General features: G+C 56.9%; 54 protein-coding genes and 3 pseudogenes. 36 read left to right on the top strand and 21 right to left on the bottom strand.

All coding sequences use genetic code 11. The features are described from left to right. The first annotated feature begins 262 nt into the window (after positions 1-262). On the top strand, positions 263-793 hold the full coding sequence (ppa, locus tag DPA2511_RS04235) for an inorganic diphosphatase (protein ID WP_012764453.1): 531 nt from the start codon (positions 263-265) through the stop codon (positions 791-793). A 73-nt stretch (positions 794-866) separates the two neighbouring features. On the opposite strand, the gene DPA2511_RS04230 is transcribed toward ppa, so the two are convergent. From DPA2511_RS04230 to tamA, 3 genes are read right to left on the bottom strand one after another with little or no spacing between them, the layout of a single operon-like run. After that, complete coding sequence (locus DPA2511_RS04230; RefSeq protein ID WP_012764452.1) at positions 867-1,211, bottom strand: gamma-glutamylcyclotransferase family protein; 345 nt, start codon at positions 1,209-1,211, stop codon at positions 867-869. Positions 1,212-1,213: 2 nt separating this feature from the next. Further along, positions 1,214-4,963: an autotransporter assembly complex protein TamB gene (gene tamB, locus DPA2511_RS04225; protein ID WP_012764451.1), complete on the bottom strand. Its 3,750-nt coding sequence runs from the start codon at positions 4,961-4,963 to the stop codon at positions 1,214-1,216. After that, a complete protein-coding gene (gene tamA, locus DPA2511_RS04220; RefSeq protein WP_051122266.1) occupies positions 4,960-6,699 on the bottom strand; it encodes an autotransporter assembly complex protein TamA in 1,740 nt (579 codons plus the stop codon). The genes tamB and tamA overlap by 4 nt, the downstream gene beginning before the upstream one ends. A gap of 294 nt (positions 6,700-6,993) precedes the next feature. Between tamA and msrA the strand changes: the two genes are divergently transcribed. Next, positions 6,994-7,632: a peptide-methionine (S)-S-oxide reductase MsrA gene (gene msrA / locus DPA2511_RS04215; RefSeq protein ID WP_012764449.1), complete on the top strand. Its 639-nt coding sequence runs from the start codon at positions 6,994-6,996 to the stop codon at positions 7,630-7,632. A 145-nt stretch (positions 7,633-7,777) separates the two neighbouring features. After that, positions 7,778-9,112, top strand: a complete 1,335-nt coding sequence (locus DPA2511_RS04210; protein WP_012764448.1) for a hemolysin family protein — start codon at positions 7,778-7,780, stop codon at positions 9,110-9,112. 55 nt (positions 9,113-9,167) lie between these two features. On the opposite strand, the gene DPA2511_RS04205 is transcribed toward DPA2511_RS04210, so the two are convergent. Further along, positions 9,168-9,374: a DUF1107 domain-containing protein gene (locus DPA2511_RS04205; protein ID WP_012764447.1), complete on the bottom strand. Its 207-nt coding sequence runs from the start codon at positions 9,372-9,374 to the stop codon at positions 9,168-9,170. A 343-nt stretch (positions 9,375-9,717) separates the two neighbouring features. Here DPA2511_RS04205 and DPA2511_RS04200 point away from each other — a divergent pair, with 343 nt between their 5' ends. Continuing rightward, complete coding sequence (locus DPA2511_RS04200; protein ID WP_012764446.1) at positions 9,718-10,323, top strand: YtfJ family protein; 606 nt, start codon at positions 9,718-9,720, stop codon at positions 10,321-10,323. Here DPA2511_RS04200 and cysQ read toward each other — a convergent pair. Next, on the bottom strand, positions 10,285-11,025 hold the full coding sequence (cysQ, locus tag DPA2511_RS04195; RefSeq protein WP_012764445.1) for a 3'(2'),5'-bisphosphate nucleotidase CysQ: 741 nt from the start codon (positions 11,023-11,025) through the stop codon (positions 10,285-10,287). The genes DPA2511_RS04200 and cysQ overlap by 39 nt on opposite strands. Positions 11,026-11,223: 198 nt before the next feature. Here cysQ and DPA2511_RS04190 point away from each other — a divergent pair, with 198 nt between their 5' ends. The 3 genes and pseudogenes from DPA2511_RS04190 to DPA2511_RS22600 all read left to right on the top strand — a co-directional run. Further along, positions 11,224-13,176: a bifunctional 2',3'-cyclic-nucleotide 2'-phosphodiesterase/3'-nucleotidase gene (locus DPA2511_RS04190; protein ID WP_012764444.1), complete on the top strand. Its 1,953-nt coding sequence runs from the start codon at positions 11,224-11,226 to the stop codon at positions 13,174-13,176. A 184-nt stretch (positions 13,177-13,360) separates the two neighbouring features. After that, entirely contained in the window at positions 13,361-14,029 is a 669-nt protein-coding gene (gene ytfE, locus DPA2511_RS04185) for an iron-sulfur cluster repair protein YtfE (RefSeq protein ID WP_012764443.1), read from the top strand. An 82-nt stretch (positions 14,030-14,111) separates the two neighbouring features. Further along, positions 14,112-14,301, top strand: a pseudogene (locus DPA2511_RS22600) (hypothetical protein); the annotation flags it as partial. 62 nt (positions 14,302-14,363) lie between these two features. Here the strand turns inward: DPA2511_RS22600 and DPA2511_RS04175 are convergent. The 4 genes from DPA2511_RS04175 to DPA2511_RS04160 form a co-directional block, all read right to left on the bottom strand. After that, on the bottom strand, positions 14,364-14,912 hold the full coding sequence (locus DPA2511_RS04175) for a hypothetical protein (RefSeq protein ID WP_012764442.1): 549 nt from the start codon (positions 14,910-14,912) through the stop codon (positions 14,364-14,366). Positions 14,913-14,984: 72 nt separating this feature from the next. Beyond that, positions 14,985-15,872, bottom strand: a complete 888-nt coding sequence (locus DPA2511_RS23640; protein ID WP_012764441.1) for a hypothetical protein — start codon at positions 15,870-15,872, stop codon at positions 14,985-14,987. A 397-nt stretch (positions 15,873-16,269) separates the two neighbouring features. After that, positions 16,270-16,620: a DUF2502 domain-containing protein gene (locus DPA2511_RS04165; RefSeq protein WP_012764440.1), complete on the bottom strand. Its 351-nt coding sequence runs from the start codon at positions 16,618-16,620 to the stop codon at positions 16,270-16,272. A gap of 837 nt (positions 16,621-17,457) precedes the next feature. Next, a complete protein-coding gene (locus DPA2511_RS04160) occupies positions 17,458-17,949 on the bottom strand; it encodes a hypothetical protein (RefSeq protein ID WP_012764439.1) in 492 nt (163 codons plus the stop codon). A 983-nt stretch (positions 17,950-18,932) separates the two neighbouring features. Here DPA2511_RS04160 and DPA2511_RS04150 point away from each other — a divergent pair. The 9 genes from DPA2511_RS04150 (at position 18,933) to DPA2511_RS04110 (ending at position 28,282) form a co-directional block, all read left to right on the top strand. Further along, positions 18,933-20,102, top strand: a complete 1,170-nt coding sequence (locus DPA2511_RS04150; RefSeq protein ID WP_196805864.1) for an urea ABC transporter substrate-binding protein — start codon at positions 18,933-18,935, stop codon at positions 20,100-20,102. Between the two features lie 90 nt (positions 20,103-20,192). Beyond that, complete coding sequence (locus DPA2511_RS04145) at positions 20,193-21,062, top strand: ABC transporter permease subunit (RefSeq protein ID WP_012764437.1); 870 nt, start codon at positions 20,193-20,195, stop codon at positions 21,060-21,062. Positions 21,063-21,072: 10 nt separating this feature from the next. After that, a complete protein-coding gene (locus DPA2511_RS04140; protein WP_012764436.1) occupies positions 21,073-22,131 on the top strand; it encodes a branched-chain amino acid ABC transporter permease in 1,059 nt (352 codons plus the stop codon). Next, the gene (locus tag DPA2511_RS04135; protein ID WP_012764435.1) at positions 22,128-22,853 is read left to right on the top strand and encodes an ABC transporter ATP-binding protein; all 726 of its coding nucleotides are present in this window, start codon (positions 22,128-22,130) and stop codon (positions 22,851-22,853) included. The genes DPA2511_RS04140 and DPA2511_RS04135 overlap by 4 nt, the downstream gene beginning before the upstream one ends. Positions 22,854-22,857: 4 nt before the next feature. Further along, positions 22,858-23,577, top strand: coding sequence for an ABC transporter ATP-binding protein (locus DPA2511_RS04130; RefSeq protein ID WP_012764434.1), 720 nt, complete (start codon positions 22,858-22,860; stop codon positions 23,575-23,577). Positions 23,578-23,640: 63 nt separating this feature from the next. Beyond that, on the top strand, positions 23,641-24,630 hold the full coding sequence (locus DPA2511_RS04125) for an acetamidase/formamidase family protein (protein ID WP_012764433.1): 990 nt from the start codon (positions 23,641-23,643) through the stop codon (positions 24,628-24,630). Between the two features lie 50 nt (positions 24,631-24,680). After that, entirely contained in the window at positions 24,681-25,847 is a 1,167-nt protein-coding gene (locus DPA2511_RS04120; protein WP_012764432.1) for a transporter substrate-binding domain-containing protein, read from the top strand. Beyond that, positions 25,837-26,475 (top strand): ANTAR domain-containing response regulator, encoded by a 639-nt coding sequence (locus DPA2511_RS04115; RefSeq protein WP_012764431.1) that lies wholly within the window; start codon positions 25,837-25,839, stop codon positions 26,473-26,475. Before DPA2511_RS04120 ends, DPA2511_RS04115 begins: the two co-directional genes overlap by 11 nt. Before the next feature lie 34 nt (positions 26,476-26,509). Next, on the top strand, positions 26,510-28,282 hold the full coding sequence (locus tag DPA2511_RS04110; protein ID WP_012764430.1) for a nitrilase-related carbon-nitrogen hydrolase: 1,773 nt from the start codon (positions 26,510-26,512) through the stop codon (positions 28,280-28,282). A 48-nt stretch (positions 28,283-28,330) separates the two neighbouring features. Here the strand turns inward: DPA2511_RS04110 and fklB are convergent, their stop codons facing one another. Further along, complete coding sequence (gene fklB, locus DPA2511_RS04105; RefSeq protein WP_012764429.1) at positions 28,331-28,951, bottom strand: FKBP-type peptidyl-prolyl cis-trans isomerase; 621 nt, start codon at positions 28,949-28,951, stop codon at positions 28,331-28,333. Positions 28,952-29,175: 224 nt separating this feature from the next. On the opposite strand from fklB, the gene DPA2511_RS04100 reads away from it, so the two are divergent. After that, positions 29,176-29,895 (top strand): LysM-like peptidoglycan-binding domain-containing protein, encoded by a 720-nt coding sequence (locus DPA2511_RS04100; RefSeq protein WP_012764428.1) that lies wholly within the window; start codon positions 29,176-29,178, stop codon positions 29,893-29,895. On the opposite strand, the gene DPA2511_RS04095 is transcribed toward DPA2511_RS04100, so the two are convergent. The 6 genes and pseudogenes from DPA2511_RS04095 to yjfP form a co-directional block, all read right to left on the bottom strand. Beyond that, the gene (locus tag DPA2511_RS04095) at positions 29,879-30,250 is read right to left on the bottom strand and encodes a DUF488 domain-containing protein (protein ID WP_012764427.1); all 372 of its coding nucleotides are present in this window, start codon (positions 30,248-30,250) and stop codon (positions 29,879-29,881) included. The two genes, DPA2511_RS04100 and DPA2511_RS04095, sit on opposite strands and share 17 nt — an antisense overlap. Positions 30,251-30,544: 294 nt before the next feature. Then, positions 30,545-30,997: a 50S ribosomal protein L9 gene (rplI, locus tag DPA2511_RS04090; protein ID WP_012764426.1), complete on the bottom strand. Its 453-nt coding sequence runs from the start codon at positions 30,995-30,997 to the stop codon at positions 30,545-30,547. A 40-nt stretch (positions 30,998-31,037) separates the two neighbouring features. Then, positions 31,038-31,265, bottom strand: a complete 228-nt coding sequence (gene rpsR / locus DPA2511_RS04085; RefSeq protein WP_000135199.1) for a 30S ribosomal protein S18 — start codon at positions 31,263-31,265, stop codon at positions 31,038-31,040. Between the two features lie 4 nt (positions 31,266-31,269). Beyond that, positions 31,270-31,590 carry a primosomal replication protein N gene (gene priB / locus DPA2511_RS21040; protein ID WP_012764425.1) on the bottom strand — a complete coding sequence of 107 codons (321 nt, stop codon included), beginning with the start codon at positions 31,588-31,590 and terminating at the stop codon, positions 31,270-31,272. 5 nt (positions 31,591-31,595) lie between these two features. Continuing rightward, positions 31,596-31,988, bottom strand: a complete 393-nt coding sequence (gene rpsF, locus DPA2511_RS04075) for a 30S ribosomal protein S6 (protein WP_012764424.1) — start codon at positions 31,986-31,988, stop codon at positions 31,596-31,598. Positions 31,989-32,181: 193 nt separating this feature from the next. Further along, positions 32,182-32,933: pseudogene (gene yjfP / locus DPA2511_RS21035) on the bottom strand (esterase). A gap of 216 nt (positions 32,934-33,149) precedes the next feature. Between yjfP and DPA2511_RS04065 the strand changes: the two are divergent. The 3 genes from DPA2511_RS04065 (at position 33,150) to DPA2511_RS04055 (ending at position 35,893) form a co-directional block, all read left to right on the top strand. Further along, positions 33,150-35,105 carry a methyl-accepting chemotaxis protein gene (locus DPA2511_RS04065; protein WP_012764422.1) on the top strand — a complete coding sequence of 652 codons (1,956 nt, stop codon included), beginning with the start codon at positions 33,150-33,152 and terminating at the stop codon, positions 35,103-35,105. 127 nt (positions 35,106-35,232) lie between these two features. Then, positions 35,233-35,562 (top strand): biofilm peroxide resistance protein BsmA, encoded by a 330-nt coding sequence (bsmA, locus tag DPA2511_RS04060; RefSeq protein ID WP_012764421.1) that lies wholly within the window; start codon positions 35,233-35,235, stop codon positions 35,560-35,562. A gap of 55 nt (positions 35,563-35,617) precedes the next feature. Beyond that, entirely contained in the window at positions 35,618-35,893 is a 276-nt protein-coding gene (locus DPA2511_RS04055) for a hypothetical protein (RefSeq protein WP_012764420.1), read from the top strand. 237 nt (positions 35,894-36,130) lie between these two features. Here the strand turns inward: DPA2511_RS04055 and rlmB are convergent, their stop codons facing one another. From rlmB to nsrR, 3 genes and pseudogenes are all read right to left on the bottom strand, one after another. Next, complete coding sequence (gene rlmB, locus DPA2511_RS04050; protein WP_012764419.1) at positions 36,131-36,865, bottom strand: 23S rRNA (guanosine(2251)-2'-O)-methyltransferase RlmB; 735 nt, start codon at positions 36,863-36,865, stop codon at positions 36,131-36,133. A 124-nt stretch (positions 36,866-36,989) separates the two neighbouring features. Next, positions 36,990-39,449: pseudogene (gene rnr / locus DPA2511_RS21030) on the bottom strand (ribonuclease R). Positions 39,450-39,492: 43 nt separating this feature from the next. Continuing rightward, complete coding sequence (gene nsrR, locus DPA2511_RS04040) at positions 39,493-39,918, bottom strand: nitric oxide-sensing transcriptional repressor NsrR (RefSeq protein WP_012764417.1); 426 nt, start codon at positions 39,916-39,918, stop codon at positions 39,493-39,495. Positions 39,919-40,373: 455 nt separating this feature from the next. On the opposite strand from nsrR, the gene DPA2511_RS04035 reads away from it, so the two are divergent. The 10 genes from DPA2511_RS04035 to codA all read left to right on the top strand — a co-directional run bounded on the left by DPA2511_RS04035 (position 40,374) and on the right by codA (position 52,492). Next, positions 40,374-41,963, top strand: coding sequence for a methyl-accepting chemotaxis protein (locus DPA2511_RS04035; RefSeq protein WP_012764416.1), 1,590 nt, complete (start codon positions 40,374-40,376; stop codon positions 41,961-41,963). Between the two features lie 378 nt (positions 41,964-42,341). Next, complete coding sequence (locus tag DPA2511_RS04030) at positions 42,342-43,580, top strand: MFS transporter (protein ID WP_012764415.1); 1,239 nt, start codon at positions 42,342-42,344, stop codon at positions 43,578-43,580. A gap of 479 nt (positions 43,581-44,059) precedes the next feature. Continuing rightward, a complete protein-coding gene (locus tag DPA2511_RS21025; protein WP_012764414.1) occupies positions 44,060-44,272 on the top strand; it encodes a hypothetical protein in 213 nt (70 codons plus the stop codon). 103 nt (positions 44,273-44,375) lie between these two features. After that, on the top strand, positions 44,376-45,197 hold the full coding sequence (locus tag DPA2511_RS22585; protein ID WP_023638157.1) for a radical SAM protein: 822 nt from the start codon (positions 44,376-44,378) through the stop codon (positions 45,195-45,197). Positions 45,198-45,303: 106 nt separating this feature from the next. Then, positions 45,304-45,786, top strand: coding sequence for an SPASM domain-containing protein (locus tag DPA2511_RS04015; protein WP_155961684.1), 483 nt, complete (start codon positions 45,304-45,306; stop codon positions 45,784-45,786). Positions 45,787-45,805: 19 nt separating this feature from the next. After that, positions 45,806-47,338 (top strand): radical SAM/SPASM domain-containing protein, encoded by a 1,533-nt coding sequence (locus DPA2511_RS04010; RefSeq protein ID WP_012764412.1) that lies wholly within the window; start codon positions 45,806-45,808, stop codon positions 47,336-47,338. Positions 47,339-47,533: 195 nt separating this feature from the next. After that, positions 47,534-48,442, top strand: a complete 909-nt coding sequence (locus tag DPA2511_RS04005; protein ID WP_012764411.1) for a DMT family transporter — start codon at positions 47,534-47,536, stop codon at positions 48,440-48,442. 275 nt (positions 48,443-48,717) lie between these two features. After that, entirely contained in the window at positions 48,718-49,983 is a 1,266-nt protein-coding gene (gene codB / locus DPA2511_RS04000) for a cytosine permease (protein ID WP_012764409.1), read from the top strand. Next, on the top strand, positions 49,980-51,257 hold the full coding sequence (locus tag DPA2511_RS03995; protein ID WP_012764408.1) for a PucR family transcriptional regulator: 1,278 nt from the start codon (positions 49,980-49,982) through the stop codon (positions 51,255-51,257). Before codB ends, DPA2511_RS03995 begins: the two co-directional genes overlap by 4 nt. Next, positions 51,254-52,492, top strand: a complete 1,239-nt coding sequence (gene codA / locus DPA2511_RS03990) for a cytosine deaminase (RefSeq protein ID WP_012764407.1) — start codon at positions 51,254-51,256, stop codon at positions 52,490-52,492. Before DPA2511_RS03995 ends, codA begins: the two co-directional genes overlap by 4 nt. On the opposite strand, the gene DPA2511_RS23330 is transcribed toward codA, so the two are convergent. Together DPA2511_RS23330 and DPA2511_RS03985 are read right to left on the bottom strand one after the other, a co-directional pair. Further along, positions 52,452-52,727 carry a hypothetical protein gene (locus DPA2511_RS23330; RefSeq protein WP_153247070.1) on the bottom strand — a complete coding sequence of 92 codons (276 nt, stop codon included), beginning with the start codon at positions 52,725-52,727 and terminating at the stop codon, positions 52,452-52,454. The genes codA and DPA2511_RS23330 overlap by 41 nt on opposite strands. A 66-nt stretch (positions 52,728-52,793) precedes the next feature. Further along, positions 52,794-53,834 carry a type IV pilus twitching motility protein PilT gene (locus DPA2511_RS03985; protein WP_012764406.1) on the bottom strand — a complete coding sequence of 347 codons (1,041 nt, stop codon included), beginning with the start codon at positions 53,832-53,834 and terminating at the stop codon, positions 52,794-52,796. Between the two features lie 23 nt (positions 53,835-53,857). Between DPA2511_RS03985 and DPA2511_RS03980 the strand changes: the two genes are divergently transcribed. The 6 genes from DPA2511_RS03980 to DPA2511_RS23810 all read left to right on the top strand — a co-directional run. Next, positions 53,858-54,583, top strand: coding sequence for a YggS family pyridoxal phosphate-dependent enzyme (locus tag DPA2511_RS03980; RefSeq protein ID WP_012764405.1), 726 nt, complete (start codon positions 53,858-53,860; stop codon positions 54,581-54,583). 27 nt (positions 54,584-54,610) lie between these two features. Further along, the gene (gene proC / locus DPA2511_RS03975) at positions 54,611-55,429 is read left to right on the top strand and encodes a pyrroline-5-carboxylate reductase (protein WP_012764404.1); all 819 of its coding nucleotides are present in this window, start codon (positions 54,611-54,613) and stop codon (positions 55,427-55,429) included. A 42-nt stretch (positions 55,430-55,471) separates the two neighbouring features. Next, positions 55,472-56,026: a YggT family protein gene (locus DPA2511_RS03970; protein ID WP_012764403.1), complete on the top strand. Its 555-nt coding sequence runs from the start codon at positions 55,472-55,474 to the stop codon at positions 56,024-56,026. After that, complete coding sequence (yggU, locus tag DPA2511_RS03965; protein ID WP_012764402.1) at positions 56,023-56,322, top strand: DUF167 family protein YggU; 300 nt, start codon at positions 56,023-56,025, stop codon at positions 56,320-56,322. Before DPA2511_RS03970 ends, yggU begins: the two co-directional genes overlap by 4 nt. Before the next feature lie 103 nt (positions 56,323-56,425). Next, on the top strand, positions 56,426-57,019 hold the full coding sequence (gene rdgB, locus DPA2511_RS03960; protein WP_012764401.1) for an RdgB/HAM1 family non-canonical purine NTP pyrophosphatase: 594 nt from the start codon (positions 56,426-56,428) through the stop codon (positions 57,017-57,019). Beyond that, a partial coding sequence (locus tag DPA2511_RS23810) for a coproporphyrinogen-III oxidase family protein (RefSeq protein WP_023638155.1) occupies positions 57,012-57,470 on the top strand: 459 nt, incomplete at its 3' end. The genes rdgB and DPA2511_RS23810, both read left to right, overlap by 8 nt.

The raw sequence follows: 57,470 nt of genomic DNA, 5'->3' as shown, positions 1-57,470 counted from the left end.
AAAAAATAAAACTGCGAGCTGCCTCGCAGAATCGTTATTTATCTGAATAATCGCTAAAAGTCTTTACATTAATGAATTATTTAATTTGTACACATCAGTTAACGGACGACGGCCGCAGCAAGAGCAGAGAAAAAAATGGGAAGGAGGAGAGGCGTTCACACCCGGCGAACCGGCCTATTCGGCGCCTAAAAACCGCGACATTCATCAACAGTTGGCTATAATGAGCGCCACTCTATTCCGGTTTGAAAAGAAGGAAACCCACATGAGTCTGAACTCAGTACCGGCAGGCAAATCGCTGCCGGAAGATATCTACGTTGTCATCGAGATTCCCGCCAACGCCGATCCGATCAAATACGAAGTGGATAAGGAAACCGGCGCGCTGTTCGTAGACCGTTTCATGTCTACCGCCATGTTCTATCCGTGCAACTACGGTTACATCAACCATACCCTGTCTCTGGACGGCGACCCGGTTGACGTCCTGGTTCCGACGCCGTATCCGCTGCAGCCGGGCTCCGTCATCCGTTGCCGTCCGGTCGGCGTACTGAAAATGACCGACGAATCCGGCGAAGACGCTAAAGTGGTTGCCGTACCGCACACCAAGCTGAGCAAAGAGTACGATCACATCAACGATGTGAACGATCTGCCGGAACTGCTGCGCGCCCAGATTGCCCATTTCTTTGAACATTACAAAGATCTGGAAAAAGGCAAATGGGTGAAAGTTGACGGTTGGGAAAACGCCGAAGCCGCCAAAGCGGAAATCGTTACGTCTTTCGAACGCGCCAAAAACAAATAAGCTCGCCGCCCGCATGGGCGACAGCTTATCGATGAGATGAAAAAACACCGCCTGTTGGCGGTGTTTCTCGTTATCAATCGTTGTGACGCTTTAACCAGTCACCGCTGGTTATCCGGCTCAGGCCGGTAACGGGTTGCTGGTAAAGATAAATCCAGGCGCTGCCGTAAGGGGTGGCGATCAACTCGCGTTTATACTCGCCGCCATCCCGTTTGAGCGCATCCAATTCCGCCAGAATCGCGGAACTGACGCGATAAACCTCGCAAAAGATAGCCCCTTCGCCGACCACCGCCGCGGGATAATGGCCGAGATCATACAGCTCATAACCTTCAAGCAGATGATCGCCCAACCATTGCGCATTCGTCATCCAGTGACTGTTTCCCTGTTTGCGCCGTAAACTGCCGTAAACAATAATTCGCATTGCTAAAACTCGAACTGATAGAGCACATCCAGTGCCTGACTCACGCCAGACACGGCTTCCAGGTATAGTTTTGGCATCAAACGATAACGAAGCGTTAACGTCGCCAAAGAGTCAAACAGCCCAACGCCATATTTGACCTGCAGGCCCGGAAGGACGTAACCACTGACGACTACTTGAGATTTATCGCCAACGCCCTGTGTATCCAAGGCTAAATTACTTACGCCAAAGGCCTCGCCGATTTTACCCACAACTTGACCACTTTGTGCAACCCCCAGACCAATCAACGCCGATGTCATCATGGCACTGTCGGTGCCGCTGCTGCCAAGCCCTTGTCCGCGCAGCAAATAGGACAACGCTTCTTGCTGCGACAGCGTGGGTTCGGAAAACACATCCAGCCTGGGCGACGACGCCGTACCCGTGATGCGCACGCCGGCCACCACATCATCCTCAGTATTATCCGGATTACGGATCGCCTCAATATTCAACACCGGCAAGGTGGGAGGGCCGGAAAACAGCAGTTGCCCTTTGCGCACCTGCAAATCCTGCCCGTAGGCTTTAAAGCGCCCTTCCGGCAACACGATTTGCCCATGCAACCCCAGCCCTTGCTGATCCTGAGCCACGTTTAAATCCCCGCTCAGCCGGGCCTTCAACCCGTAGGCGTCAAGCCAGACATCATCGCCAATCCGCACGACCAGACGGCTGTTAATCGGGATCGCGCTACTGCTTTTATTCAGCGGCTGACGTTGCGCGTCCAACATCACTTCATCGGCGGAAACATCCACCGCACTGGCGGGCATCTCTTGCACCACAATCCGCGCCCAGGGAATCGACACCGTTCCGGTCAGCGACAGTAGCTGCGGTGAGGCTTCGAACACGATGTCCGGCGACACGTCCAGCCGTGCCATCGGCGGAACCGTCACCCGGATGCGATCGCCGTTCGCCGCAATGCGTGCACGCCATGCTTCCGGCTGCGCCCAGTCGGCATTCCCCGCCAGATTCACCTGACCCTGCGTCGTTTTCAGATATCCCTGCAAGGTGGAGGACATCCCGTTAAAGCCCAGCGCCAGCCGACCATCGGTAACAGCCACCGGTAAACCGATACCGTCGATCTCCAGCCCGTCAAGCGACGCCTGCCCGAATAATGACGGTCGTTGCAGATTCCCCGCCAGCCGCAGATTAGCGTCCAGCCGTCCGGCCGCTTTTTCGCCCTGCCGCAACAGCGGCCGCAGCATATCCAGCGACAGATTGCTCACGACAAGGGTACCGCTCAAATCACGCCGATGTTGCGGATCGCTAATCTGCACATCGCCATTGAAACGCCCATTGCCCCGAATCGCCATCTGCCAACCCAGCACCGCCTGCCCCCGTCGCAGCGCGGCGTTGAGCGTCAACGCATCAAAGACAACCGGCAGAGTATTGCCCTGCATACGCTGACGCAGCGTGACGTTTTGGCCGGAAATCATCACTTTCGCCTCCGGTAAACCGCCCTTGCTCTGCCAACTGACGTCGGCATTGCCGGCAAGCGTACCGGACAGCGCGCTTTCCGGCGGCAGAAACGGCGCCAGCATAGCCAGATTAAGCCGATTGAGCGCCACACTGGCTTTACCGGCCGGCCCGGCTTCGATGGGTTGCGGCACACACAGCTCGGCATTCGGATTACGCCAGCAATGTGTCCCTACGGTGAGTTTCTGCGCCGAAGCCTGATAGTCCAGCGCCACACTCTGCGCCAGACGCCACTCGCCGACCGGCGTCTCAAAACGGGTATCGGAGAGGTCGCCCTGCCAGCGCTGCTGCGCCCGGTCAAAACGCCCGTGCAGCGCCAACTGGCCGGCGACCGGCTCGCCGCTCACGTTCAGCCGCAATTGATGACTCGCCTCATCGCCCTGCAGTTGTAAGGAAAACGCCGACAAACGCATGTCGCCCTGCGTGAATTGCCGGCCTTGCAGCGCCAGCGTTCCCTGCACCTGCCGCCCGGCCCGCACATCGCTTTTAAGCGTGAGCTGACTGAGCGACAGCGCCTGCCAGCGCACGGCCGATGCCGTCAGGTCAGCCAGCAGATGCGGCGCATCGCGGTTGCCATCCAGCCGCAGCCGCCCCGTCGCCTGCCCGGCCAGACCGGGCCATGCCTGGTTCAGCACCGGCGCGTTCAGCTCCCCGGTCAGGTTCCACTGTTCGGCCAGTTCCCCCTGTATCGCCAATTGATTGCGCCCCAACGCCAGCGTCAGAGACGGCACCTTCCAGCGGCCATCGGCGCCGCCGCTCAGGCTCCCTTTTGCCGACAGCCGGTTCTGGCGCCAGCTGCCGTCCAGCGCCAAACGGGGCACCTCGATTTGCCAGCGCCCGCTTTCCAGACTGCCGGCCATGCTCAGCCCCCCATCCAGCCGCAGCGGCCAATCCGGCCACTGCCGGGCGGTATCGATCCCCTGCAACGCGAGCTCCCCCTGCCAGCGCACGGCCTGCGGCCACTCCACACGCCCGCTGAGATCCGCGGTGCCCTGTAACGCGCTAAGGCGCAGGCGGGATAGCGAAAACTGTCGTTCCGATCCCGTGCCCTCCAGCGTCAGCTGCCCCGGCGGCAGCGCCGCCCCCCCCAGTGCGCCGCGCAACGCAAGCTGGTAGTCCGTCGCCTTGCCGCCAAGGTAGAGACGCAGTCCGTCCACCTGATACTGCGCCTCGCCCGATAACGGCCAGCGCAGCTGCTGGCTTTGTACGCTGACCGTCAGCGGCAACCCCGCCTGCGCCAGCTCCATCTTGACGTCAAGCTGCGCCCGCTGCGGGCCGGACAGGTTAAGCGCCAGAGCCAGTTGTCGCCGTAGCGCGCCCGCCGCCGTCAAACGCAGACGCTCGCCTTTCAGCGGCTCGATATTCAAGATCGCGTTGGCATTGAGCGTCAGCGGCCAGTCTCCCGCCAGCGTCGCCTCGCCGTGGGCATACAGCGCGCCCTGCGGCAACTGCACGGCCAACTGTTGTAAGGTCACGCCCTGCTGCCGGGCGTCGGCTTTCACGTGCAGCCGCGTCACATTGACCGTCTGCTCGCCGATGATCGACCAGGATTCCCCCTGAAGATCGGCAACCGTGACGTCCAGCGGCAACGACACCGACGGCATGTCAGGCAACAGGGGAGACGCGAACAACGTGCGAAGGCGTTCGCCCAACGGCGTCGTATCCGCCCCCGGCGGTGCAGCGACAGGTGACGCCGGTGTTTTCGGCAATACGAGATTCATGCCGTCAATCCGGGTCGGCAACAGCGTCAGTGACCGCCCCTGCCATTGGATGCCGGTTTGCAACGATGGTAATTCAATGCGGACGCCATCCACCTGAATGCGACTGTTGTCCAGCCGGATGCGCGGCAGCGCCAGCGTCACCGGTGCGGTGATGTCCGTTTCCGGCGATGTGTCGCCGGCTGTCGGCGCCGACGGCGGCAGCCCGGCGGAATCTACCGTCACCGTCAACGCCTGCAGCGCGAGATCCTCCAGACAGATCTGACTGCGCCACAGACAAGTCGGCTGCAACGCCACATGCAATGCACCGGCGCTAACGTCGATACCCGGCGACCGATAACGCACATCCGTTAACGTCAAATTCCGCCAGCCGCCTTCCACCCGCCCAATCTCCAGCCCCGGCACCCAGCGTACTGCCGCGGACAGCAACAGATGCGCCCCCGGCGCAGTCGCGACCAACAGCAACAGCGCCACCAGCAGCGTGGCGACCAATACGCCCAGGCCGATCCCGGCTTTTTTCACCCTGCTCATAGTTCCGGCCCCAGCCCGATGTAAAACTGCAACCCATGCTTGTCGTCGTCACCGATCGGCCGGGCGATATCCAGCTTGACGGGCCCGACCGGCGATGCCCAGCGCAGGCCGACGCCCGCCCCGGTTTTGATGTTGCTGCGGCGGATATCGTTGACGGCCTCGCCGCTGTCCACAAATACCGCGCCCCACCATTTACCGCTGACGTTGTATTGGTATTCCAACGAGCCGGCCGCCAGCTTTGACGCGCCGGTCAGCTTACCGTCGCTGTCCCTGGGGGAGATGGATTTGTACTTGTAGCCGCGAATGCTGCGATCGCCCCCGGCAAAAAAGCGCAGCGACGGCGGTACGCGGGCAAAACTGCCGGTTTCAATCCAGCCCAGATTGGCGCGGGCGACGAAACGGTGCTTTTCCTCCAGTGTGCGGATCCATACGTTCTGCGCCTGAAAGATCGCAAAATCGAGATCCGATCCCCACGTGGTGTTTGAAACATCCACGGAATAGCGCTGCGTATCTCCCCAGTCCGGCATCAGACCGCCGCGCTGGCGGGTGCGGTTGAAGCTCACGCCGGGGTAGATCAGCATGGTGGTGTTGGTGACGCTGGCCTGCGTAAAGTGATCCAACGTCCAATGCAGATTGAGCGCACGCTGCCAGCCGCTGTTCAGCTCCCAGTAGCGGGCCAGATTCAAGGAGGTGGTATCGGATTGGGTATCGTTGAGGTCTTCCCGCTTCAAACCGCCTTGTACCAGGTAATACTGTTCCAGCGGGCTTTTCAGTAGCGGGATTTTGTAGCTCATATCCAGTTGCTGTTCCGGTGCGGACAGACTGAGGCTGTTGGTGAAACTGTGGCCGTAGCTGTTGACCCAGGGTTTATTCCAGACGGTTTTCAGACGCGGGCCGACATCGGTGGCGTACCCGACCCCGGTTTCTACGCTATTGCGGGTTCGGGGCGTCAGAACCGCGTCCAGCGGCAGGACTTTACTCTGCCGGCTCCGCTCGAAATCCGGCGAAACCACCGCCGAATTAAACCAACCGGTGGCCGACAAACGCCGGTTTAACTCGCCCAGTTGCTCTGTGGTATAGGCATCGCCTTCATGAAACGGCAACAGCGCCTGCAGATACTGCTCCTGAATCTGAGCATGGCGGAAAGTCACCTTTCCGAAGCGGTAGCGTGGGCCGCTATCATAATCGATATCCCACCAGGCTTGACGAGTGGACTGCATCACACCCAACTGGCTTTTATTGAAGCGGGCGTCGAAATACCCCTTGCGCATCGCCAGGTTGTTCAGCTCGCTTTTGAAATTGTCATAAGCGCCGTGGTTCAGCACCGCCCCCACTTTCGGACGATGTTCAGCCACCAGCCGCAGATAGTCTTCGTCATGCTGCGCTTCGCCGCGCATGGCAATGCTGGAACCGGCGATAGTGACCGGTTCGCCGGGATCGACAGTGACTTTAAGCACCGGGCGTCCCCGGCCTTCGGCAGGGATGAAGTCGAAATGGATATCGGGCTGGTAGTAGCCCATCGCACGCAGCCCCTGCCGGATTGCCTCGTCGACGCGGGCGCGAAAGCGGCTGTCGGCGTTGACTTCATCCGGGGAAATGGTGGAAAGCCGGGCCCTGACGTTTTTCTGCACATCGCCGCTCAAACCAAGCAGTTGCAAACGCACATTGGAGGAGGCCGCCATCGTCGGCGGCGTTATCAGCACGCCGCACAGTATCAGCGTCTGACTAAGCGCCATGCCGCAGAGCCGGCGTTTGTTGCGGTTATTAATCACTGTCGTCGCGTCCCGGCAGTATCAGGCGACGAAAACGCCTGTCGTCATTCATCTGTTTATATTGAGTTAACTATAGAGACTAATTGAAAAAGATGAAAATGGCATATATCTGATAAACATCATGATAAGGTTCATTACTCGCCATGCTGCGTATCGCTGGCGCAGAACGGGGAAACACGTTATCAAGACATGGGGACACTGCCCGAACGCCGGAACGCGGCCCCATTCACCGGTCATTCAATCAGGAGCTTAAACGCGATGACGCATTTCGATAAAACCCGGATTGTCAGCCAGGCGGAAGCCTTGCCCGGCCGTATCACGCCGATGCCGGTGGCGCGTCTGCATGTGGTTAGTCAGCACTCAATGACGCATGTTCCGGCCCAGATGGAGGTCGCCCTGTTTGCGATGGGATGTTTCTGGGGCGCCGAACGCCTGTTCTGGCAGCAGCCGGGCGTATACAGCACCGCGGCAGGCTACAGCGGTGGCTATACGCCCAACCCCACCTATCGCGAAGTCTGTACCGGGCAAACCGGTCACGCCGAGGTGGTACGAGTGGTGTTCGATCCGGCGGAGATCAGCTATTCGCAGTTGTTGCAGCTGTTTTGGGAATCCCACGATCCGGCGCAAGGCATGCGGCAGGGTGGGGATATCGGCACCCAGTACCGCTCTGCGGTTTACACCACCACGCCCGCCCAGACAAGCGCAGCCGAAGAAAGCCGGCGACGCTTTCAGCAAGCCATGCGCGACGCGGGCGATCTGCGCGCCGTGACCACCGAGGTCAAGCCGGCCGGCCCTTTTTATTACGCCGAAGACGAGCATCAACAGTACCTGCACAAGAATCCGCACGGCTACTGTGGGCTGGGCGGTACCGGTGTGTGCCTGCCGCCCGCAGGGTGAGACTGGCGGCAATTTGAGCACGCTTGCTATAATCGTCGCCGACAGCGCCATAGTACGGCTCTCTCGGCGACGCTTACATCGCCGATACATCAAACCATTACCTTTCCGAGGCTCGTGATCGCCCGTTGGGCGACACAAAAAAACCATGTTAAACAGTCTGTTAGTAATCCTGTTCCTCATCGCCATCAGTGCGTTTTTTTCTTTATCCGAGATATCGCTGGCCGCTTCCCGCAAGATCAAACTGAAGCTGATGGCCGATGAGGGCGACCTGAATGCAGCGCTGGTACTGAAACTCCAGGAGACGCCGGGTATTTTCTTTACCGTGATCCAGATTGGCGTCAATGCGGTCGCGATCCTGGCCGGTATCATCGGCGATGCCGCCTTCTCCCCCTATTTCGATATGCTGTTCGCCAGCCTGGTGCCCGCCGATATCCTGACCCGAGTGAGCTTTGTCTGTTCATTCACACTGGTGACTGGCCTGTTCATTCTGTTTGGCGATCTGACGCCGAAACGCATTGGTATGATTGCTCCAGAAGCCGTCGCCATACGGATCATCAACCCCATGCGCTTCTGTCTGTGGCTTTTTCGCCCACTGGTATGGCTGTTCAATGGCCTGGCCAACGGCATTTTCCGCCTGTTGAAACTGCCGATGGTACGCAAGGAAGACATCACCTCCGACGATATTTACGCGGTAGTGGAAGCCGGTGCGCTGGCGGGTGTGTTACGCAAGCAGGAACACGAGCTGATTGAAAACGTGTTCGAGCTGGAATCGCGTACCGTCGCATCCTCCATGACCTCGCGGGAAAGCGTGGTGTTTTTCGATCTGCACGAAGAAGAAGCGCACATCAAAGAGAAAATCGCCCAGCAGCCGCATTCCAAGTTTCTGGTTTGCGACGGCAACATCGACCAGATCATCGGCTATGTGGATTCCAAAGATCTCCTGAACCGGGTACTCGGCAACCAAAGCCTGGAGTTGACCAGCGGGATGCAAATCCGCCCGACGTTGATCGTGCCGGATACGCTGACGCTGTCCGAAGCGCTGGAAAGCTTCAAAGCCGCCGGGGAGGATTTCGCAGTCATTCTCAACGAATACGCGCTGGTGGTGGGGATCATTACCCTGAACGATGTGATGACCACGCTGATGGGCGATCTGGTAGGACAAGGGCTGGAAGAGCAAATTGTCGCCCGCGACGAAAACTCTTGGCTGGTCGAAGGCGGTACGCCGATCAACGACGTCATGCGGGCGCTGGATATCGACGAATTTCCTCACTCCGACAACTATGAAACCATCGGCGGTTTCATGATGTATATGCTGCGTAAAATCCCGAAACGTACCGACTTCGTCCGCTATGCCGGTTATAAGTTTGAAGTGGTGGACATCGACAGCTACAAAATCGACCAGTTGCTGGTGACACGAGTGGAAGAGAAAGCCAACGCAACGGCCGCGACGCCTCCGGCTGCCGCGCCATCCGGGGAATAAACTAAAACGGCCCGCGACGGGCCGTTATCTCTTACCTGCGCGGCCGTCATCGGGCTCACCCCAGTTCCGCCTGCAATTTCAACACCTGCCGATTCACCTCCGACATCACGACCAGGTGCTGTTTATCCTGCGTTTTCGGCAGCAGGATCTTACCGTAATCAAATTCAAAAGCGCCGATGCCCTTAATGTAAATTCGCCCTTTGAATAAGGTCTTCACGTACTTAGCAATCTTCAAGGGATTGTAACGTTCGAAGATCTTCATCATTGCTACTCTCCTCCCGTCCTGCTCATCCGTTCTGTCCGTCCCCGTAGGGAACACACTCAGAACAACCATGACCGATGACACTCAAGTTACCTCTATTAGTGCCATTAGAATGCGGTGAGTTCCCGCCGGTACAGCATTTTTGACGGATTTTACATATTTTTACCGAACAGATGAATGCCATACCTTTTAAATCAGTATAAACATTCAGGTTTATAGCGAGTGTGCGGAACACCACAAACTCACCCCGGCAAACAGGACAGACCATTTTTCGCTATCTACGCTTATAGGTATCACGTGACGCAAAGGCCTCACGCTCGGATCGTATAAGGGAGAAAACGTCATGACGCGCCGCGCCTGCCTGCTGACAATATGGGTACTGCTAATATTCCCCCGCTGGCTGCCCGCTCATATCTTGCCCCTCTATCGCATGTTGCCGGATGTCGTCGTCTCCGACGGCGGCGAACTGCAATACCAGGACGGGAAACCCCACTATCTGAGCTGGAGCAGCGCACAACTTGTCGGGAAAGTCCGGCTGATTCAACACATTGCCGGCCGCATGTCCGCCCGCAATATGAATGAAACGTTGATGACCGCACTCAAGGCGGCCAATCTACCGCGCGAATATTACCAAACGACGACAATCGTCAATGCCGACGAGGCCGTCATCGGTACCGGCTTTTTCGTCCGCAAACGAATAGAGGCAGGCAAGACGCAATACCCCTGGACGCAATTTGTGCTGGATAATCAGGGTGAAGTACGCAAAGCCTGGCAGCTGACGCCGAAAAGCGCGGCCGTCATCGTACTGGATAAGGAAGGGCGGATACGCTACGTGAAGGACGGGTCGCTCAACCGCCAGGAGGTACAGCAGGTCGTCAACCTGCTGCAGGTGCTATTGAGCCAGGCCAGCTCAGAACAGGGAGACACGAAACCCCGGATTGAGAAATGACTCCCGCGGGCGGTAGGAGAGCGGTTTACCCTGCCAGTCGGTCACTTGCGCGCCAGAGGCCAGCGCCACAGCATGGCCGGCGGCGGTATCCCAGACGCTGGTGGGCCCAAAACGGGGATAAAGCTGAGCGCGGCCTTCCGCCACCAGACAAAACTTCAGCGATGAGCCGACCGACACCGTGCGGTGTTCACCGAGCTGGCTCAGGTAATCCTCCAGCTCGGCATCCGCATGGGAGCGGCTCACCACCACCACCGGCGGCCGAGCGTCATACACCTGAATCTGATGACGCTGCCCGCCCTCTTCTTTCCAGGCTTTCCCCCCGGCCGCGGCGTACATCACGCCAGTCACCGGCACATACACCACGCCCAGCACCGGTTTACCTTCCTCAATCAACGCAATGTTGACGGTAAACTCGCCGTTACGATTGATGAATTCCTTGGTACCGTCCAGCGGGTCGACCAGCCAATAACGTTGCCACGTCTGGCGTACCGACCAGGCGGGGGGATCCTCTTCCGACAGCAGAGGAATATCCGGGTAACGACTCTCCAGCCCCCGCTTGATCACCTGGTGCGCCGCCAGATCCGCCGCCGTTATCGGTGAATCATCTTGTTTGCGGGCCACGTCGATAGGCTGATGACCGTTATAAACCTGCATGATCGCCTCGCCGGCGTCCCGCGCCAGTTGGCAGATATGTTCTAGCATGACCTCACCTTAATTAACCGTTGGCAAATCATCTGGTTGCCCCATGCATAACCCGTTATGACGACAGGACAGTCCACACTGTTGAGCACAATATTGCTGGATTTCTATTACAGCTCACATTTTGGGATGGCAGGTAACACAATATTCATGATTATCTGAGATATACACCCTACTTAATTCCGCTACAGGAGTAAAACCATGAAACACACGCTGGCGCTGAGCCTGCTTTCGGTCGCCATTCTTTCCGCCACCGCCCAGGCGGCCACCGTCGATTTGCGCGTGCTGGAAACGACCGACCTGCACAGCAACATGATGGACTTCGACTATTACAAAGACAGCGCGACGGACAAATTCGGCCTGGTGCGCACCGCCAGCCTGATTCATGCCGCCCGACAGCAGGTCGTCAACAGCGTATTGGTCGACAACGGCGATATCATTCAAGGTAGCCCACTCGGCGATTATATGGCGGCGAAAGGGTTACAAAAAGGCGAAGTGCACCCGGTCTACCTGGCGATGAACACCCTCGATTACACCGTCGGCAACCTCGGCAACCACGAATTCAACTACGGTCTGGACTACCTGCAAAATGCGCTGGCCGGGGCACATTTTCCCTACGTCAACGCCAACGTGCTGAACGCCAAAACCCAAAAACCGCTGTTCATGCCCTATCTGATCAAGCCAACCGAGGTCAGGGATCGCGACGGAAAGACGCATAAGCTGCGCATCGGCTACATCGGCTTCGTACCGCCGCAGATAATGGTGTGGGACAAAGCCAACCTCAGCGGCAAAGTCACGGTGGCGGATATCACCGCAACGGCGAAAAAATGGATTCCGGAAATGCGCCAAAAAGGCGCGGATGTCGTTATCGCCATCCCGCACTCCGGCCTCTCCGCCGAGCCTTACCGCGCCATGGCGGAAAACTCGGTCTACTACCTGAGCCAAATCCCCGGCATTGACGCCATCTTGTTCGGCCATGCCCATGCCGTATTCCCCAGTAAAGACTTCGCCGCCATCAAGGGCGCCGACATCGCGCGCGGGACGCTCAATGGTATTCCGGCAGTCATGCCGGGCATGTGGGGCGACCATCTGGGCGTGGTGGATCTGGTGCTGAACAACGACCACGGCGCCTGGAAAGTCACACAGGGCACGGCACAAGCCCGCCCGATTTACGACAAGACCCAGAAAACATCGGTGGCGGCGGAAGATCCGCAACTGGTGCAAGTGCTGTCTGAAGCGCATCAAAAAACCCGCGAGTTTGTCAGCAAGCCGATCGGCCAAGCCTCGGACAACATGTACAGCTACCTGTCGCTGATTCAGGACGATCCCACCGTGCAGATCGTCAATAACGCCCAGCGATCCTATGTCGAACACTTTATTCAGGGCGACCCGGATCTGGCGAAACTGCCGGTACTTTCCGCGGCGGCGCCGTTCAAAGCGGGCGGACGCAAGAACGATCCGGCTGGTTACGTAGAAGTGGAAAAAGGCCAGCTCACCTTCCGCAACGCGGCCGATTTGTACCTGTACCCCAACACGTTAGTGGTGGTGAAAGTCAACGGCGAGCAGGTTCGCGAATGGTTGGAATGTTCCGCCGGCCAGTTCAACCAGATCGATATCCACAACGCCAAGCCGCAATCCCTGATCAACTGGGACGGTTTCCGGACTTACAATTTCGACGTGATCGACGGCGTGAAGTACCAGATCAACGTCACCCAGCCCGCCCGTTACGACGGCGAATGCAAACTCATCAATCCGAATGCTCATCGCATTGAAGCGCTGACATTCAACGGCAAACCCATCGATCCGAAAGCGACTTTCCTGATCGCCACCAATAACTATCGCGCTTATGGCGAGAAATTCGCCGGCACCGGCGAGAAGCACATCGCCTTCGCGTCGCCGGATGAGAATCGCTCGGTGCTGGCGGCCTACATCAGCGCCGAGACGAAAAAATCCGGCGAAGTGAAACCGGAGGCGGACAACAACTGGCGCCTGGCGCGCATCGTCAGCGATACGCCGCTGGATATTCGGCTGGAAACCGCGCCCTCCGCCAAAGCGGCAGCGTTTATCAAGGAGAAGGCCCAGTACCCGCTGACGCAGGTCGGCACCGACGATATCGGCTTCGCGGTTTACCGCGTCGATCTGCAACAACAGTAACCGACGCAAACAAGGTTGAGCCGCGCATGGAAGACGGCTCAACCGAGTGAGGGCGTGGCACGCGCCCTTATTACGACCCGTCTCATTCGCACACGGATAAATCTACCCCTTTTGGGTGATGGCCGCCTCAATAAGATGCATTTAAAATGCATCTTATTATTTGCACCATTCAGGGGTCACTACTATGCACTACCGCGAAAAATCCTTAGGCGAACTGGCCATCGCTATTCCCCGCGCTACCGCGCTGTTCCGCGAGTTCAATCTTGATTTCTGCTGTGGCGGCAAACAGACGCTGCAACACGCCGCCGGTAAGCGTCAGCTGGATATCGCCATGCTGGAAGCACGGCTGGCGGAACTGGACGCTGAGCCGCCATCGGAAAAAAACTGGCGGGCGGCACCGTTGAACGACATGATCCCGTACATTGTCCAGCGTTTCCACGATCGCCACCGCGAGCAACTGCCGGAACTGATCATCATGGCCGAAAAAGTTGAACGTGTGCATCAGGACAAATCCGCCTGTCCGCATGGTCTGGCTGCCCAGCTCACACTGATCCTCGATGATTTGTCTCAGCATATGATGAAAGAAGAGCGGATTCTGTTTCCGATGATTCAAGCGGGAATGGGGCGACAAGCAGCCGGGCCGATATCCGTTATGGAGCATGAACACGATGACGCCGGCCAGCAGCTTGAGGTCGTCAAAACACTCACCGATAACCTGACGCCGCCTGCCGATGCCTGCAATACCTGGCGCGCCCTGTATGCGGGCATCGGTGAATTTATTACCGACCTGATGGAACACATCCATCTGGAAAACAACCTGCTGTTCCCAAGGGCACTGCGGGGAGAAGCCTGAAAAGCGCCATGGGGGGAAAGGATATTCCCACAGAAAGCAGTGAGAACGTGAAAAGCCAGTGCTACCGAGCGCACTGACCTGATCGCTGAACAGCGTGTTCCGGCATACCATCAAAAAATGGAAGGTGTTCGCGACGGACGCATCAGTGAAAAAGGTAGTATGGCTGCGCGCCTGGCGGCATCACAGAAATGGCCGATGCCGTTGAAGGATTGGCGGCGACGATGGGCCGCTTTATTATCGAGCGCGGTGATCGCCTGGGCGTTCACCTTTAATATGTAGTTACACAGAATTATGTACAGTCTCTTTTGGGAGCACAGACTCATTTCTTAGTGAATTAATCTGTTCCTTGTCCATTGGCTCTATATAATTTAGCAAGAGAATCAAGTTTATTGGCCTCTTTATATAAAATCTCTATCAAAATTTTACCATCATGAATAGCATCATTGCATTGTTCAATGTTAATAAACCGAGATGAATCTAGAAATTTAATATAATCGTGAGATTTTTTTCTTGCATGAATCAAAGAAGCCAGATGAAAACAAAAATTATCATGAAATACTAAATTCACCTTCCCTCCCACTGCAGACGATAAGGTTAAATAGAACTCTTCTAGTCTACCATATACTCTAGAATTGAAATGGCTATATTTTTTTGACAACTGCGGAAATATCCCCGCTAAGTCCTCCATACATTTTTCTTCAATATCCACGCTCAAATTCAGTTCAACATCGTGCAACTGCCACCATACCTTTTCCCAAATCTCAGCCAGTAACTGTGCATCCCTAGCTACAGCCTCTAAATATTCACCCACCTTTTCCCTTTTGATTTTATTTTGATAAACCAATGAATCAACAATTGCATTTAAAGATAACGATATATCCATATTCACTCCTTGCATCTCATTTTGAAATTGTGAAATTATATAACCACACACAAACACATCTCTGTGCATAAATCAACCTGACAACATTTTGCTCATATCTATTTTTTGTTTCAAAAAAGAAGGAAGCCACGAATAAGATTTATGCATAAAATCCAGTAGTTCTCTACGTTTTATACAAAAAACATTAGAATGGGACGCTCCAGAATAATTCTCTTTTGACTGAAATAAAAAAACTGTTTCATCAAACTCAGCATAATCATCCTGATTTAATTCAACTGAACCTGTCTTGACTTGTGTTAGCGCCCGGCTACCTGTCTGTGGATCTATTGCATAAAACTCGAAACTCATTGTATCTTTTTTTCTAGAGTTCGGAACGATAAACCAACCTTTTGCCTGCATATAGAGGAATACAAGATCTTCAGTTTCTTCATCATCAAGAAGCTCAAAAATATCTGACGCCATCATGTGATCAACGTCATAATCATTTCGGTCAGTTAATTTATTCCATAGATATTTCGAATATTCTACGGCAGGCCCACTCGCAATTTCCTGCATCGTTCTTGCAGGACGAAAACATGCGATAACTTTTCCTGGAACAGCATCTAAACTAACTGGAACAATATCAACCCTAAATATATTGGCAATATCGATATCTTTCTCCATGGCCTCAGCCCCCATCCAATACTCCCAACCAGACTTAACTTTTGCCAGGTAGTACATTCCCTTAGCATTTCTTGTCCAGACTAAATCTCCCTCAGACACCCACCGCTTAATATATTTAGGTATCTGTAAATTATCATGAATTTTTTCGGCTTCTTGCAAATAGGCATCCCAAGATGCTGGTGTTAATTCAACTTGCCACCCAACACCAAGAACACCATTGTTAATACAGTAATTAAAAGTATCTTCCAGGGTGGCGGAACCACCATGGGGTCTAATATGAATTCGAAAAACATACATAAGGATAGCTCCATAGAAACACAACACGACAATTAAAGGAATGAGACCGCAAGGCGGTTAAAGTCCAATAAACAGAGCGTATGCTTTTCAATTAATTGCTATATGGCAGGCCAAAATAACATTGAGAGCACCGCCATGCAAATGACGAAAACCATCGTTTCAACAAATTTTCCACGAACTCCCTATCAAAATCATATATTGACTCAGCACAATAAATCTTACTTGTTGATAAAGCGGTGGTGACTCAGGAAAGTCGAAATAAGTACATCCACACGACCTTTTTATGCCAAATGATTTTCGAGGCTCTAGAAACGAAAAACCGCTGAAAACAATCAGCGGTTTAGTCATTGAATCTGGCGGAGGGATAGGGAATTGAACCCTATCCCGTTGTGCCGGTCTACCAGCGCGGGCCGCCGCCGTGATGATGTCCCCAACCGGGGCCAGGGCCGGGGCCGCCGGGCACGATATAAACCGGACGCGGCGGCGGAGGCGGCTCAACCACCACGACACGCGGCGGCGGCGGTTCATAGTAATAAACCTGACGCGGGTGGTGCCGGTGGGCATACCATGTGTCGGGATCGCACCAGCGATCACCGTCCCAGTAGTAGCCACGATCGTCACGATCACCGATATGCAGATAGATACCGGGCAACGCCAGGCTCAGGCTGTCTGCCTGCGCCGCAGGTACCGCGACTGCGGCGCCCAGTACGCCCGCCATCACAATCCCCAATAACAGTGGCTTCATCATGTTAACAACCTCAGCTTCACCGCTATGCGGCGGATGGCTTCTTTATACGTCCCGTCACGGCCCGCAGCTATCAGAAAATGGCTAATTTCTCCGGTGTTACGTTCGGGATGTTCGCTATATGGGTTCGCCAGGGGGCGATTGAGAGGGATGCACAGACTCTTCGCGATGTTCCGCGTCTACGCCGCCAGAGTCTTAAGCGCTATCGTACCGCTTCACATCCATGCTGTATTTTAAATAACCGATGACGAATTAATTGAACTGCACGCCACAATGATTCACCGCCACAGGTGCAAATCTAAACGCCTCACCAAGGCGAAGGACAGCACGCACAGTGGGCGTGCATCCAACAACGGGAACGCGACATGGTTAGCATACGCCCGAAGAATCGAATTACATTGAGCGCCTTGCTTATTTGCGTTTGTCGCGCGGTATGCGTTTTACCTCGCGATGCAGTTGTTCCCACCGAATTCGCTCGTCATTATAAGTAACAGCGTTAAGTCACAATAGAAATTCGATTCAAAATAGCGGGGAAGTCATTCACACTGGAATATATTGGAATTATTAAAATTGCGTAAACGCATTAATAGCCATGATGATGAATAAACCAGCGGTGGTTATATCCATGCCTAGCGCCTATCCCAATAGACGTCATTGACACAACCCATCTGGACAAGGGCAGTACACAAACAACATGCAACGCATGTTGAACGGACAACTTATCGTCCGGCCCAACGAGCAGGTTCAGCGAGTAAACCGGAACACACCCGCAGTACATGCGGTTTTCGAGCACTGCCCTGATCCAGAATGATGAGTAAAATAGCCTATTGGGATCGGCTATTAGTTCTTAGGATGTATATATATAGTAACCTCTTCCTGTGCGGCATTAACGCAAGATACTGAATACTGCCCCGCGTCATAATAAGAGCCCTTGTTATCGGCTTTTAAACTCAACCCAACATAATCGCTATGATTATCACATTTGAAACTGGTTTTTATCGTCGGACCAAAATCGCCCAGACTTCCCTTTAACTCCATATGTAATGAATCCAGATTAGTACCAGAAAAATTTATGCCTGCGATGGATTTCTGTGAATTGCAAGAACCGCTGTTTTTTTCCTCAGTATAGAGAGTCCTAGAACTGTTGTTTTTAATTACAACCGGTGCTTCAGTAATATCATTCCAATACCAACAGCTTTCACCGGCCCTCTTCAAAGTAACATCGCTACCCAGTGAATTATAAATTGTCAAATGCCAACCCTTTCCTGCCAGAGCCGTACCGCTGACTATTATCAACGCAGTAAAAAAGAACGTTTTATATAACTTAGCCATAGTTAACCTTCCTGTTTCAGGATGAAATGAAATACGTCGCCAACAAATAAGTGCAATATAATGTGTAATTCACAGTGGTCATTTTTTCAATATAAAAAACAAAAATAATACCAAGATCCGCCAACCCTCCAACCCACTGATAAATCAACGTTAATATTTCAATAAAAATCATTCACAACCAGAGTTATACCCCATCACAAACAGATATAATATACCAATCAAAAAATCCGGTTCATGGAATACCTTCTTGTGATCTATTTTTATAAAAAACCTTTGCAACCATGTGTTCACTAATAATAATGAGATGATGGCATATTTAACAACAACCACTATTATTGAATAATGATTGCCACACAAAACCAATAAGAATATTTATTTACATAGAACCTGTTGCATTTAATATTAGCAATGCGTCTTTATAAAAACTAGCATTCAGAGAAATAAAAACTGCGCATTGTGATTTATTTTATTATCAAAAAAATCAGTAAATACATTTACGCATATCAATAATGACCATGAGTTAATATAAAAATATAATCACTGCAGTATATTAAGAAACAAACTTAATTCAATTCGGCATTTAATAGAAAAAAATGAACCTATTATCGTATTCTTTATAGATCGTTTTCGTCACACCCATGTCAGGCAGGGAAATCCACCACCATCGTGCTCATCTTTTGTGCAGACATGCCCCGTCAATGTGCAGTGGAAGTGAGTTAAATAGAGAATACTTATAATAAAAATTAGCCGTTGACAGCCAATTATTCCGCTTTCTATATTGATAGCCACTCCCCGCAAGACCGCCAACGCTGTCGGCTTGTGGCGAAGGCAATAGAGCCCCATGCAAAGTCATTTGACGTTGCGGGGCTTTTTTTTTGCTTTTTTTCACACCAACATCAGGGGTAATTATGTCCAGAATACAATGTCATTACGCCACGTTGACACTTGCGCTGGCATCCATATTGGCGATAAGCACGTCAAATATGGCCGTCGCTGCGGATAAACCGATAAAAATAGGTTTACTGGAGGATGCGTCCGGTAACTTTGCCCTGCCCGTTATTCCCAAGATCCATGCCACCGAATTAGCGATTGACGAGATCAATGCCAAAGGCGGTATTCTCGGACGCCCAGTAGAATTAATTAAATACGACACCCAATCGGATAATACCCGTTTCCAGCAAATGGCCCGTCGATTAATTAAAAACGATAAAGTGGATGTTATTTTCGGCGCGTTCTCCAGCGCCTCCCGCGAAGCCATCCGCCCAATCATGGACAAGGAAAAACAGCTTTACTGGTACAACAACCAGTACGAAGGCGGCGTCTGCGATAGCAACGTCTTCGTGACCGGCGCGGTGCCGGAACAGCAGTTCTCCACCTTGTTGCCCTGGATGATGGAAAAATACGGCAAGCGGGTTTACACCATCGCCGCCGATTACAACTTCGGGCAGATTTCCGCCGAGTGGGTACGCAAAATCGTCAAGGAAAATGGCGGCGCCATGGTGGGTGAAGAGTTCATCCCGCTGAGCGTCTCCCAGTTCGGCCAGACCATTCAGAACATCCAGAAAGCCAAGCCGGATTTCGTGGTGACGTTGCTGGTAGGCACCAATCAGTCCTCCTACTACGAACAACAGGCGGCGGCCAAGCTGAATCTGCCGATGGCCAGCTCCGTCAACGTCGGTCAGGCCTATGAGCACAAACGCTTCAAACCGCCCGCGTTGAAAGACATGTACGTGACCGCCAACTACATCGAAGAGGTGGATAGCCCCGCCAGCAATGATTTCAAAAAACGCTTCCGCGCCAAGTTCCCTGACGAGCCGTATATCAACCAGGAAGCGGCCAACGCCTACGACGCGGTTTATCTGTACAAACTGGCGGTAGAAAAAGCCAAAAGCGTCGATCAGGTCGCGGTACGCAAAGCGCTGGAAAGCGGCGACATCTGCACCGACGGCCCGTCCGGCAAAGTGTGCATCGACCCGAAAAGCCATCACCTGAGCCACACCATCTATCTGGCGCACGTCCGGGACGACCACTCGGTGGAGATCCCCAAAGTCTGGCCGGACATCAAACCCTACTGGCTGGGCGAAGCCGGCTGCAACCTGCCGGTCAAACCGGATACCAGCCAGTACACGCCGTCCAACCCGCCCAAGGCCTGAGCCGGGCATCACGTCAGGGAAGCGGCCTAACGCTTCCCGGCATACCTCTTTTTCACCGGTGCCGGTCGGGGCACCAAGGATTGCCTGTTGATGTTATTGCTCTCCGTTCTTTATTCGGCGCTTTACCCGTTCGGCGATAACTTCGCCTTTCTGGTGCTGTCGGCACTGGGTCTGGCGGTGATCTTCGGCATGATGGGGGTGATCAATCTGGCGCATGGCGAATTCATCATGTGCGGCGCCTACGTCACGATCACGCTGAACAAATCCGGGCTACCGTTGCCGCTCGCCATGCTGGCGGGCGCCACCGCGGCGGCGATGGCGGGCTGCGCCGTGGAACGCCTGGTGGTGCGCCACCTGTACGGACGGCTGGACGACTCGGTGGTGGCCACCTGGGCCATCAGTCTGATCGTTCAGCAAAGCATGCTGCTGCTGGCGGGCCCTTCGCTGGAAGGGCTCTCCACCCCCTTCGGTTCGTTCACCTTGGGCGAATACTCTTTCGCGACTTACCGTGCGCTGCTGCCGCTGATCGCCATTGCGGTACTGCTGGTGTTGTACTGGCTGTTTTTTCACACCAACTACGGCGTCTGCGCCCGCGCCACCATCCAGAATGCCCGCATGGCGTCCTGCCTCGGGCTGGAAACCGACCGCATCTATACCCAGACTTTCGCCCTCGGCGCCGGGCTTGCCGGGCTGGCGGGCGCCCTCTATGCCCCGACCATGACCGCCGTACCGACCATGGGCAGCGCCTTCATCGTGCAGGCGTTCGTCTCGGTGGTGGTCGGCGGCGCCAATGTACTGATCGGCACCATTCCGGCCGCTATGGCGCTCGGCGCCATCCAGACCGGGCTGAATGCCTGGTACGGTCAGTTGGCCGGGCAGATCGGCCTGCTGATTACCGCCATGCTGGTGATCCGACTGTTGCCCAACGGCGTCGGCCAGCTGTTCACCCGTAACCGTTAAGGAACTGACCGTGACGACCACTTCTCTGAGACTCACTACTGAAGCGCGACGCCGATCGGGCCTTCGTTCATGGCGCGGGTTGCTGGCGCTGGCGATCGCCATGCTGTTGCCGCTGGTGGTCGACAGCGCCTTCACCGGCGATCTGTCCTATTTTCTGCTATGGACGTTCTGCGCCATGGGGCTATCCGCCATGTGGGGATACGGCGGGATCCTCTCCTTCGGCCAGACTGCCTTTTTCGGGCTGGCGGGCTACGTTTACGGCGTGTTGACCCTCAACTTCGGCGACGGTTTCATCTCCACCTGGTCCGGCTTTATCCTGGCGCTGGCCGCAGCGGGCGCGGTGGCCAGCGCCCTCGGTTACATGATGTTCTACGGCGGCGTCACCGGCATTTTCGTCGGCATCGTCACCCTGTCGTTCACGCTGGTACTGGAAACCTTTATGTCCCAGACCGCCGGCCCGCAGTGGGTCATCGGCAGCGCCCGGTTGAACGGTTTCAACGGCATGTCCGGCATGCCGCCGCTCAGCCTGCCTTTCGGCGGCGAACACCCCTTCACGCTGGACGGCAATGCCTTTTACTACCTGATTCTGGCGCTGCTGGTCATCGCTTACCTGCTGATGCAACGTCTGCTGCGCGGCAACGTCGGGCTGACGCTGGCCGCCATCCGTGAAAATCCGCAGCGCGCCGAAATGCTGGGTATCGATATCCGCCGCTATCAGTTGCTGATCTTCACCCTCGGCGGCGTCCTGTCCGGGTTATCCGGCGTGCTCTATACCCAGTGGGGCTCCTACATCACCCCGTCGTCGATGGGGCTGACCGCCGCCGCCATGCCGGTGATCTGGGTCGCCACCGCCGGGCGCAAAAGCCTGGCCGGCACCATCGCCATCACCGCGCTGTTGGTGTGGTTGTCGCAATGGCTGGCGGTGTACGGCAGTGAATACGCCATGATCCTGCTCGGCCTTGTCCTGCTGTTCGTCGTGCTGGTCGCACCGGAGGGGATCCTGGTCTGGCTGGCGCAGCAATTACGGCGGCTGCCGGTTATCGGTCACTACGTGGGAGGTACGCGATGAACACGCCGGTATTGGAAACCCAGGCATTAGGAAAACGCTTTGGCGGCGTACAGGTGATTCATGGGGTGGATATCCGCATTCGTCAGGGCGAAATCCGCTGCGTTATCGGCCCGAACGGCGCCGGTAAAAGCACCTTTTTCAAACTGCTCACCGGCGAACATCGCCCCAGCAGCGGCGAAATCCGCTTTCAGGGCGAACCGCTCAACGCGCTGCCGCCGTTCCAGCGCATCCGCCGCGGTATGAGCATCAAATTTCAGATTCCCGGCATCTTTCCCGCCCTCAGCGTGGAACAGCATTTGCAACTCTCGCTGAGCCACCGTCGCACAGAGCCCCATCGCGCGGCAGACAGCCTCGACGATCTGCTGCAACGCTTCAATCTGACGAGCGAGCATCGCCAACTGGCGGGCAACCTCTCCCACGGCAAAAAGCAGTGGCTGGAAATCGCGATGGCGGTCTCGCTACAGCCCAGGCTGCTGATGCTGGATGAGCCGGTCGCCGGCCTGTCGGTGGAGGAAACCTACCTCACCGGCGAGCTGATCCGGCAGATGCAGCGCGACGGGCTGACGCTGATGGTGGTGGAACACGACATGACCTTTGTGCGCCAAATCGCCTCGCAGGCCACGGTGCTGCACGGCGGACGGGTGTTCGCCGACGGCGACGCCGCCGAGGTGCTGGCGCGGGAAGACGTGGCGGACATCTATCTGGGAAAGAACGGGGAGTAAACGTATGAACGACGTATTACTGCAGATCAATAACATCACCAGCGGCTACGGCGGCGGATTGGTGCTCAACGGCGCCAGCCTGCAACTCAACAGCGCCGAAGTGCTGGGGCTGATCGGCCGCAACGGCGTGGGCAAAACCACCCTGATGCGCTCGCTGATCGGCACCATTCCGGTGCATCAGGGCCATATCCTGTTGGGGGAAACCGAAATCACCCACGCCACGCCCCAACGGCGCGCCCGGCTGGGCATCGGCTACGTGCCGCAGGGGCGGGAAATTTTCTCCGGCCTGACCGTGGCGGAAAACCTGCAGGTCGGCATGCAGTTCGTGCGCGAACACCGGGAACTGGCGCAAGGGCTGTTGGAACAGGTGCTGAACTACTTTCCGATCCTGCGTCAGCGCCTGAAACAGAAAGCCGGCACCATGAGCGGCGGCGAACAACAGCAGCTGGCTATCGCCCGCGCGCTGGTGGGTTCGCCCAAGGTTCTGCTGCTGGATGAGCCGTCGGAAGGAATACAGCCCTCCATCGTCACCGCCATCGCCGACACGCTGGTGCGCATCGCCCGGGAGCTACGGGTGGCGGTGATCCTGGTGGAGCAGGATATCGCCATGATCCAGCGGGCGGCGCAGCGCTGTTGCGTTATGGACAAAGGACAGGTGATCGACACCCTCGACAGCCGGCAGCTCAGCGACGACAACGCCATCCGTCGCCACCTGACGCTGTAACCACCGCAACCCAGACCGACGTCGGCGTCAGGCGCCGACGCCCCACTTGCAGAGGAAATGACCATGAACCACGACTGGTTGAAAGCATCCATCATGTATCAGCGCGGCGTCGGCGCCCAGCGTCAGCCAATAACGCACCACCTCACCGAAGAGCGGCAGAAACAGTTCCATTACACCATCGGCCCTTATTCCGAACCGGTGCTGACTATCGAACCGGGGGATCGGGTGATCGTCGATACCCGCGATGCGTTTGAAGGCGCAATCACCTCCGAGCAGGATCTGCCCAGCCAGTTGCTGAAGATGCCGTTTCTCAACCCGCAAAACGGCCCGATTATGGTCAACGGCGCGGAGAAAGGCGACGTGCTGGCGGTGTATATCGAGTCAATGCTGCCGCGCAGCGACCACGGCATCTGCGCCATGATCCCGCACTTCGGCGGACTGACCGGCACCGACCTTACCGCCATGCTCAACGATCCGCTGCCGGAGAAGGTGCGGCTTATCAAGCTCGACCACGAAAAAGTCTACTGGAGCCCGCGCCACACGCTGCCCTACAAACCGCATATCGGCACCCTCAGCGTGTCGCCGGAGATAGACTCCATCAACTCGCTGACCCCGGATAGTCACGGCGGCAACATGGACGTCCCCGATATCGGCCCCGGCAGTATCACCTATCTGCCGGTACGCGCGCCCGGCGGCCGGTTGTTCATCGGCGATGCCCACGCCTGCCAGGGCGACGGCGAAATCTGCGGTACCGCGGTGGAGTATCCGTCGGTAACGACCATCAAAGTCGACCTGATCAAAAGCTGGGCGTTGTCCTGGCCGCGTATGGAAAACCAGGAAACCATCATGAGCATCGGCAGCGCCCGCCCGCTGGAGGATGCCACCCGCATCGCCTACCGCGACCTGATTTACTGGCTGGTGGATGACTTCGGCTTCGAGCAATGGGACGCCTACATGCTGCTGAGCCAATGCGGCAAAGTGCGGCTGGGCAATATGGTCGACCCTAAATACACCGTCGGCGCGATGCTGAACAAGCATCTGCTGGCCCACTGACGCCGCATGGCGCGAGCCGTCGCATTTTCACCCGGACAAAGCGAGTCACCATGGCGTCATCAGCCCCCATCAACATCGGTTTACTCTACTCTTCCCGCGGCGTCACCGCGCTGCTGGAGCAATCCCAGCTGCGGGGCGCGCTGCTGGCGATCGGCGAAATCAACCAGTCGGGCGGTATCAACGGCCGTCCGCTGCGGGCTATTCATCTGGATCCGCTATCGGACAACGCCCTGTTCCGCTCGCTGGCGGAACAACTGATTGTGGAGCATCAGGTCAACGTCATCTTCGGCGGCTACACCTCCAGCAGCCGCAAGGCAATGACGCCGGTGGTGGAGAAACACCAACGCCTGCTGTTCTACTCCCAGCTGTATGAAGGGTTTGAATTCTCGGAAAATATTTTCTACGGCGGCGCGGCGCCCAACCAGAACTGCGTCCAGCTGGAGGACTATCTCTCCAGCCAGTTCGGCGCCCGGGTGTTCATGATCGGTTCGCGTTATATCTATCCATACGAATGCAACCGCAATATGCAGGAGCTACTGCTGCAACGGGACGACGGCGCGGTGATCGGCGAACGCTATCTTGACCTGAACGCGCCATACGACGCCTTTCTGGCGGTGATGGACGAGGTGCGCAGAAAACAGCCGGACTTCATCTTCAGCACCGTCATCGGCCAAACGGTGCCCTACTTATACCGTGCCTATTATGAACAGGGGCTCGACCCGGAAACCATGCCCATCGGCAGCCTTAACACCTCGGAAACCGAGATAGCCGTGATGGGCGCCGATATGGCGGCGGGCCACTTCACTTCATCGCCCTATTTCCAAAGCATCGCGACCCCGGCGAATCAGGCGGCGCTGGCGAAATTCCGCCTGATGTTCGGCCCGACGCTGACTACCGATATGAATTGGGAGGCGACCTACAGCCAGGTGCATCTGTTCGCCAACGCCATGCGTAGTTGCGACAGCGACAGCGCTGCGCTGCTGCGTCCGGCGCTGTACGGCAGTGAGTTCGACGCGCCGCAGGGGCGCATTCGCGTCGATCCGCTCAATCACCATACCGGCCTCTACCCGCGCATCGGCCAGTCCAACCCGGACGGCCAGTTCACCATTGTGCGGGAATCGCGCCGTATCGTTCCGCCCGACCCCTACATGACCAATCAGGTTCAGGGGGACTGGGTCACTAAACTGTCAAAAGTGGAGTATCCCCATGCGCCATAACCCACTTCACAACAGTACCACCGCCTTGCTGCTCAGCCGCGGCGTGCGTTGCGTCGTCCTGCATCCCAACGACGAGGACGGCGCCACGCTGACCAATCACCTGCGCCGGATGGGATTCCGGGTACAGGCGTTCTGGCCAATCCCGGAGCGGCTGCCGCCGGATACCGACGTGATCTTTTTCACGCCGCAGTCCGACCGGCCGGAACTGGAAACCCCTTGGCTGGATCCCGCCCGCCATGCGCTGGTTTCGGTGATCGCCTACGAGAACCCGACCTTTCTCGATCAGGCGCTGGAGATGGGCGCCGGCGCCACCATCACCACGCCGATCCGCGCATCCGGCCTGCTTTCCGCCATGGTGATGGCGCTGCACCACGCCCAGCAGCGCCGCCGTATGGCCGATCGCCTTGAACGGCTGGAAAAGAAAATGCTGGGCATGCGTTACGTCGGCGAGGCCAAAGCCATCCTGATGCGGATGCATGGCATCAGCGAAGAACGCGCCTACGAGATCCTGCGCCACCAGGCAATGGACAAGCGCATCACCGTCGAAGAGATGGCCTGCGCTTTGATTCAGGCCAACGACGTGTTTTCCCTGACTACGCCCGGTGCGCTGGCGGCCCGCAAGGAGTGACCGCCAACCCGCCATCAACCGATAAGGAACCGCCATGACCACCGCCGCATTGCTTGCCGCCGCCGTGCAGTTCGAACCGCTGTTCGGCGCCAGGGAAGCCAATATCACACGCCTGCTGACGCTGGTGGAACAGGCCGCCCGGCAGGGCGCCAAACTGATTACCACACCGGAAATGGCCACCACCGGCTACTGCTGGTACCACCGGCAGGAAATCGCCGGCCAGGTGGAAACCGTTCCCGGCCCCACCACCGGACGCTTCGCCGCACTGGCGGCGCGTTACCAGTGTTACATCGTACTGGGCATGCCGGAGGTGGAAGCGGGGACCGGGCTGTATTACAACAGCGCCGTACTGATTGGCCCGGACGGGATCGTCGGTTGCCATCGCAAAAGCCACCCTTACATTTCCGAACCCAAATGGGCGGCGGCAGGGGAACGGCATCAGGTGTTCGACACGCCGCTCGGGCGCATCGGCATGCTGATCTGCATGGATATTCACTACGTGGAAACCGCCCGCCTACTGGCGCTGGCCGGCGCGGATATCATCTGCCACATCAGTAACTGGCTGGCGGAGCGCACGCCCGCCCCTTACTGGATCAGCCGGGCGATGGAAAACGGCTGCTATTTGCTGGAAAGCAACCGCTGGGGGCTGGAGCGGGGCGTGCAGTTCAGCGGCGGCAGTTGCATTATCGCGCCGGACGGCGAAATTCTGGCGACGGTGGACGACGGCGACGGCATCGCCTATGCCTCGCTGGATCTCGTCGGGCATCCTCGTCGGGTGCTGGGCGAACCGGTCTTTCGCCAGCGCCGCCCTGAGCTCTATCACGGCCTGCTCAGCGACAGCTTTCTGTGGAACCCCGCCGATTTCTTCACGCTCTACAACCATCGCCCGTTACCGGCAGGCAGGCAGAGCATTATTTCGGTGCTCCAGTTCGATGCCGGCAACGATATCGCCGGCAATGTGGCGCGTATGGCCGCGCTGGCGCGGCAGACCATCGACCAGCAAGGCAGCGAACTGCTGGTGTTTCCCGAGCTGGCGGTCACGGGTTACGACGCGCCGGAACAGCGCGCCATCGCGCTGGAGTCTCCATTACTGCGGCCGCTGTTGCAACTGGCGATGACCCACCGCGTCTGGCTGGCGTTCGGGCTGGCGGAACAAGACGGCGAACGGCGCTATAACACCCTGCTGCTGCTGGGGCCGGAGGGCGTCGTCGGCCATTACCGTCAGATTCATTTACCGCAAGCCTATCGACATTGGGCCAGCGCGGGCGACCACTGGGGCGTCTTCGATACCGCCCTCGGCCGTCTCGGCCTGCTGTTGGGCCACGATGCGCTGTTTCCGGAATCGGCGCGCATTCTGGCGCTGGAGGGATGCGATGTCGTCGCCTGCGCTGCCGCACTCGACGGCGGGTTCACCGGCGCGCACCCGGGCAGCCGGGTTGGGCAGAACTATCCAATCCCCACCGGCGCCGATCCGTTGCATTGGCACCTGTTCCGCACGCGCGCCGGGGAAAACAATCTCTATCTGGCGTTCGCCAACCGCTGCCACGCCGAGGCGCAAGGGGGTTATAGCGGGGTATTCGGGCCGGACACGTTCCATTTTCCCCGTACCGAACAACTGCGATGGCAGGACGAAGGCGCGGCAACGCTGACGATAGACACGCGCTCGCTGGCCGGGAGCGGCTCCCCCACCAATGTGGTCAGACGTAAGGATCTGGTCGCCATGCGGCAGGTTCACCACTATCGACCGCTGTTGGCGAATGACGACGCATCAACGAGGGGGACTGACGCCGGGCCATCCGGCGGCTAAATCTCGCGAGGAAGGAAATCGGCCGGGAACGCCCGGCCGAGGGGGGAATTACAGGATTTCCAGCAGTTCGACTTCGAAAATCAACGCGCTGAACGGCGGGATCGACGCGCCGGCGCCGCGTTCGCCGTAAGCCAGATGATGAGGGATATAGAGCTCCCATTTGGAGCCGACCGGCATCAGCGTCAGCGCTTCAATCCACCCCGCGATCACGCCGCTCACCGGGAATTCCGCCGGCTGGCCACGCTGTACGGAACTGTCGAACACGGTACCGTCGATCAGACGGCCGGTGTAGTGCACGCGGACGCGATCCTGACGCGCCGGGATCGCTCCTTCGCCCTGCGTCAACACCCGGAACTGCAACCCGGATTCGGTCAGGCTGACACCGTCCTGACGGGCGTTCTCTTCCAGAAACTTCTGCCCTTCCACGGTCTGTTCCCGCTGACGTTCACGACGTACCGCATCCGCCCGCTCATGGACTTCACGCAGCGCGCGATGCACCACATCAACCGGCACCGCCGGCGCATTGCCTTCGAGCGTATCGCGCAGACCGGCGACCAGCGCTTCCGGAATCAGGCCGGCCAGGCCGGACTCCTGTAACTGCTGACCAATCTGCAAACCGATACCGTAGCTTGCCTGCGCTTCTACGCTGTCATAAGAGGGGGTTGTCATGGATGTTCCTTTACTCAGAAAATATCGAACCCGCAGCATAACAGCGCGAAGAGAACCGGTAAAATTTTCCGTCGCCCCTCACACCGCCATGTACGGCGAGGATCGCGCGGCAAAAGTTCAACGTATCCTCACGGAGATTACTGTCGGATTTTTCCCTTAACTGGTTATCGCTCCATAATTATCGATATAATTACGCTGATTTTATTCTAGTAAGAGAGGTCACCATGGGCAGAATCGCGCCCAGGAGAAAGCAATCCGTCTGGGATATCCAGCAATTGTGGCAATCCTGTCGGCAGTATGTGGGCCAGCGGCAACATCGCCGGGCCGACACCGACAACCAGGCGGAAAGAGTCAGGGAAGAGGAAATACCCGTAACCCCCCAGGAACGCCCGCCGTCGCTGTTGAGCCGCGTCTGGTGCATGCCCGACAGTTTCCGCTGGATGGATCCGTTACCCAGCTTTCATCGACGCGGGATCCTGATAGTGCTGTTCCTGCTGTTTGTGGTTCTGCTGTGGCCCAATTCCCCCGCCACCACCCAGACAGCGCCCCGTGCGGTAGATGTCCCGCTCAGTGCCCGGAGCGTCCCCATGCAGGCACAACTGGTAGACAACGCGGCGACTCCTTCGCCGCAATCCACACCGCAAACGCCGCCGACCGCCGCAGCACCTTCCGCCCCCGCCGCCCGCTGGCAAACCTATCAGATAGCCCAGGGCCAGACGCTGGCGCAGCTGTTTCGTGATAATGATCTACCGGTCGGCGATGTCTTCGCCATGGCGCAGGTGGAAGGCCCCGGCAAACCGCTCAGCACCCTGCACATCGGGCAACAAGTGCGTTTACAACGTAACGCCGCCGGGATGGTCAGCGCGCTGGAGATCGATATGCCCGATGGTCAGACGGCATTATTCATCCGCCAGCAGGACGGTACCTTCATTCGCAATCGCTGACGGTCGCCTGCTCCAGCAGAAATTGCCGCAGCACCACGGCATGATTGCGTTCCGTCTCGCGGCTGGCATACAACAACACCACCCGATGCGACTGCCGCAACGCATCCACCAGCGGCTGTACCGCGCCCGTCGCCGTCAGCTCCTCACGATACCTCTCGACAAACTCCGCCCACTGCTGAGGATTGGCGTGAAACCAACGACGCAACGCATCGCTCGGCGCCACCGCTTTCAGCCAGACCACACCGTCGAGCCGCCGCTTGCTGATGCCGCGCGGCCATAACCGATCCACCAAAAATACACCGTCCCCACACGGCGGCGGTACATCGTAAACACGCGCCAGCTGTACTTGCTCCATCACCGCTTCCTCTACAGGCCGATTTTCAATGCATCATACGCCCGGTGATGATGGCCATCGACGGTGTCAGTCAGTACCGGCAAGAATACATGACGATACGGGAGGACAAATGTTATCCCGTCAGGGGAGGACAGCAAATAAAAGGAGAAATCGTCGTTTCAGTTCGATGAGACCCGACGAGATTGATGGCCCAGCCGAACCAGATATTCAGTATCCCACCCACATTCCGGTCTTAAAAAAGCAAAACGCTGGCACAAGGCCAGCGTTTTACATGTTGACGACAGCGAAAATAAATTACGCTTCAGCAACAACAACCACATTCAGCTGAGCGAACACATCGCTGTGCAGCTGGAAGCTCACTTCGTGATCGCCAACAGTGCGCAGAACACCGTTCGGCAGACGAACTTCGCTCTTGGCAACAGCAACGCCTGCTGCGGTTACGGCATCAGCGATATCGCGAGTACCGATGGAACCGAACAGTTTGCCTTCGTCACCCGCTTTAGAAGCGATGGTCACGGAGCCCAGTTCAACCACTTTAGCAGCACGAGCTTCGGCAGCAGCCAGAACGTCAGCCAGTTTGGCTTCCAGTTCAGCGCGACGAGCTTCGAAATACTCTACGTTCTTCTTGGTGGCCGGAACAGCTTTGCCCTGCGGAACCAGGAAGTTACGAGCGTAACCTGCTTTTACGTTTACCTGGTCACCCAGGCTGCCCAGATTTGCTACTTTATCAAGCAGAATAACTTGCATTACCTTATCCTCTCAAAGTCTCGTTAATGGACGCCGCCGATTACTGATGACGATCAGTGTACGGCAGCAGGGACAGGTAGCGCGCGCGCTTGATAGCACGGGCCAGTTGACGCTGGTATTTTGCACGAGTACCGGTAATACGGCTCGGTACAATTTTACCACTTTCAGTGATGTAGTTTTTCAGCGTTGCGATGTCTTTATAGTCGATCTCTTGAACGCCTTCCGCGGTGAAACGGCAGAATTTGCGACGACGGAAATAACGTGCCATTTGGCTAGTCTCCAGAATCAATCAATTCAATCTGCTCGGCATGCAACACCAGCTTATTCAGACCATTGCGACCTTGATGGCAGCTAATGAACCCCTGAACCCTGAGTTGCGTACCGACCGTTATACTGTGGGTAATCGCCTGTGACGGTTGTCCACTGACAATCACGGGCATTCGGCACCAAGCCTGCCGGTTTAATCCGGCTTCTTCCTGCACTGAGCGGTGCTCAAGCACAAACTGACAGTGAGGAATCCCCGAAGGACTGACTTTTCGAATGGGTGTCTTGCACACTGTGCCGGACAGCACCAGACGATTGGCCGTCACCATGACAATTACTCTTCAGAATCCCCAGCTTCAGCATCATCTCCGGCTTCAGCGTATTCATCACGACGCTCACGGCGTTCGTCTTTCGCTTTCACCATCGGAGACGCTTCAGTTACTGCGTGTTTAACGCGCATAACCATGCTGCGGATAACGGCATCGTTAAAGCGGAAGTTAGTTTCCAGCTCATCGATCACTTCCTGCGGCGCTTCAACGTTCAGCAGAACGTAGTGGGCTTTGTGCAGTTTGTTGATCGGGTAAGCCAGCTGACGACGGCCCCAGTCTTCCAGACGATGGATCTTGCCTTCAGCACCCGTGATAGCACCGGTGTAACGCTCGATCATCCCTGGAACCTGTTCGCTCTGGTCAGGATGAACCATAAAAACGATTTCGTAATGACGCATCGAATTGCTCCTTACGGATTATTCAGCCTCCTGTCAGGGTCAGCCGCGGCCCGTGGAGGCAAGGAACGTTTGTGTGAGCGGCTGAAAAAATGACGCGCAATTGTACTGAGCACCGTAAGGGAACACAAGCCGTATTTCTTACCCATCATCGCCGCGACCATTTCCGCCGCCGCGATGATGGATAACCGGCAGGTCAGAGCGATTGAAGGAAGAAGTCGGCGCCCGCCTGCAATGCGCTTGGCGTAATTTTGTGGCCGATGCCGTCTTCAGTCAGCCAGGTCAGTTGCCGCGCCCAGCCCCGTTCAACCAGCGCCTGGCGTAGACATTCGCTTTCCCGGGCGGGCACCACCTCATCCGCCAGCCCATGCCACAGCAGCAGCGGGCGATCCGACAAACTCTCCAGATGCAGCAACGCATCGCAACCAGCCACCCGCTCCGCCAGCGCCGCCAGAATGGGCTCTGCGCCGGGCGTCGTGGCGACAACCGGGGGAAACAGCGTCCGGCAAAGCGGCGTGAAATGCCCGGCCCCCATAAAGGACGCCACCGCGCGCAGCCACGGATAGCGCGTCATCGCGGCTAGCGCCGTCATTGCGCCCATCGAAGCACCGCACGCGCCGATGCGCTTTCCGTCAATCCAGCCGCGCTCGCGACAGGCATCGGCGTACATCGGCAATTCATCAACGGAATGCAGCATGATGTCCCAAAAATGGCGCCAGCGATTCGCATCGTCGCCGTCAAAACGCGCACCATGCATCAGCGCGTCGGGGGCGATGACACGGAAACCGGCTCTGGCCAGCGTATAAGGAAAATAGCAGTACACTTCTTTTGACGAGGTAAAACCATGGAAAAAAACACCGTAGGCAGCGACCGTTGTTTGCCCCCAGCCGGAAATGCATGTAATACCTCAACACCATGAAGATTATCCACATCGATCTCTACCGACATCTTCTCCCCTTTTTCATACAAAACACTCAGCAGAATGGTATAAAAAACCTACACTCATTACGTGCATGGTTCACACCCGGAACGACAGATTCGCAATGAAAAACCTTGCAATGATTTAAATCAGTTTTTTATTTAAAAAAACAAAGAAGAGTATAAAAGTTTGCGATTTTTTACCGTTGTCTCCCACATACATCCCTCACAATACAGAGAACGACTATGCAGCTTACTTTTAGACGCTGGAGCCTTGGTGTCAAACTGTCGGTTATCGCCTCCCTGATCGTCGCGGTGCTCTTCATCGCCTTTACGCTCAGCCTGACGCGCTCCGCCGGCGAGAAACTGGAATCATTGACGTTGAGCAATATGGAAAGCCAGGTTACAGGCATGAACGATATGATCAGCCTGTACGACGCCAGCCTACAGTCCAGCGTCGATAGCTATACCCGCCTTTTCGCCAGTTTTATCCCTGCCACTTTTACGCTGGATAACCAAACTCGTCAGCCGACGGGCGGCACCTCCGTGCCCACGCTAAAAGCCGGCGACATCGTCCTGAATATGAATACCGCCATCGTTGACGACTTTCTTACCCGCACCGGCGCTATTTCCACGGTATTTGTACGCGACGGCGACGACTTTGTCCGCGTCACCACATCGCTGAAAAAAGAGGACGGAACCCGCGCCATCGGTACCAAACTCGACCGGGAAAGCCCGGCCTACGCTCCCGTGACAGGCAACCGGGTTTACCGCGGTCTGACGACGCTGTTCGGCAAACAGTACATCACCCAGTACCAACCGGTGTCCGATCATACCGGCAACGTCATCGCCATCCTGTTCGTGGGGGTGGATATCAGTAAAGAGTTCACCCAGATGCAGCAACGCATTCTGGAGAAGAAAATTGGCGAAAGCGGCTATTTCTTTGCGCTGAACAACGCAGGCAAGACAGCGGGCGCTTATCTGGTACACAGTAAGTTGAGCGGCCAGAAGCCGAACTGGTCCGGCGATACGCTGCAGCAGGCGCTGAAAAACGAGCATGGAATTTTGGAGTATGACGACAACAACCTGCAAGGCGACGATAAAACGCAAATCATGGTCTATCGCTCTGTTCCGCAATGGAAATGGGTGCTGGTAGGGACGATCAGTAAAGCCAGCCTGATGGCCGACATCAACCACACGCGCAACCTGTTTCTGGGCGGCGGTATCCTGCTGGTGGCGATTTTTGCGTTGTTCTTCGCCTTCCTCACCCGCCGTTGGGTCAGCCAGCCGTTGGACGAAGTGATCAAAGTGGCGGAACAATTCGCGGCGGGCAACCTGCAAGCCACGCTCACGACCCGCAATGAAGATGAGGTCGGACGATTGGTGGACGCCATCAACGGCATCGGCCACGGATTGACGCAGATCGTCGCTCAGGTGCGTCTCTCGGCGGAGGAGATCTCCTCCAGCACTGACGCACTGGCGCGGGATAGCGAAAATATCAGCGAGCAGATCTCCCGCCAGGCCAGCAGCGTCGAAGAAACGTCCGCCACCATGGAACAGATCTCCTCGACGGTGAAACAGAATGCGGACAATGTCTCGCTGGTCAGAAAGTTGGCGGTGGAAAGCGCCGATGCGGCCCAAAACGGCAGCAAAACAGTTTCCGAATCGGTGGCGACGATGGGCGAAATCAAATCTTCGTCGCAGCGTATCGCCGACATCACGACCACCATCCAGTCAATCGCCTTCCAGACCAACATTCTGGCGCTCAACGCTGCGGTGGAAGCCGCACGGGCCGGCGAGCAAGGCAAAGGATTCGCCGTGGTGGCAGGCGAGGTTCGCTCCCTGGCCCAGCGCAGCGCCTCCGCAGTCAGAGAAATCGAAGCGCTGATTTCCGAATCGCTGGATCGCATCGACGCGGGCTATCGCATTTCGGCAACGACGCAAACAGCGATGGAGGATTTACGCAACCGTATCCAGCAGGTCAGCACCATCATCAACGACATCGATATCGCCTCCCGGGAGCAAACATTGGGGATAGACCAGATCAACCTGGCGATTAACCAAATCGGTCAGGCCACGCATGAGAATGCGGCGCTGGTTCAAAACTCGGACAACACGGCGCAAGGGCTGAGGGAAAAGGGATCGAATCTGAGCAATCTGGTCAGCGTATTCCGCATCAACGCGCGACAAGCGCGCTTCTGATCTACCGGCGTCCGTTTTCCCGGCGGACGCCACGCCACATTTCTACCGAACCGCGACATTCCCCGATACCCCGACGGCCTGCCACCGGCTACACTACGCCATGAACCCACGGCGGAGCATATTGACCATGCTGAAGCGCGCACTTATCGTTTTTTCCCTATTGCTAAGCGGCTGTAGTTTACTGGCCGGGCATCCGTACCCACCGCCGCCGCCGGGCGACCATGCGATAGAAATTACACGCGAACAGAGCTATTTACTGGAAAAAACCGGCTCCTTGTCCGTCACCGTCGATGGCAATATAGACGAGGTCGGGCGGGAGATTCAGCGTCAGGCGGACGCGCGCGGCGAGCAGTATTATCGCATCGTCAGCCAAACGGAAGGGGAACGGGTAAGACGTGGCGTTTGGCATGCTTATGCCGTATTTTATCGTGCAACGCCCGCATCGCTCCGGCGCTGATGCCGCCGGTCATCTCAGGATTTGTGTTAATTAAGAACCCGTGAAGAGACACGCCATGAAAAAAACATTGAGTATCGCAACGTTGTTATTGCTGGCAGCCGGCTATATCGGCACCGCGTCGGCGGCTTCGCTGCCCTGTCGCAGCCCGGAATGGAACGCCTGGGTGGAATCCCAACTCAGCATTCGATCCACCTACGCCAACCTTGAAATCGGGTCGACCGGTTGGCAGCAGGCGGTTGAAGGCAAGCTCAAAGCCAAAGGTTGGCCGGCCAGAAACTCCGTTCTCTGGTGCGCCGTCGTCGAAAAAGCACTGTCGTCGAAATCCAGCTAAGCGCGCCGCCTGCCGTACCCCGGTGAAGCCCACGGGCTTCACCCTGTTTTCCCGCCGTCCGCCATGCCAGCCGCGCTGCCGATACCGGTTTAGCGCACCGTCGCGGGAACCAACAACCGCCGAACCAACAACCTGCCGCCGTCCCCACGCCGGGTTATCTGAGCTGCATCATGCAGCGGATGCTGCCGACGCTGACCGCCCGTGAAATAACGCCGATTTGCGAAGGCGACGGCGCCATCATCCCAGACGTTGGCGCACCGCTTCGAACAGGCAGACGCCGGTGGCGACCGACACATTCAGCGACGACACGCTGCCGGCCATCGGGATGCTGATCAGCTCATCGCAATGCTCCCGCGTCAGACGGCGCATACCTTCGCCTTCCGCCCCCATCACCAGCGCCAGAGGGCCGGTCAACTTACTCTGATAGAGCGTATGATCGGCCTCGCCCGCAGTGCCCACAATCCACACGTTCCGCTCCTGCAAAAAACGCAGTGTACGGGCCAGATTAGTCACCCGAATCAGCGGCACGCTTTCCGCCGCGCCGCAGGCCACTTTCTTCGCCGTGGCGTTCAGCTGTGCGGAACGATCGCGCGGCACGATGACGGCATGCACGCCCGCCGCATCGGCGCTGCGCAGACAGGCGCCCAGGTTGTGCGGATCCGTCACACCGTCCAGCACCAGCAGGAACGGCGTATCCCGTGTTTCCAGCAGCCCCGGCAAATCATTTTCCTGATACTGACGCCCCTCGCGCACCCGGGCGATAATCCCCTGGTGCACGGCGCCTTCCGCTTTTTCATCCAACCACTGGCGATTCGCCACCTTGACGGCGATGCCGGTCGCTTCCAGCTCCGCGATCAGCGGCAGCAAACGACGATCCTCACGCCCTTTCAGGGTAAAGACTTCCAGAAAACGTTGCGGATCGCGCTCCAGCAGCGCCTTGACCGCGTGAATACCGTAAATAATTTCGCTCATTGATACTCTTTAACACTGATGACGCAGGCGGACGGCGCTCTGGCCGGCCCCTGCGATAATGATAAACCCGAATGTCCCGGCGCCGAGGGTGCAGGCGCCGGAAGGCGGCATAGCCGGGAACAACTTACTCTTCTGCCGCCGTTTTTTTCTTGCCGGCCCGTTTGGCGCGCGTTGCCGCAGCGATTTTACGGGTTTTCTCTGCGTTTTTTTTCGTGCGCGACGCTTGCTTCTTGCCTCCCGGCTTGGCCTCGGCGGCTTTTTTACGCTTGCCTGCGCCTTCGGCGCGAAACGCACTGTCCGGCTCGAAATTCACGCGCTTGCCGGCCTGACGGCGTGCGGGCTTTCTCTCGGCGGCAGCGCCTTTCTTCGCCCGATCGCGTTCGGTCTTGCCTTCCCCCCGCACCCGACGGGTGGTGGATACCAGCGTGAAGTCGATATTGCGCTCATCCATATGTACCGCATCGACGCGGATTTGCACCTCGTCGCCCAGCCGATACGTCTGGCCGCGAGACTCGCCGATCAAGCGCTGGCCGACATTATCATAACGATAGTAGTCGTTATCCAGTGTGGAAACGTGAACCAGACCGTCGATGAACAGATCGTTTAACCGCACAAAGAACCCAAAGCCGGTCACGCTGGAAATAATCCCGGTAAAGACTTCCCCGACATGATCCTGCATAAAGTCGCATTTCAGCCAATCCGCCACATCGCGAGTGGCTTCATCCGCCCGGCGCTCGGTCATGGAACAGTGCTGCCCCAATTGCAGCATTTCAGTGAAATCGCTGTGCCAGCCGCCACTCGGCGTCCACCGCTCCTGCCGATTGCCGAGCAGATATTTAATGGCGCGATGCAACGAAAGATCAGGGTAACGGCGAATCGGCGAGGTGAAATGCGCATAAGAGGTCAACGCCAATCCGAAATGGCCGCGATTTTCCGGGTCGTAGATCGCCTGTTTCATGGAGCGCAGCATCATGGTTTGCAGCATCTCGTGATCGGGACGCTCCGCCACCTCGTCCATCAGCTCGGCGTAATCCTTCGGCTGCGGCTTCATACCGCCTTTCAGCGTCAATCCCAGTTCCGCCAGCACGCTGCGCAGTGCCATGACATGATCCTCGCTGGGGCGATCATGCACGCGAAAGAGCGCGGGCTCGCTATTCTTCTCTACAAACCTGGCCGCCGCGATATTCGCCAAAATCATGCACTCTTCAATCAACTTGTGGGCGTCATTGCGTACCGACGCTTCCACCCGTTCGATACGGCGTTCGGCGTTGAAAATGAATTTGGCTTCTTCGGTTTCGAAGGCGATGCCGCCACGTTCTTCACGGGCGTGATCCAGCACCTTGTACATCCGGTGCAATTCCTCCAGCGGTTCCACCAGCACCTGATATTGCCCGCGCAGCGCCTCGTCGCCCTGCAGGATGTGCCACACTTTGGTGTAAGTCAGCCGGGCATGGGAACTCATCACCGCTTCATAGAATTTGAAACCGGAGAGTTTCCCCTGCGTGGACACCGTCATTTCGCACACCATACACAGGCGGTCGACCTGCGGGTTCAGCGAACACAGCCCGTTGGACAGCACTTCCGGCAGCATCGGCACTACCTGAGATGGGAAATAGACCGAGGTGCCGCGCGCCCGCGCCTCGTGATCCAACGCGGTGCCGGGCCGGACATAGTAGCTGACGTCGGCGATCGCCACCCAAAGCCGCCACCCCCGCCGCGTTTTTTCTCGCAATAGACCGCGTCGTCAAAATCGCGAGCGTCTTCGCCGTCGATAGTCACCAGCGGCAGTGTGCGCAAATCCACGCGCCCTTTTTTTGGCGCTTTCCGGCACCTCTTCCGTCAAATCAGCCACCTGATTCTGCACCTGCTGCGACCAGGTATGCGGAATTTCATGGGTACGCAGCGCGATATCCACCGCCAGGCCGGTGCCCATATTGTCGCCCAGCACTTCCACAATTTTGCCGATGGCTTTGGTGCGACGGTTAGCCCGTTGGATCAGCTCAACCACCACCACGGAACCCATGCGCGCGCCGCAGATAGACTCCGGCGGGATCAAAATATCGAAACTGAGCCGGCTATCGTCCGGCACCACGAAACCGGATCCGACTTCCGTGAAATAACGCCCGACGATCTGGCTGGTGCGCGGTTCCAACACCCGCACGATGCGCGCTTCACGGCGGCCACGACGATCCTCGCCCAACGGTTGCGCCAGCACCACGTCGCCATGGATTGCCAGCTTCATCTGATCCGCCGACAGGTAGAGGTCATCCTTACGGCCGTCCACGCGCAGGAACCCGTAACCATCGCGATGACCGATCACCGCGCCGCGCACCAGATCCAGTTTTTCCGGCAGCGCATAGCATTGGCGACGGGTAAAGACCAGTTGTCCGTCACGCTCCATCGCCCGCAAGCGGCGACGCAACGCTTCCAGCTGTTCATCGGAGGAGAGCGCCAAATCAGTGGCCAGCTCATCGCGGCTGATGGGCGTATCCCTTTTTCTCAGGTGTTCCAGAATAAATTCGCGGCTGGGGATGGGAGATTCATATTTTTCTGCTTCGCGTTCCAGGAATGGATCTTGTGACATAGCGGTTCCTCCGTTGTCATCGGCAGCGATGGCTGAATAACCGTCATTCAACCAAAAGTAATTGATAAAGCGGCGGATTTTCTTTAACCATATCGGCCAGCGTGTAGTTGTCCAGTTCCTGCAGGAATTGTTCCACCGCTTGACGCAGCACCTGCTTCAAACGACAGGCGGAGGTGATATGGCAAAATTCATGATTACAGTTGACCAGCGCCAGCGGTTCCAGCTCGCGCACCACGTCGCCAATACGAATCGTGGCCGGATCCCGCCCCAGACGAATACCGCCATTTTTGCCGCGTACCGCCATCACCAGGCCGGCTCGGCTCAGTTGATTGATGATTTTCACCATATGATTGCGCGACACGCCGTACACTTCCGTCACTTCCGTGATACTGGTCATCTTTCCGTCCGGCAGCGACGCCATATAAATCAGCGCCCGCAAACCATAATCCGTAAAGCTTGTTAACTGCACATGAACCTCTGGGTTGATTGCCGGGTCTCGCCCGGGTGGGGCCATCGCCCGTTATGAAAGAGATGGGCAACGGTAAATACCGCATCGCACCAGCCAGGCCGCCAGCCACACCTGGCGCCGCCGCTGCGGGCGATATTGTTCTGTGTTGATGATAAACCAGCGCTAAAGCGGGGATCTAATTTATTTCATTTAGAGGCGATATCATCTGCTTAACAAAGCGGAATTGCTGAAAAACAAACACCTTTTCTTACTTATGGATAAGAGAAATATGCTATTCACATCACAGTCCCATCTGTTACTTTTTCTAAAAAAAAGCATCCATCCGTTCGGCGCATCATGCGAAAGCACATGATGTGTTCAGTATCGACATCTACAGGAAGCAGGGCGACACGGCCATACGGTAGAGGTGCTATAACCGGGCAATTATCTTCTCTGACACACAGGATACAGGAACCATGCGTTTGAAAAATCTCTCAATTCGTACAGGTCTGCTGACTCTGCTGGCGGTTGTTACGCTGCTGCTTTTGCTGGTCAGTGGTGCAGGGATTCAGGCTATCAACAAAAGTCGGCAATCCCTGCTGGCGCTAAACCAGATTCAGGGCGAACAGCTTGGCGGCATGATGAATGGCTATAACCTCACGCTGCGCGCTAGGGCCTCAGCCACCCTGGCCGTCAGGAAAATCGAAATCGGCCTGTTGGATGTCGGCGCCAAAGAAACCGACAAACTGGCGCAATTCGTTCAACAATCGACCAAGGATATTCAGCAATTCGCCAGCATCACGCCCAGCAATCCGCAAGAGCAACAGCTCGTGGAGCAAGTACAGAAAAGCTACCAGGCTTATCTGGCTCAGGGGCTACAACCGATGACGGAAGCGCTGAAAAAACAGTACACCGACGAATACTACACCCTGCTTGAAAACAACCTGACCCCGCTCAGCGATGCTTTCGACAAATCCATCCAGAATTTCCGCACTTACTCGCAACAGCTCTCCGCCGAACGTATTACGGAAGCCAGCCGTAGCGAACGTATGATGCTGACGCTGATCGCCATCGCTTGCTTGCTGTCGCTGCTGCTGGTGGCGCTGGCTTGGGGCGCGTTGCGTCATATGTTGCTCAAACCGCTGGAAAAAGCCATCCAACAGTTGGAGCGGGTCGCTTCCGGCGATTTGACGCATCACATCGCCACAGACGGTAATAATGAACTGGGCCGCCTGAACGACGCGATTAGCCGCATGCAGGTCGCGCTGTTGGATTCCGTCGGGCAGGTACGCGACGCCAGCAATCAGATCGACCAGGGCAGCCGGGAACTGTTTGCCGGCAACCAACATCTGGCCGGCCGTACCGAAGAATCGGTTTCAGCGCTGGAGCAGACCGCCGCCAGCCTGGAAGAGCTGAGCACCACGGTCAAACGCAATACCGACAACGCCGAGCTGGCGCATCAGTTGACCAACAAGGTGTCGGATACTACCGATCGCGGCAATGAATCCGTCTGTTACGTGGTGGAAAAAATGCAGGAAATCGCCAACAGCGCCAAGCGCATCAGCGATATCCTCGGCGTCATCGACGGCATCGCGTTCCAGACCAACATTCTGGCGTTGAATGCGGCGGTGGAAGCCGCCCGGGCCGGCGAGCAAGGTAAAGGGTTTGCGGTCGTGGCCGGAGAGGTTCGCAACCTTGCGCAACACAGCGCGCAGGCCGCCAAAGAGATCCGCACATTGATTCTTGACTCTCAGACCCATGTCACCGAAGGGCTGGATTTGGCTTCTCGCGCCGGCGCTACCATGGACGAAGTGGCGACCGAAATCAGCCACATCACTACCTTGATGCAGGAAATTTTTTCGGCGTCGCAAGAGCAGCATCGCGGCATAGAACAGGTAAACCTCGCCTTCACGCAAATCGACAAAGCCGTACAGCAAAACGCATCGCTGGTCAGAGAATCCGCCAATACCACGCAATCGCTGGAAGAACAGTCACGCCAGTTGGTACAGGCGATGTCGATGTTCCGCATCGAACGCGATACCCCCTTGCTGCAACAGACGCACTAAACACGTTTTTCTCTTTCGACGGCGGCCCCAGCAGGCCGCTGTTTTTTTATCCGGCACATCATGGCCGAGTTTCTACGTTCGTAACTTCCGTAAATCAAGAAACGATCCCTCGCTATCCGCCAGCCAATATCCCCTTACAGATCCAATAACAGAGAATATGCCGGATATTTTCCCCATCACGCCTTAGAACCTATCCCCACAGGCTCTTATTACTCATGGTCATACCCCAACCCAGAATGGATAGCGCTTGACAATAATGGCAAACAAGCGCATTTATTTTAATAACCATATTTAAATTGTGGTTATTAAAATAATAATTAATAAAGCAATTATTTCAAAGTAGTAAATCGTCGACAGGAAAGAGATAGGGTCAATACTATGAATCAGGCAAGTACAGTGCCGCCGACTATTTGGAAAACATTTAACGAAGGCAAATTATCATCAAAAGTGTTGCTTTTTGGCGTGCTGATTAATCGGTTATCAGGTTTTCTGCAAATATTCATTGTTATTTTTCTCATGGCTCATGGATATACCCACGAGCAAACCATTACCGCGTTGGCATTTTATGGAGGCGGCGCCATTCTCGGCGCATTGGCGGGCGGATATCTGAGCGAAAAACTGGGAATTCGCGTGGCTGTTACTATCAGTATGAGCGCGACGGCTATTCTTACCGCATCGTTACTGTATATTTCCACTTTCTGGTTGTTATTATTTTTTGTCACATTATCAAGTCTGAGCGCTCAGTTATTCAGGCCGGCATCCGCGACATTATTATCCCGTCAAACACCGCCGGAACAGCAGACCATGATTTTCGCCATTTATCGTCTTGGCATTAATCTGGGCACGACATTCGCCCCCGCATTGGGGTATTTTATTTATCATCTCAGCAACAATAGCTTTATTTATCTTTTCTGGATTGAAGCCGTCATCGCCGGGTTATATGCCCTGCTGGCATTTCTGACGCTTCCCGACAGCCGCCAGAGCGAGCACGAAAAAGAAACAGCGGATAACCGGCCGGGAAACGGCTACAAGGAAATACGTAAAGACCGCCGTTTTATGTTCTATTTATTCGCAACGCTGTGTCATGCCATCGTCTATGTCCAATACACATCCACATTGCCGCTCTTTATCGAAGACGTACACTACCCTATTTACTGGTATACGTTGGCGATTTCATTAAACAGCATCATTGTTATTTCATTCGAACTATTACTCACCAAATATACGCAACAGTATGCGCAACATATTGTCATCGCCGTAGGGTTTATTCTGGTGGGACTTGGCGTGGCCTGTTATGCCTTACCCATCGGCCCGGCGGCCGTCATTATCGGTACCGTCATCTGGTCAATTGGGGAGATTATCTGCGGCCCCGCCTTCAGCGCCTGGCCCGCCAATGCCGGGCCCGACCGGTTGAAAGCCCATTATGTTGGGAGCTGTCATTTTATGTTCAACGCAGGCAGCGTTATCGGCCCGCTGGTGGGCGGTTGGCTTTATCTCCATATGGGAATGTTGATCTGGCCGATCATTTCTTTCGCTTCCGTCATCGCGGCCGTTACCTGCTGGCAGTGCTGCTCGCCCAGGGAACCGCGTCAGACAACCGCCAGCGCCGTAGAATAGACAAACCTTTGCCGGCGTTTTTCGCCAGCCGGACAACATAGGAAAATCAGCGCCTGTAAGCACGATGCACAGGCGCCAGGCTGCGGTGCGCCGACATAATCTCAGCCGCCCACTGCCCGTCGTCACATAGACAAAATAATACCGGCCAAACAATCACGGTATTCGCTCGCCTGTTTTTCGAACTGTGTTATAGCAGGCTAAAACATGAAAAGGAGGATAGACATTTTCTTAATGCATTCGAGTAAAAATCGCAAACATGACTTTATACCCAAAATAATTCGAGTTGCAGGACAACACGCTCGCGTGTTGAACAACGCCACGCGTTGGCCCTTTAGGGCAAGGCTCGTAAGAGCCTCGTAACGCGGCAAGAGAGCGAATCCCGATGCGCTTACTCAGGTAAGTGATTCGGGTGAGCAAACGCCGCCAACGCAGCTGCAACGTGAAGTATGACGGGTATATTTAACCAAAAGGAAAATACCATGAAAGCAAATGCACTTTCTTTATTAAAAGACACAGACAATAAACAACTGTCCACCCATTACAACACCGGTAATCCCGGCAATCTTTCCACTACGATTGGCGGTACTATCGGCGGTACAATTGGTGGAACGATTGGCGGTACTATCGGTGGAACGATTGGTGGAACGATCGGCGGTACTATCGGTGGAACGATCGGCGGCACCATAATGTAATTACGCAAGGCAAGACAGCGGTCAATGAATGGCCGCTGTCTATCCCCTATTCCCTTCAACAATACGCCTCGAAGGGAGACACTATTTCAATGTGGAGCCGAATATGAATAGCCGCCAGGCAACTGTAGAAAAAATAAATGGGGAGAAACTCTCGCCCTCACAATATCTTTCTATCCAGCCGCATCAGGGTTATTACGTCGTTTATAACAAACTACTGGGAAATTTTTCCGTATTATCACAACAAGCTTATGAATACCTATGCCGTAATAACATCGACAATAATGAAAACACGCCATTAATCCAGCAATTGAAAGAAAGATTCTTTCTATTACCTGACAATATAGACGAAAGAGATATTATCAATAATGAAATCAGGTATCGAAAAGAGCACCTCGACAGTGGGTACCTGGTGAATGGTTTGCAACTGGTACTGACGAATGACTGTAACTTCAAATGTACCTATTGCTTCGCTAATGAAAGAAATAATGACCAGGCATCATCCTGTGCTCAAAAGCCTCAACGCATGACCAAAGAAATTGCCTTTCTCGCCGTCGAAAATATTATTTCAGTCATCAAACGGAACCATAATACCCATCTAACCATTGAGTTTTTTGGCGGAGAACCATTGCTGAACTGGGAAATTATTGAAGCCGTATTAGATAAATATCGCTCTGGCGAGGATTGGGGCGTCAATATTCACTATATGATCACCACTAATGGTTCTCTGATCAGCGAAAAAATCGCAAAAACGCTGAAAACATACGGCGTACACACGGTGCTCAGTTACGATACGCCGGGAAATCACCATCGCCTGACGACAAAAAATACACCGGCAGAGGAATTAATCCTGCGAGGTCTCAGCAATCTCAAAAAAACACAACAATGCGGTCAGCATCAATTCGGTTATTTCCCATACCAATATTGACCAGTTCGATGCGGATGCCCTGCTTGAATTTGCGGCCTATTATCACATTGGAACGTTGGCGCTTATTCTGGACCTGTCAAGCTACCCCTATGACGACGCCGTCATCATGAAACGCATTACCGACGCGATCCTTTATACCTGCATACAGGCAAGAAAATACGCCATTAATATTACCGGCTACTGGCACCAAATTTTTGAACAGATAACCGACATTCGCCCCATCAATCTCACCAAGGGTTATAAAACCTGTCCGGCGGAAGGATGCAAAATCAGCGTAGAACCCGACGGCGCCATTTCGAATTGCAAATGCGTCGATACCAAAATAGGCACCATCAACGATCTGGATGCGGTGTTTACATCAGAGCGTTACCAGCTCTACGCCATGAAGGCTTATATCACCACGCCGTTCTGCGAAGGATGCGAAATAGAGGGGTTCTGTTCAGGGTTGTGTATGGGCACGCTCGATCTGGAATTCAACAATATTTCCGCCGTCATTCCGACCACATGCCAGTTATATCGTGGCCTGACACGACAGCTTTTAGCCGAACACCTGACCCATTATCGGGAAGAAGATTATCTCCACATCTGAACAGGAAAAGGATGGTTTCATGAGCGAGTCATGGATATTGGATAACGAAAACCTCAGAACGCTAAAACATAAATCCGGCTACCTTGTCTATCATCGGCAAAAAGGTGGGCTTTGTCTGCTGAATGACAACGCGCTCCACTACCTGCAGGAATACCGGCAGGAAAAAAGCCCCCCCCGCGACGAAATGCCCAACGCCGCCAACCGAAACGCGCTGTTTCACGAATTCTTCAAGCGTTCCTTTGTCACTTTAGCCAATGCACCGGCAGCCCCCTGTAGCCAGAGACCGGCGGATATGGCTGAAAACGATCAGTTAGAAAACGATCAGTTAGAAAACAATCAATTAGAAAACGATCAGTTAGAAAACAATCAATTAGAAAACGATCAATTAGAAAACAACCAATTAACAAACAATCACGTAAAAATCGTTCAGTTGGTAGTGACCAATGACTGCAACTTCAGTTGCAGCTACTGTTTCGAAAACCGACGAGATCCGCAGAACGAACGCCCGGCAAACCATCAGGACGAAGTGCACGTACTGCGGAACGATGAATATCGTGAGAAAAAAAACCGCGTAATGACGCCGCAGGATGCCGTCCATTACATCAAAACCACTATCGATTTTCTGAAAAGCGAACACCAGTCCGTGCTGATGATCCAATTCTTCGGCGGCGAGCCGCTGGTTAACTGGAAAGCGATCGACGCCGTGCTGACCACCTTCGGCAACGGTCAGGAGTGGGGGATCCCCATTTACTATTCTATCGTGACCAACGGCTCGCGGGTGAACCAGCAGATTGCCGCCCGGCTGGCGCAGTATCAGGTTGCCGTCTGCGTCAGCTTCGACTCGCCGACCAGCACCGACCGGGTGTTTAAAAACGGAAAAAACGCCAGAGACAACATCGTCGCAGGGATACAACTACTGGTGCAGCATCGCAATCGGATTGCCATTAATGCCACGCTGTCGGACAGCAACTGGGACGACCTGAATGAAGATATGGTGGCCTTCGTCGCCGGCCTTGGGGTTCACGAAATCGGCGTAGTGCTGGAGCTGGATCCGGATTTTTATGTGCGCCATAGCGCGGAACAGATTACGGAACAGCTGTGGCGCTTAATCGAAGCGGGAAAAAAACACCGGGTCGTTATTACCGGGTACTGGCACCAAATCAGCCAACTGATGGTGCAGATCAATAATGTCGCGCAACGCGGATTTAAAATGTGTTCGGCCAAAGGCGCGCAGTTCAGCATCGAACCCAACGGTTCCATCTATTCCTGCAAAGGCGCATCGGGGTATTTCGGAAAAATCAGCGACGGGTTGTCCAGCGTCATCCACGGTGAGAATTACCGCAAGCACGCCGCGCTCGGATTAAACAATCCGGCGCCTTGTCGAGGCTGTGGCATCGAACATTTCTGTTCCGGTATCTGTCTGGGCACGCTGGAAAAGAAATACCACGATATCGACAGCATCGAACCCGATGCCTGCGGCGTGTATCGGGGCATCACGCAACGCATTTTGTCCCATTACGACGCACAGGATATTCCCTGCTTCTATCTGTAGCGCGTACCGATAACCAGAGGGCGCCGCATCGCCCTCCACCGCGAGAGCGCCCGACGTCAAGCCGGGCTGTGGCGCTACCGGAACGGAACACGGCCCGGAGTATAAAATGCGATGCCGGTCGGACGCCGCGGTGGTTTAACGAATGGCCGTCGGCTGCCGTTATTCGGGGAACACAGTCAATCAAGGATATTCAGGATGCATACCACACAGGGAAACCCGATTGCAGGCCACCTGCTGGCGCTCTTTTCGGTCATCGTCTGGGGCTGGACATTTATCTCCACCCGGATCCTGCTTGATGGGTTGGATCCCTACCAAATTCTGCTTTACCGCTGCCTGATCGCCTGGCTGGTACTGTCGCTGTTGCGTTTCCCCCACCCCCGCTCAGCGCTGAATCCGCGACACGAAGGGCTCTACTTCCTCGCCAGCCTGTGCGGCGTCTCGCTCTATTTCGTCTGTGAAAACATCGCGCTCACTAAAACCTACGCCAGCAACGCCGCGCTGATCGTCACCGTTTCTCCGCTGCTCTCGGTGCTGTTCAATGCACTGATTTTCCGGCGACAGCGGCTATCGCTCGTCACCCTGTCGGGACTCGTACTGTCGTTTGCCGGCGTGGCGCTGGTGATCACCAACGGCGCGCTGAACATTCACCTCAGCCCGGCGGGAGACGCGCTGGCTCTGCTGGCCGCCCTGTCCTGGGCGTTCTTCCCGCTGGTACTGAGACAAATCGACGACGGCGCCCACCCGGTGGTAAAAACCCGCAAAATCTTCCGCTACAGTATCCTTACCGTGGCGCTGTTCATGTGGTCTCGGGACATGCCGCTGTTCAACCCGCACGCCTTCGCCGCCATCAATCTGTGCAACCTGCTGTTCCTCGGCGTCATCGCCTCGGCGCTTTGCTATTTGTCATGGGATCGCGCGGTGGTCAACCTCGGCGTGCGGAAAACCATGGCCTACATGTATCTGGTGCCGTTCGTCACGGTACTGTCCGGCCATCTGCTGCTGCGGGAAACCATCACGCCGCTGATGCTGGGCGGCGGGCTGCTGATTCTCGCCGGGCTCTACCTCAACAATCGCCAGCAGGCGGGCGCATCTTCCGCCGGATGACGAACCGGCGCCAGTTCCCCCGATGCTCATCGTCTTGCGCGCTTACCGTCCTCGTCGGGCATGCGCGATAACGGAAGATCATTTCGGTGCATTGCACAGCAACACGCACAATCACAGAGCACCCGATGGCGTTTTATCGCAAAAAACTGTGCATACTGCCCACATACACCTGTTCGCGTTGCCCGCTTTTTTCGTCGCAAAAACTGGCATGTTCCTTGCGATTCCTCCCGCACATTCTGTTTCCCCCACGGGGACACTATCCAGAGGAAGCGTCAATGTCGTCACAAAATGAATTCCCCCTGAGCGAAGCCCCGCAAGAAGGCCGCAAAGGACTGTTATCCATCTCCATGGTGCTGTTCAGCTTTACCTTTTTCACCGGCACCATGTTCGCCGGCGGCAAACTGGGCGTCGCCTTTCCCATCACGGAAATGCTGTGGATCGCCGTCGTCGGCAACCTGCTGCTGGCGCTGTATGCCGCCTCACTGGGGCTGATCGCTGCGCGCAGCGGCCTGAACTCGGTGCTGATGGGGCGGTTCTGTTTCGGCGAGGCGGGCAGCAAGCTGTCTGATTTTCTGCTCGGATTCGCCGAACTGGGCTGGTACGCCTGGGGCACCGCCACGCTGGCCATCTCGCTGGTCAAATTGCTGTCGCTGCCCGAGGGCATGACCGTTCCGCTGATGGTGCTGTTCGGTCTGGGTTTCTCGATTACCGCGCTGGTGGGCTACCACGGGCTGGACGTACTGTCCCGCGTATCGGTACCACTGATGTTCGTCATGCTGGCGCTCTCCATGTGGATCGCCACCCGCGACGGCGGCGGCTGGCAGGGCATGGCTCACATTGCGCCCACCCAAACGCTGGGCTGGTCGGCGGCCATCACCATGGTGTTCGGCACGTTCGCCAGCGGCGCGACACAGGCCACCAACTGGACACGCATGGCGCGCAGCGGCCGGATCGCCGTCTGGGCCAGCCTCATCAGTTTCCTGGGCGGCAACGGCCTGATGATTATCGCCGGCGCCTGGTGCGCGGTGGTTTACCAACAGGCGGACATCGTCGCGGTGATGATGCTGCAAGGGTTGTCGGTCGCGGCCGTCGTCATGCTGTGCCTCAATCTGTGGACGATTCAGGGGCCGACTATCTACAACGTTTCCGCCGCGGCCTGCCACCTGCTGCGCATCGAGCGTCGTCGCACCCTGACGCTGGCGGGCGCCGTGGTCGGTATTCTGCTGGCGGTCGGCGGCATGTATGAATGGCTGATTCCGTTTCTGGTACTGCTGGGTTCCATCATCCCGCCTATCGGCGGCGTGATCATGGCGGATTACTGGTTCCGTCATCGCGGCCGCTATCCGGCGTTGCAACACGCCAGACTGCCGCGTTTTAACGTCCCCGGCCTGACGTCTTACGCCGTCGGCGCGCTGCTGGCTTATCTTTCCCCCTGGGTTGCGCCGCTGGTCGGCATCGCCAGCGCGGCGCTCTGCTACATCGTGCTGGTCGCGCTCGCCCGGCGTGTATCGGCAGGCGATGCCGCCGGAGCGGCGTCATGAATCTGACCGTCGGTGAAATCCTGACGCTGAACGGCCTGGCAGAGCTGCGGCTGCGTGCCGGCGCACAGGGCGTACATCGCCCGGTGCGCTGGTACTACGTGGCGGAAAACGAAGGGATCGCCGAATGGATCATGGGCGGCGAATTGGTGTTTGTCACCGGCATCAACCACCCACGCGACGAAGCTAACCTGCACCGCCTGCTGGCGGAAGGGCATCAACGCGGTATCGCCGGTATGGTGATCCTGACCGGTAAGGAGTTCATTCATGCCATTCCCGACGCCTTGCTGGCGCAGGCGGAAATGTGGGGCATCCCGCTGATTGAACAGCCTTATTCGTTAAAAATGGTCATCGTCACCCAGCTTATCGGCACCGAGCTGGTACAACGGGAAACCGCGCTCCGCTCACGTCGGGAAATTCTGATTCAGTTGCTGACCGGCGAGTACCCGGATATCGACATTCTGCACCAGCGTACCCGGCACCTGCGGCTGTCGCTGGAGACACCGCGCCGCATTGCGGCACTGAGACTGACCAATATGCAGGCGCTGTTTGCCGCCAGTGCGCCGGACGATGCCGAACAGCAATTGCAGGCGCTGCGCCAGCGCTTGCAACAATATCTGGAAGAGCAGTTGTCCACACTGGCCGACAGCCTGCCGCTGATCCAGCTCGGCGAACTGTACATTCTGCTGCTGCCCTGTGACCGGGACGATGCCCGCCAGACCAATACCTGGCTGCTGCAACTGCGTCAGCACATTCAGGCCGACTTGTCGCCGCTGACGCTGTTCATCGGGCTGTCCGCCATACAGACTGCCGCCGGCCACTATCGCCAGGGGCTGACCGAAGCGCGCCGGGCGCTGGAGGTGGCGGCCGGCATGCGTCCGGACAAAGGGTTATGCGACTACAGCGAACTGGGCGTACTGCAACTGCTGACCGCCGTCGGCGATCCGCTGCTGGTCAACCGCTTTATGAAAGACACGCTGGGCGCGCTGATGGAGCATGGCCGCAAACACCCGGCCATGTTGATTGAAACGCTGGACGCGGTATTGCAGGAGAACGGCAACCTGATCAAAGCCGCCGAACGGCTGGATATCCACCGCAATACACTGCACCAGCGTTTGCAACGCATCGAACAATTGACCGGACATACGCTGGGCGACCCCCAGTTTCGCCTGAATGCGTCCGTCGCCTTGCTGATTTGGCGCATGTCTGGCGTCCCTACCCCGGCAGCCGTCCCCGTTAATCAGGGGCGTACCGCCAACCAACAGGAGTCATTATGAACATTATTAATGCGGCGCTGCGCCGCCGGAACGGACTGTACACCCTGCGGTTACAGGATGGGATTATCGCCGCCATCGAACCGCAAAACGGCATGCTTCACGCCGCGCCCGAGGTTATCGACGCCGCCGGACAACTGGCGATCCCGCCGCTGGTGGAGCCGCATATTCACCTGGATGCCACGCTGACCGCCGGGGAACCGGAATGGAACATGAGTGGCACGCTGTTCGAAGGCATCGAACGCTGGAGCCAGCGCAAGGCCACCATCACCCATGAAGACACCAAACAGCGGGCGCACGCCGCCATCGCCATGCTGCGGGATCACGGCATCCAGCATGTGCGCACCCATGTCGACGTCACCGACCCAACATTGGCGGCGCTGCAAGCGCTGTTGGAAGTCAAAGAGGAAGCAAAATCCCTGATCGACTTACAGATCGTCGCCTTCCCGCAGGAGGGGATCGAATCCTTCACCAACGGGCGTCAGTTGATGGAACGCGCCATCGAGATGGGTGCGGACGTGGTGGGCGGCATCCCCCATTTTGAAAATACCCGCGAGCAGGGCGTCAGCTCGGTGAAGTTTCTGATGGACTTGGCCGAGCGTACCGGCTGTCTGGTGGATGTGCACTGCGACGAAACCGACGATCCCCAATCCCGTTTTCTGGAAGTGCTGGCGGAAGAAGCCCGCGTGCGAAATATGGGCGCCCGAGTCACCGCCAGCCATACCGTGGCGATGGGTTCTTACGACAATGCTTACTGTTCGAAGCTGTTCCGGTTGCTGCGCCGCTCCGGCATCAGCTTCGTCTCCTGCCCCACCGAAAGCATTCATTTGCAGGGACGCTTCGACACCTTTCCCAAACGACGCGGCGTCACCCGCGTGGCGGAGCTGGATCGCGCCGGTATGAATGTCTGCTTCGGCCAGGACTCCATCCGCGACCCGTGGTACCCGCTGGGCAACGGCAACATTCTGCGGGTACTGGACGCCGGGCTGCACATCTGCCACATGATGGGCTACCAGGATCTGCAACGCAGCCTGGATTTTGTCACCGACAACAGCGCCCGTGCGCTGAACCTCGGCGATCGTTATGGCATTGCCGTCGGCCGCCCCGCCAATCTGCTGATTCTGGACGCGGAAAACGACTACGAAGCCGTGCGCCGTCAGGCGAAGGCGCGCCTGTCGATCCGGCATGGCAACATCATCATGCAGCGCACGCCAGAGCAATTTCACTATCCGGCATAGTGCTATCTGGCGTAGCACGTTCCGGCGTAGCACTTTCCGCATCGCGCGTTGGTCTGGCGCTGCCGGCATAGCCCAGGCCCGCTGCGCCGCGTCGGTCTGGCATAGCGATAGCCAACCCCCCCGGCGTCACCACCGCGACGGGCCAACCCCGCGGACGCCGTTGCCAAACGTGGCGCATGGCTTCGGTGACGAGCTTCGCCGCCCCCTGAGCACCGCCATGCGCGTAGCTCGGCAAGCCCGGATGTTCACGCTGTGACGCGGCGGACGACAGCCCACGACACGCACGATGGCGGGCGGATGCTCAAGGCGCCGCGATTGCCGACAGCGCCGGGAAAACCTCGCCATCTTCCGGCAACAGCCCTTCCCGGCAGCGCTGCCGGTAACTCTGCTCAAAGGTTTGCATACCCGTCGCACTCCCGGTTTGCAGTATGCCGGGCAACTGGTGCGTTTTCCCTTCGCGGATCAGGTTGCTCACCGCCGCAGAGGCCAGCAATACCTCGAACAACGCAACCCGCCCCCCACGCAGCCCCGGCAGCAGCCGTTGCGCCACCACCGCCTGTAGGCTGGCGGCCAACTGCGCCCGCACGAACGCCTTTTCCTCCGCCGGAAACACATCCACTAGCCGGTCCACCGCCTGCACCGCACTGCGGGTATGCAGCGTCGCCAACACCAGATGGCCGGTTTCCGCTGCGGTTAATGCCAACCGGATAGTGGCGCTATCCCGTAGCTCTCCCAGCAGTAATACGTCCGGGTCTTCACGCAATGCGGCGCGCAGAGCGCTGGCGAAATCGTCGCAGTGTTGACCGACCTCCCGCTGTTGAATCAGACAGCGCTGGCTGACATGCAGATACTCGATCGGATCTTCCAGCGTCAGAATGTGCCGCGCGTCATGCTGGTTGAGCGCCGACACCATCGCCGCCAGCGTGGTGGATTTGCCGCTGCCGGTGGCGCCTGTGACCAGAATCAGCCCATCGCGCCGTTGCGCCAGCGTTGCCACCACCGCAGGCGCGCCGAGCATGGGCAAATCCGGCGCCGTCTGCGGGATCAGACGCAGCGCCGCCGACAAACCATGACGCTGCCGAAACAGATTGAGCCGCAACCGCGTGCCGTCCGGCAAGGTCAAGGCGCAGTCCGCCTGGCCGTGCCGCGCCAGCGCCCGCCAATGCCTGGCTTCCAGCCACTGCCGACACCAGTCTTCCAACGACGCGCTGCGTACACACTCCTGATGCGGAGCGCTGACTAATTGTCCGTCGATGCGCATTACCGGCGGATGACCGCTGCACAGGTGCAGATCGGAAGCATTCTGTTTTACACTAGCGCACACCCATTCACTCACATCCATATGAAGTGACCTCCTGAATCACTATGACTACAAGTACAGTCCCGCAAAACCTACAGGACGTGCGGCAGAAAATCTCGGCGGCGGCGGAACGCTGCGGGCGCGCGCCAGAAGAAATTACGCTGCTTGCCGTCAGCAAAACCAAACCTGTGACGGCGATCGAAGATGCCATCGCCGCCGGCCAGCGTGCCTTTGGGGAAAATTACGTGCAGGAAGGCGTGGAAAAAATTCTGTATTTCCGCCAGACGCACCAGGACATCGCGCTGGAATGGCACTTTATCGGGCCGTTGCAGTCGAACAAAAGTCGTCCGGTGGCGGAGCACTTCGACTGGTGCCACACCATTGACCGGCTGCGCATCGCCCAGCGGTTGAGCGAGCAGCGCCCGGATACACTGCCGCCGCTGAATGTACTGTTGCAAATTAATATCAGCCGGGAAGAGAGCAAATCCGGTATTCTGCCTGACGAGCTACCGGCGTTGGCCGCCAGCGTCGCCGCCCTGCCCAACCTGCGGCTGCGCGGTCTGATGGCGATTCCGGCGCCGGAAGCGGATCACCAACGGCAGTTGGCGGTTTTCCGCCGCATGTACGACCTTTTTCAGCAGTTGCAGGCTGACCACGCGCATGTCGACACCCTCTCCATGGGAATGACCGACGATATGGCCGCCGCCATTGAGGCAGGCAGCACGCTGGTACGCATCGGCACCGCCATCTTCGGCGCGCGCGATTACGGGGCAACGGCCCGCAACGCTTGATTACCAACCAACCACTGCGAGAGATCGATGGAACACCGTAACATTGCCTTTATTGGCGCAGGCAACATGGCGCAGGCCATCATCGCCGGACTGATCGACGGCGGCTATCCTGCGGATAACCTCAGTGTCAGCGCCCCCACGCCGGCCCGCCGCGACGCGCTGGCTCAGCGTTATGGCATTACCGGCAGCGCAGACAACGTCGGCTGCGCCCAACGCGCCGACGTTATCGTGCTGGCGGTCAAACCGCAGCTGATGGCGGACGTATGCGCAGACCTGGCGCGCCAGGTGGATTTCAGCGGCAAACTGGTGCTGTCCATCGCCGCCGGGGTCAATCTGGCGCGGTTTCACCAGTTGCTGGGAGACGCACAGATAATACGCATTATGCCGAACACACCGTCGCTGGTCGGCGTCGGCATGAGCGGCATGTACGCGCCGGACGGTATCGACGCGGCCGATCGCCGCTTCGCCGCCGACCTGATGAGCAGCGTCGGCAAAATTTGCTGGGTACAAGAAGAAGCGCACATCAACGGCATTATCGCCGCGGCAGGCAGCGCGCCGGCCTATTTTTTCCTGTTTATGGAAGCCATGCAGCAGGAAGCGTTGCGCCAGGGGTTCGATGCAGAAACCGCACGCCTGCTGGTGCAGCAGTCCGCCAGCGGCGCTGCGGCGCTGGTCGCCGCCAGCCCGGATACGCCGCTGCCCACCCTGCGGGAGAACGTTACCTCTAAGGGCGGCACCACCGCCGCCGCCCTGCGGGTGTTCAACGAACGCCGGTTGACCGACACCGTAGCGGAAGCCATGCAGGCCGCCGTTGCGCGTGCGCAGGAAATGGAATCGCTGTTCTGATTGCCGACCGACATCATTGACCCATAAGGAACTGTTGCCGTTATGCTTACCCTGACTTTTCTGGCCAAAACGCTGATTGACCTCTATGTGATGGTGCTGCTGCTGCGTATCTGGATGCAGTGGGCCCGCAGCGATTTTTACAACCCGCTGGCGCAATTCGTGGTCAAGCTGACCCAGCCGGTGGTGATACCGCTGCGCCGGATCATTCCGTCGCTGGGGCCCATCGACAGCGCATCGCTGTTGCTGGCGTTCCTGCTCACCACGCTGAAATACCCGCTGTTGTTGCTGATTCAGGTGGGCGCGCTGGCGCTCAGCCCAATCAACCTGCTGGTAGGGCTGCTGGTGCTGATCAAATCCGCCGGTTATCTGGTGTTCTGGGTCATCATCGTGCGTTCGCTGATGAGTTGGATCAGCCAAGGCCGCAGCCCGGTGGACTATATGCTCTACCAGTTGACTGAACCGCTGATGAGCCCGGTGCGCCGCATTTTGCCTTCCACCGGCGGGCTGGATTTCTCGCCGATGGTGGTGATTCTGCTGCTCTATCTGCTGAATTACCTCGGCATGGATCTGTTTCCGGAGCTGTGGTTCCAGCTGTGAGTGCCGTCAGCCGCGATGAAGACGCGCTGGTGATCCGGTTGTACATTCAGCCGAAAGCCAGCCGCGACCAGATAGTCGGGTTGCATGGCAACGACGAAGTGAAAGTCGCCATCACCGCGCCGCCGGTAGACGGGCAGGCCAATGCCCATCTGATCCAATTTATGGCCAAACAATTCCGCGTAGCCAAAAGCCGGGTGACTATCGAAAAAGGGGAGCTTGGGCGGCATAAACAGCTTAGAATCCACTCCCCGCAGGCGATTCCAGCGGCTATCGCGGCGTTATTGCCCGATCGATAACGCGCTCCATTGCGACGGCGGTTCCGCCGTCGCCATTTGATGACTTCACCCGCCTTTTCCGACGTCCTCCGCCCGACGGAGGGTTACAACAACAGGAGCAGTAATGCAAAAACTCGTTTTAGCCACCGGTAACGCCGGTAAAGTGCGTGAGCTGGCCGGTCTGCTGGCCGACTTCGGCTTCGACGTCGTCGCCCAGACCGCGCTGAACGTGGACAATGCCGAAGAAACCGGCCTGACCTTTATCGAAAACGCCATCCTGAAAGCCCGTCACGCCGCCCGAAAAACCGGGTTGCCCGCCATCGCCGACGACTCCGGACTGGCGGTGGACGCACTCGGCGGCGCGCCGGGCATCTACTCCGCCCGCTATGCCGGCCACGACGCCACCGACCGTCAGAATCTGGAGAAGCTGCTGCAGGCACTGGAAAATGTGCCGGATGAACAGCGCCGGGCCAGCTTCCATTGCGTGCTGGTTTATCTGCGTCACGCCGACGACCCGACGCCGCTGGTCTGCCACGGCCGCTGGCAGGGCATGATTACCCGTGCGCCGGCAGGCGAAGGCGGGTTCGGTTACGATCCGATCTTTCAGGTACCGTCGCTCGGGAAGACCGCCGCTCAACTGAGCCGCGAGGAAAAGCACGCCCACTCCCACCGCGGGCAGGCGCTGCGTCTGCTGCTGGACGCGCTGCACCATGCTTAAGCTGCCGCCGCTCAGCCTGTATATCCACATCCCGTGGTGCATACAGAAATGCCCCTACTGCGATTTCAACTCGCACGCCCTGAAAGGGGATGTGCCGCATGATGAGTATGTCTCGCACCTACTTGCGGATCTGGACGCCGATCTGCCGTTGGCCGGTCATCGCCCGCTGCACAGCATCTTCATCGGCGGCGGCACGCCGAGCCTGCTCAGCGCCGAAGCCATGCAACGCCTGCTGGACGGCGTGCGGGCGCGGTTGCCGTTGGAGGACGACGCCGAGACCACCATGGAGGCCAACCCCGGCACGGTGGAAGCCGATCGTTTCAACGGCTACCAGCAGGCGGGCGTCAACCGCATCTCTATTGGCGTGCAGAGCTTCAGCGCAGAAAAACTGACCCGCCTCGGGCGCATCCACGGCCCGGAGGAGGCTAAACGCGCCGCGCAGTTGGCGGCC

It is taken from the genome of Musicola paradisiaca NCPPB 2511, from assembly GCF_000400505.1.
In the GTDB taxonomy this organism is placed as follows: domain Bacteria; phylum Pseudomonadota; class Gammaproteobacteria; order Enterobacterales; family Enterobacteriaceae; genus Musicola; species Musicola paradisiaca.
This window is presented reverse-complemented; position numbering and strand designations above follow the sequence as displayed.

Excerpts from the sequence above, each read along its gene's own strand:
- tamB (WP_012764451.1), bottom strand. The coding sequence starts at position 4,963 with ATGAGCAGGGTGAAAAAAGCCGGGATCGGCCTGGGCGTATTGGTCGCC.
- DPA2511_RS03995 (WP_012764408.1), top strand. The coding sequence starts at position 49,980 with ATGAATCTGACCGTCGGTGAAATCCTGACGCTGAACGGCCTGGCAGAG.
- DPA2511_RS04005 (WP_012764411.1), top strand. The coding sequence starts at position 47,534 with ATGCATACCACACAGGGAAACCCGATTGCAGGCCACCTGCTGGCGCTC.
- DPA2511_RS04190 (WP_012764444.1), top strand. The coding sequence starts at position 11,224 with ATGAAACACACGCTGGCGCTGAGCCTGCTTTCGGTCGCCATTCTTTCC.
- proC (WP_012764404.1), top strand. The coding sequence starts at position 54,611 with ATGGAACACCGTAACATTGCCTTTATTGGCGCAGGCAACATGGCGCAG.
- DPA2511_RS22585 (WP_023638157.1), top strand. The coding sequence starts at position 44,376 with ATGAATAGCCGCCAGGCAACTGTAGAAAAAATAAATGGGGAGAAACTC.
- DPA2511_RS21025 (WP_012764414.1), top strand. The coding sequence starts at position 44,060 with ATGAAAGCAAATGCACTTTCTTTATTAAAAGACACAGACAATAAACAA.
- tamA (WP_051122266.1), bottom strand. The coding sequence starts at position 6,699 with ATGGCGCTTAGTCAGACGCTGATACTGTGCGGCGTGCTGATAACGCCG.
- DPA2511_RS04055 (WP_012764420.1), top strand. The coding sequence starts at position 35,618 with ATGAAAAAAACATTGAGTATCGCAACGTTGTTATTGCTGGCAGCCGGC.
- DPA2511_RS04095 (WP_012764427.1), bottom strand. The coding sequence starts at position 30,250 with ATGGAGCAAGTACAGCTGGCGCGTGTTTACGATGTACCGCCGCCGTGT.
- DPA2511_RS04165 (WP_012764440.1), bottom strand. The coding sequence starts at position 16,620 with ATGATGAAGCCACTGTTATTGGGGATTGTGATGGCGGGCGTACTGGGC.
- DPA2511_RS04230 (WP_012764452.1), bottom strand. The coding sequence starts at position 1,211 with ATGCGAATTATTGTTTACGGCAGTTTACGGCGCAAACAGGGAAACAGT.
- priB (WP_012764425.1), bottom strand. The coding sequence starts at position 31,590 with ATGGTGACGGCCAATCGTCTGGTGCTGTCCGGCACAGTGTGCAAGACA.
- bsmA (WP_012764421.1), top strand. The coding sequence starts at position 35,233 with ATGCTGAAGCGCGCACTTATCGTTTTTTCCCTATTGCTAAGCGGCTGT.
- DPA2511_RS03970 (WP_012764403.1), top strand. The coding sequence starts at position 55,472 with ATGCTTACCCTGACTTTTCTGGCCAAAACGCTGATTGACCTCTATGTG.
- DPA2511_RS04015 (WP_155961684.1), top strand. The coding sequence starts at position 45,304 with ATGAAACGCATTACCGACGCGATCCTTTATACCTGCATACAGGCAAGA.
- rlmB (WP_012764419.1), bottom strand. The coding sequence starts at position 36,865 with ATGAGCGAAATTATTTACGGTATTCACGCGGTCAAGGCGCTGCTGGAG.
- rdgB (WP_012764401.1), top strand. The coding sequence starts at position 56,426 with ATGCAAAAACTCGTTTTAGCCACCGGTAACGCCGGTAAAGTGCGTGAG.
- DPA2511_RS04065 (WP_012764422.1), top strand. The coding sequence starts at position 33,150 with ATGCAGCTTACTTTTAGACGCTGGAGCCTTGGTGTCAAACTGTCGGTT.
- DPA2511_RS04130 (WP_012764434.1), top strand. The coding sequence starts at position 22,858 with ATGAACGACGTATTACTGCAGATCAATAACATCACCAGCGGCTACGGC.
- DPA2511_RS04120 (WP_012764432.1), top strand. The coding sequence starts at position 24,681 with ATGGCGTCATCAGCCCCCATCAACATCGGTTTACTCTACTCTTCCCGC.
- DPA2511_RS04175 (WP_012764442.1), bottom strand. The coding sequence starts at position 14,912 with ATGGATATATCGTTATCTTTAAATGCAATTGTTGATTCATTGGTTTAT.
- DPA2511_RS04125 (WP_012764433.1), top strand. The coding sequence starts at position 23,641 with ATGAACCACGACTGGTTGAAAGCATCCATCATGTATCAGCGCGGCGTC.
- DPA2511_RS04205 (WP_012764447.1), bottom strand. The coding sequence starts at position 9,374 with ATGAAGATCTTCGAACGTTACAATCCCTTGAAGATTGCTAAGTACGTG.
- DPA2511_RS04150 (WP_196805864.1), top strand. The coding sequence starts at position 18,933 with ATGGCCGTCGCTGCGGATAAACCGATAAAAATAGGTTTACTGGAGGAT.
- DPA2511_RS04030 (WP_012764415.1), top strand. The coding sequence starts at position 42,342 with ATGAATCAGGCAAGTACAGTGCCGCCGACTATTTGGAAAACATTTAAC.
- rpsR (WP_000135199.1), bottom strand. The coding sequence starts at position 31,265 with ATGGCACGTTATTTCCGTCGTCGCAAATTCTGCCGTTTCACCGCGGAA.
- DPA2511_RS04110 (WP_012764430.1), top strand. The coding sequence starts at position 26,510 with ATGACCACCGCCGCATTGCTTGCCGCCGCCGTGCAGTTCGAACCGCTG.
- DPA2511_RS04010 (WP_012764412.1), top strand. The coding sequence starts at position 45,806 with ATGAGCGAGTCATGGATATTGGATAACGAAAACCTCAGAACGCTAAAA.
- codB (WP_012764409.1), top strand. The coding sequence starts at position 48,718 with ATGTCGTCACAAAATGAATTCCCCCTGAGCGAAGCCCCGCAAGAAGGC.
- DPA2511_RS04135 (WP_012764435.1), top strand. The coding sequence starts at position 22,128 with ATGAACACGCCGGTATTGGAAACCCAGGCATTAGGAAAACGCTTTGGC.
- rpsF (WP_012764424.1), bottom strand. The coding sequence starts at position 31,988 with ATGCGTCATTACGAAATCGTTTTTATGGTTCATCCTGACCAGAGCGAA.
- DPA2511_RS04100 (WP_012764428.1), top strand. The coding sequence starts at position 29,176 with ATGGGCAGAATCGCGCCCAGGAGAAAGCAATCCGTCTGGGATATCCAG.
- DPA2511_RS04115 (WP_012764431.1), top strand. The coding sequence starts at position 25,837 with ATGCGCCATAACCCACTTCACAACAGTACCACCGCCTTGCTGCTCAGC.
- fklB (WP_012764429.1), bottom strand. The coding sequence starts at position 28,951 with ATGACAACCCCCTCTTATGACAGCGTAGAAGCGCAGGCAAGCTACGGT.
- DPA2511_RS04200 (WP_012764446.1), top strand. The coding sequence starts at position 9,718 with ATGACGCGCCGCGCCTGCCTGCTGACAATATGGGTACTGCTAATATTC.
- cysQ (WP_012764445.1), bottom strand. The coding sequence starts at position 11,025 with ATGCTAGAACATATCTGCCAACTGGCGCGGGACGCCGGCGAGGCGATC.
- DPA2511_RS04145 (WP_012764437.1), top strand. The coding sequence starts at position 20,193 with ATGTTATTGCTCTCCGTTCTTTATTCGGCGCTTTACCCGTTCGGCGAT.
- DPA2511_RS04035 (WP_012764416.1), top strand. The coding sequence starts at position 40,374 with ATGCGTTTGAAAAATCTCTCAATTCGTACAGGTCTGCTGACTCTGCTG.
- ytfE (WP_012764443.1), top strand. The coding sequence starts at position 13,361 with ATGCACTACCGCGAAAAATCCTTAGGCGAACTGGCCATCGCTATTCCC.
- codA (WP_012764407.1), top strand. The coding sequence starts at position 51,254 with ATGAACATTATTAATGCGGCGCTGCGCCGCCGGAACGGACTGTACACC.
- DPA2511_RS23640 (WP_012764441.1), bottom strand. The coding sequence starts at position 15,872 with ATGTATGTTTTTCGAATTCATATTAGACCCCATGGTGGTTCCGCCACC.
- rplI (WP_012764426.1), bottom strand. The coding sequence starts at position 30,997 with ATGCAAGTTATTCTGCTTGATAAAGTAGCAAATCTGGGCAGCCTGGGT.
- msrA (WP_012764449.1), top strand. The coding sequence starts at position 6,994 with ATGACGCATTTCGATAAAACCCGGATTGTCAGCCAGGCGGAAGCCTTG.
- DPA2511_RS03980 (WP_012764405.1), top strand. The coding sequence starts at position 53,858 with ATGACTACAAGTACAGTCCCGCAAAACCTACAGGACGTGCGGCAGAAA.
- ppa (WP_012764453.1), top strand. The coding sequence starts at position 263 with ATGAGTCTGAACTCAGTACCGGCAGGCAAATCGCTGCCGGAAGATATC.
- DPA2511_RS04160 (WP_012764439.1), bottom strand. The coding sequence starts at position 17,949 with ATGGCTAAGTTATATAAAACGTTCTTTTTTACTGCGTTGATAATAGTC.
- DPA2511_RS04210 (WP_012764448.1), top strand. The coding sequence starts at position 7,778 with ATGTTAAACAGTCTGTTAGTAATCCTGTTCCTCATCGCCATCAGTGCG.
- DPA2511_RS03985 (WP_012764406.1), bottom strand. The coding sequence starts at position 53,834 with ATGGATGTGAGTGAATGGGTGTGCGCTAGTGTAAAACAGAATGCTTCC.